We start from the raw sequence: 41988 nt of genomic DNA, 5'->3' as shown, positions 1-41988 counted from the left end.
CGGCAGGGCTGTGCCCGGCGTCTTCACCGTCCGCTGCCGCGGACCCGTGTCCCGTTCCGGCCTGTGCCGCGTTGCCCGTGCGGGGGTTGGTGGCGGTGTTCATCACCGTGAGGAGGTATTCGAACTGGTCGGCGGTGGCGAAGATCTCCAGGTGCTGCAGGCCGTGCCGGGGTTTGCGGACGAAGGCGCCCTGGAGCTGGCGGAGCAGTTCATCGGCCGGTTCGGCGCCGTCCTGGTCCAACGCATCGGCCCAGCTGCGGGTGACCCGGGCCAGGAAGTCGGCGTCGTTCTCGGCGGCCGTGCGGGTCAAGGCGTGCTCCATGGCGGCCGCCGCTTCGGCACCGCACAGCGGCCTAACCCGGTCCAGGGCGGCGGCGATGACCGTCGCGGCCCGGGACGCGACCTCGCCGGCCGCAACCGCGGCCCCAAGCTCCCGGTACACGGCAGGTACGGCCCGGCCGCCGATTCCCTGCCGGGGCAGCAGGGTTTCGGCGAGGCAGAGCCGGCGCTTCGCCTCCGCGGCGCCGATCCGCAGCCTCGCCCGCAGGAACTTTGTGGTGTTCCGGTACCCGTCATCCAGCACCGACCCCGGCCCGGCCGAGCCGGCCGCTGGAACCGCCGCCAAGGAACTGGGCCCGTCGGCGGGCCCCGCGCCCGCGGAGGTGCCGGCAGGCTCTGCGGCTGCGGTTGCGGTTCCGGCCCCGCCGGTCTCCCACTGGCCGGGGCTCTCTCGCCAGCCCGTGGTCCACGCGGTGACCGGCCCCGCCGCAGTCCCCGCGGCCGCGGCGGCGGACTGCTTCCGGGTCCGGTCCACGGCGGCGGCCGCGACCAGCTGCAGAAACTCCGCTATGCGGGAGAACTCCTCCACCTGTCCGGCGAAGTCCGACGCGGTCCGGAATCCCCACGATTCCGCGTCCTCCAGCGCCGTCGAGTTCACTCCCTGCAGGAGCGCCAGGGCGACGTCCAGGCCCGACCGGGCGGCCAGGGCGACGTCCGCACCGGAGTGCGGGGCCGGGTCCGTGCCCCGGTCCATGCCCTGATCATCCTCGAAAGGAATGAAATCCCTGACGGCTTCCACAACTACAGTCTGCCGAGGGGGTGTGACAATTTTAGTGGGCACCCTGGCAACGACAGCGAAAACAACCGAGGCCGGGACTTGGTCGTCATCATGATCCGGCGCCACACCGGCTGCAGCAACAGATCGGGATGCCCGCCGCAACAAATGCACCTACACTGCTGGAATGCCTATCATTCCGGATACCAAGGACTGGACTTGGGTCCTGTCACGGCCCTGCCCAGAGTGCGGTTTCGATGCCTCCGCTGCGACCCCGGCCACGGCGCCGGGGATAGTCACCAGCATGCTCCCGCGGTGGCGGGCAGCCCTCCGCCGGCCGGACGCGACGGAACGCCCCAACGAGGCCACGTGGTCCGTCCTCGAGTACGGCTGCCACGTCCGGGATGTCTTCACGCTTTTCGATCACCGCCTGTCCCTCATGCTGACCGAGGACGATGCCCGGTTCGCTGACTGGGACCAGGACATGGCGGCAATCGAGCAGGACTACGCCAACGCCGAGCCCACCCAGGTCGGCGCCGAACTGACCGCGGAGGGCGAGCAGATTGCCGCGTCCTTCGCGCGGGTCCCGGAGGAGGATTGGGGCCGCAAGGGGATCCGGAGCAACGGCTCAGTGTTCACTGTTCTGACCTTCGCGCAGTACTTCCTGCACGACGTCGTCCATCACCTCCACGATGTGGACGGCTAGCGAGAGCTACGGCGCTGCCGGCTGAAGCTCCTTGTCCCACGCCATGCTCCGGTTGACGGCCGCATAGCCCATCTTGACGTAGAGCGCGAGCGCCCCGGTCGGGTTCTCCGAGTCGACATCCAGTGAGGCCACGTCCATGCCCGCAGCAGCGAAGCGGCGCATGGCATCGGCCAAGAGCAACTGCGCGATGCCGCGGCCCCGGAATTCCCGCCGGACGCCTAGGAGCTCTGTGTACCCCTCGCGGAATCCCCGGGTCAGGGCGCCCTCGGCGTCGTGGGTGGCCAACTGGTATCCGGCCACCGTCCCGGTGGAACGGTCCAGGACCACGCCGCTCAGGTCCGGCCGGGCCTGCGGATCATTCACCACAAAGCCCCATCCTTCCTGGTCGCGGGGCTCGCTGCCCCAGTGGTCCCGGAACGCCGCGTTGTGCGCCAGCCGCACCGGCTCATGCATCTCCGGCCCAAAAGTCACGAGCTCCAGTCCGGGGTCCAGGGCAATTTCAGGCACAGCCTGGGTCAGTGGCCGGTGCATCTCGTTGTAATAGCGGACAATACGAAAGCCGGAACCGGCGAACAAGGCGGCCTGGTGTTGGTGCTGCTGCTCGATGTGGAGCCGCAGCCTCGGGCGCGGGACCACGGCAGGCGCAGCCGGCCCTGCGTCCTCTGCGAAGCGGTCTATGGTGCGCTGTTCCATCCAGCCCAGCAGCCCGGTGCCGATCCCGCTCCCCTGCAACTCAGGGTCAACGCAGCCGGAGCCGTTCGCTTTGTCACCGTCGCGGTTTTTGGTGATCCGGCCGTATGCCCGGGCAACGCCCTCTTCATCGAAGCCGAGGATGGTGTTTGCCGCCACCGGGTTGTTATTCGACGCCAGGATCTGTTCCAGATCCGCCCGACGCTCAAACCAGACGGGTTGCTCGACGGCGGCGGTCCGGGCGATCAGCCCGGCCCAGGCGTCGAGGTCGCTGTGCCCCGCCGCCCGCCAGGACAGCCGGGGATCGAGTGTGGGCCGGAGCTGGAGCTCGCCGTTTCGGTTCATGGCAACAGGCTAATCGGCGCGCTACCCCCGCGCCAGCACGGCCGCCGTCGCTGGACCGTGGCCCGTGGCAGCGGCGGCAGCGGCGCCGTCGAGGTCCAGCCGGGTGTCCGCGGCGTCGATATCGTCCGGGTTGTGGGTGACCAGGACAACGGTCCGGTCGCGGAGCCCATCCCGCAATTCGGCGAGCATGAGCCTGCCTGACTCCCCATCGAGGTGCGCCGTCGGTTCATCGAGCAGGATGACATCGGCCCCGGTCATGAGCGTGCGCGCAACGGCAAGGCGCGTACGTTCCCCGCCGCTGAGGAACGCCCCGCCCGGGCCGATCCGGGTGTCCAGGCCGTCCTCGAGCCGGGCCATCAACGGACCGAGTCCGACGGCGTCAAGGGCAGCGCGCATCTGCTCGTCGCCTCCGGACCCAGCCTGGGTACTGTCCGTGCTGGCGGGAGCGGTCTCCGGCCGCGCCAGGAGAAGGTTGCCGCGGATGGTCGAGTCGAACAGGTGCGCCTCCTGCGGGCACCAGGCGGCGCGTCCGCTCAGGTAGAGGTGGCCGCCGGCCGCCGGCAGGAATCCCAGGATCGCGGCCAGCAGGGTCGATTTGCCCGAGCCGGAGGCGCCGGTGACGGCCAGCCAGCGCCCGGGGCCGGCCTCGGCCGTGAGTCCGGTAAAGACGTTGCCGCCGCCAGGCCACGCGACGGCGAGGTCCACGAGTTCGATCCCGGGCCCGCCGCCGGGCCGCGAGGCCACGTGCACCACGCCACCGGTTGCGGTGTCGACGGTGTCCGGTTCAGCGTTGGCCCCCGACTTGAGGACCCCTGCCTCGCTGATCCGCCGCATCACGGCGCGCAGCGCCGGGTACTGCCGCACGGCCGTGGAGATGGCCGCGTAGGGGTCCACCAGGGCAAGCTGCACGAGGACGACGACGGCGACAGTCTCCGGTTCGACCGCGCCGCTAAGGGCGAGCGGGGCAGCCAGCACGGCGCTGGCCAGGGCAGCTCCCGCGCAGGCCAGGACGGTCAGGGCCTGGCCGAGCCCCTCAGCCCATGCCGACCGCTGTGAAGCAGCCGTCGCGGCCCGGTCAGCCCGTCCAATCGCACCGAGCACGGGGGCGCTTACGCCGTTCGCATTCAGTTCTGCGCGGGCGTCCAGGGCAGCGGCCACGTGGCGGAGCACGCCGGAGCGGAGCTTCTGCTCGGTGCCGGCAGACATGCGGTCGGCGGCCAACGCCAGTGCGGGGGCTACGATGATGCTCAGCAGCGCTGCCGCGACAACGGCGGGCAGCGCCGCGGGAAGCAGTAGCCCGATCCCGACCACTGCGGCCGCGGCGACAGCTATGGTAGTTACGGGCGGCAGCACGACGCGGGGCAGGAGCTCGCGGACAGTGTCGACGTCGTCCACCACCGTTCCCAGAACGTTGCCGCCCTGCAGGAGCCGGCGCAGGGACAGTGCCCGGTGGCTCAGCGACTCCCAGAGCCGGCCCCGGAGGCGGGTCAGGGCGGCGAACACCGCGTCATGCAGCAGCAGCCGCTCCGAGTACCGCAGGCAGGCCCGGCCGACGCCGAAGAACCGCACGCCGACAATCGCGGTGAGCAGGTACAGGATGGGCGGCTGTTCGCTGGCGCGGATGATGAGCCAGCCGGAAAGCCCGGCGAGGGCGACGGCGAACAGGGCCGCCAAAGTGCCCACGGCGCCGGCGGCGGCAAACCGGCCCTTTACTGGGGCCAGAAGGCGACGCAGCTGGGCCGGGACCGAACCGGACGGGCCGGCTGAGCCTGCTGGGGCCGCCGCCACGGCCGCGGCAGGCTCTGCGTCGGTTTCAAGGCGGCCCGGGGTCGGGCCCGGCGTCGCGGCATCCACGACGGACGGCGGCCGGATGGCCGCAGCCTGCACGCCCGGGTCTCCCTCGGCGGACGCCGTCCGCAGCGGGATGGGAGCCGGAGGTTCACTGCCGTGATGCCGGCCGGCACCCGGCGACACCGCGACGAGCGTGTCGGCAAGCTCCCGGGTCTGCCGGTCGTGCGCGACGAGCAGCACAGTGACTTGTCCCCGGAGCCCGGCGAGGGTTCGATTGACCATTGTGGCCGATCCGCGGTCCAGATGGGCGGTGGGTTCATCCAGGAGCAGTACGCTGGCGCCGGCCTCGATCCGTGCCAGCCCGCGGGCCAGCGCCACCCGCCTCAGCTCCCCCGGGCTCAGCTCGGCCGGGTGCTTGGCGGCCAGGTGCTCCGCGCCCACGGCCGCGAGGCACCGCTGCGCTGCCGCATCGGCTTCCGCGGCGGCCGAACTGCCGGCGGAAGTATCCGCCAAAGTGCCGGCGGCAGTGGCCGCCGCAGTCCCGGCCAGCGCGTTCACGGCACTGCCGGCCGCGGCAGTGCCGGGTTCGTAGGCGGGAACGCCGAGATACAGGCGGATCTCGTCCAGCACTGTGGAGGCCAGCATGACGGGGTGCTGTGGCACCCAGGCGACGTCCGCCGTCGTGAATCCTCCGAGGCGTCCGGACACGACGGTTCCCGTGCCCGTCCCGATGGTCCCCGCGAGGACTCCGAGCACGGTGCTCTTGCCGGCGCCGCTGGCCCCGTCGAGGGCCGTGATCTTGCCGGCGGCAGCGGTGAAGCTCAGCGGCCCGACGGCGGCGTCAATGCGTCCGCCGAAGCGAACGGCCAGCCCGTCCACAGTCACGGCAGGCGGGCCGGCAGCAGGAGCGGACGCCGGCGCCGGAATCAGCGGCGCGGCTCCCGGGTCCGCGAGGACCGCAGTGGTTTCGGCGAGCGCTGCCCGGCCTTCGTCGCTGGCGTGGTGTGCGGTGCCAAGCTCCCGGAGCGGCAGGTAGCAGTCGGGAGCCAGGATGAGTGCAAGCAGACCTGCCTCAAGCGCCATGTCGCCGTGGACCAGGCGGACGCCGATGAACACGGCGACGACCGCCACCGAAATCGTCGAGATGAGCTCCAGGGCCAGGGCGGAGAGGAAGGCGGTGCGCAAAGTCCCCATGGTCCGGGAACGATATTCCTCGGACATGTCCTCCAGTGCCTGGCGCTGGGCGGAGGCCCGGCCCAGTCCCACGAGGACGGGCAGGCCTTTGGCGAGCTCGAGCATGTGCCCGGAGAGCCGTGCCAGTGCGGACTGGGCGTCCCGGACGCGTTCCTCGGTATACCGCCCGATCAGGATCATGAACAGCGGCACCAGCGGCACCGTCAGCACGATCACCACGGCGCTGATCCAGTCGGCGAACAGGATGCGGGCCCCCAGCAGGAGCGGGATGGCCGCGCAGTTCACCAGCGCGGGCAGGAACTGGGTGTAGTAGTTGTCCAGGGCATCCAGCCCCCGGGTGGCCAGCACGGCGAGGCCGCCGTCGGCGGGTCCGGCCGACCGTGTTCCGTTCCGAAGTGCCTGTTCCAGCAGTTGTGCGCGCAGTTCCTCCTTCACTCCGAGCGCCGCCCGGCGTGAGGCCACGGTCTGGGCCCACACGGTCAGGGAGCGCAGCACGGCGCCCGCGACGCCCAGAACCAGCTGGTCTGCCCAGGCGGGGTCATGCGCGGCGAGCCCGGCGAGCATCGAGGCCACGGCCTGAGCCATGAGCACGAGCGAGAGCGCCTTCAGGGCGGCAAGGAGTCCCAGCAGGTAGAGGGCGGAACGGGTCGCGGGGCCGGCGGGGAACGGTCTCATCAGGGAAGTTAGTCCTTCGGTGCCAGCGCTTTGGCGGCGATCGCGGGAAGGAAGCTGTGCGCCTCCGGGATGTGCGCCGCGCTCACCCGGCGCCGGAACACCCAGTACGTCCAGGCCTGGTACGCCAGGACCAGCGGCAGCCCGATGCAGGCCACGATGCTCATCAGGCCCAGGGTGTAGTCCGAGGACGAGGCGTTGGAGACGGTGAGATTGAATGCGGGGTTCAGGGTGGAGGGAAGCACCACCGGGAAGGCGGCACCGAAGATGGACGCGCTGCCGAGCAGGAGGAATGCCCCCAGCGACATGAAGGCACGGCCTTCGGCACCCTTGCGGGCGAAATTCCATGCCAGCACTGCCGCGACGACGGCGGCGACAACGGCAGCGATAGTCCAGGCCTCGCCGCTGAGGAGCTGGAGGCTCACCGCCCAGCCGGCCATGGGCAGCAGCAGCACGGGCAGCAGCCGGACGAACCACGCCCGCGCCCGGTGGCGTACGTCGCCGTCGGTCTTCAGCGCCAGGAACCCGAGTCCGTGCAGGAGGGAGAACCCGACGACGGCGAGCCCGCCGAGCACGGCGTAGCCGCTGAACCAGGCGAACGGGCCGCCCTCGCGGTCGCCGTTGGCGTCCAGCGGCAGTCCCGTGGTGGTCAGGGCCAGTGCGGCGCCGACGCCGAAGGCCGCGACGAACGACCCTGCCGAGATGGCCCAGTCCCAGCGGGCGCGCCAGCGGGGGTTGTCCACCTTGCCGCGGTATTCGAAGGCGACTGCGCGGAAGATGAGCGCCACGAGGACCAGCAGGAGCGGCAGGTACAGGGCGGAGAACAGCGAGGCGTACCAGAGCGGGAAGGCCGCGAAGGTGGCGCCGCCGGCGGTCAGGAGCCAGACCTCGTTGCCGTCCCAGACCGGGCCGATCGTGTTGATCAGAACGCGGCGTTCTGTGTTGTTCCGGGCGAACCCCTTCATCAGCATGCCGACGCCAAGGTCGAAGCCCTCGAGAAAGAGATAGCCCGTCCACAGCACCGCGATGGCGACGAACCAGATGGTGGGTAGCAGTTCCATGCTGAGAATCCTCTGCGCTTTTCCGTGTGGGGTTGCTGGGTAGGTGGGTTGCTGGGCTGGCGCCTAGTAGGCGAAAGCCAGGACGTCGTCGTCGGGTTTGCCCGGACCGCCCCGGGGGGTGCCGTCTTCGTTTTCGTCAACGGGGGCATGGACAAGTTCCGGCATGGCCGAGGCCACGCCGCCGCGGATGTACTTGACAAGGAGCTTGACCTCCACCACCAGCAGCACCGCATAAATGCTGGTCAGGACCACGAGGGAGGTCAGGATCTCACCGGCCGAGACCCCCGGTGAGACGGCCGCTGCGGTGAACATGAAGACCTGATCGATGCCGCTGGGGTCCGGGTTCGGGGCGACGACGAACGGCTGGCGGCCCATCTCGGTGAAGATCCAGCCTGCCGCGTTGGCACCAAACGGTGCCAGGATGCCGAACACCGCCACTCGCATGAGTCCGCGGGAGGCCGGCACGGTGCCCTTGCGGGTGACCCACAGTGCCAGTAGGGCTGCGAGGGCGGCCACGCCGCCGAAGCCGATCATCATCCGGAAGCCCCAGTAGGTGACTTCCATGACCGGCACGTACTGGATTTGCTGGCCGGCGCGGTCCCCGTAGATGGGGTTGTCCGGCAGTGTGGTGCCGTACTTGGCCTGGTACTCGCCCAGCAGGCTGTTGACGCCCTTGACCTCCGTGGTGAAGTCGCCCTTGGCCAGGAAGGACAGGATGCCGGGAACCTCGATCACGGCTTTGATGTCGTCGCAGTTCTTGGCGCCGACGTTTCCGACGCTGAGGACCGAGAAGCCGGTGCCGTCGTGGCAGGCTGCCTCGGCGGCGGCCATCTTCATGGGCTGCTGCTCGAACATGAGCTTGCCCTGCAGGTCCCCGGTGAAGGCAGTGCCCGCGAAGGAAATCATGGCGACGACGGCGCCGATCCGCAGCGAGCGGATCCAGACGGTATGGTCTGCGCGGTCCCGGCCGAGGATTGCTGTGGCCTCGCCGGGAATCACCCTGCCGTCGGCCCCGACGGTATCGATGCCGTCGCGGCGGCGGCGCCACAGGTGGTACCAGGCGATGCCGAGCAGGAACCCTCCGGCGACGGCGAGGGCGCCGAAGAGGGTGTGGGGCACGGCGACGAGGGCGGTGTTGTTGGTGAACACGGCCCACGCGTCGGTCATGACGGGCCGGCCGTTGACCATTTCGACGCCGACGGGGTGCTGCATCCAGCTGTTGGCCACGATGATGAAGTAGGCCGAGAAGAGGGAGCCGATGACGGCGACCCAGAGGCAGGCCAGATGGACGCCGGGCTTGAGCTGTTTCCAGCCGAAGATCCACAGGCCGAGGAACGTCGACTCGACGAAGAAGGCCAGGAGCGCCTCCATGGCCAGCGGGGCGCCAAAGACGTCACCGACAAAGCGGCTGTACTCGCTCCAGGCCATGCCGAACTGGAATTCCTGCACGATTCCGGTGGCGACACCCATGATGAAGTTGATCAGGAAGAGCTTGCCCCAGAACTTGGTCATGCGCAGATATTCCGGTTTGCCAGTGCGGTACCAGAGCGTCTGGATCACAGCCACCACCAGCCCGAGGCCGATCGTGAGCGGCACCATCATGAAGTGGTAGACCGTGGTGATTCCGAATTGCCAGCGTGCGATTTCCAAGGCGTCCAAGGCAGTCCCTACTTTTGGCTAGGTCCAAGCAACTTCTACATGGCGTAGAAGTAAGTCTTCTACAGAGTGTAGAACACAACGGAGCTTCCCCGTAATTCAGACTCCCACGGCACGTCACGGCCTGCAATGGAAGAAGGGCCCTGCCCCGCCGTCCCCGGCCGAGGGTCCGACACGCCGGGCGGCCGTGTTCTACTTCATGTAGAAAGAATGCGCAAAACGCGGTAAATTTGTAACTGAAGTGTTCACATACACCGCCCCGGCAGGCACCAGCAGTTTCCCAGCATGACGCCGGCGCGGCAGGCATAGAAGGATGTACGCAATGGCAAGTCTCGGTGAACTGGAACGGGCCGTGATGGACCTGCTCTGGGCAGGCCAAGAAGCTGCGACGGCCAACACGTTGCGGGACCTCCTCGCGCAGAGCACCCAGCCCCAGGACGGCAGCGCCGGGCACGTGGGCAAGGACCTCGCGGTCACCACGGTGCTGACCGTACTCTCGCGCCTTGAGCGGAAGGGCCTGGTGGAACGCGAACGCGGCACCCGCCCGCACCGCTACCAGGCCGTCTCCAGCCGCGCGGACCACACAGCGGAGCTCATGCATGAGGTCCTCGGTTCCGCCCCTGACCGCGAGGCCGTCTTGGCCCGGTTCATTGGTTCCGTCACGGACAACGAGGCAGAAACCCTGCGCAAGCTTTTGGGCCGCAGCTAGCGCCCGATGTTCTGGACCTCATATTTTCTGGCGGTCCTGGCGATAGCACTGGCGTGGCCGGTGCCTATCCTCCTTTCCCGTGCCCAGTGGCCGGCCCGCTCCCCCTTCACGGCGATGCTGTTGTGGCAGGCGATCGCCCTGGCCGGCGGCCTGTCCATGATCGGCGCCATGCTGGTCTACGGGCTCGAGCCGATCGGGGACAACCTGCTCTCTGGCCTGCGGGCGCTGGCGGGGATGGTCTTCAACAATGCCCCCACCACGGATCTGGGCTTCTGGCACATCTTTGCGCTCTCGGCCGCGGCCCTGCTGACGGCACACCTCGTTTTCACCCTGCTGCTGACCTACTACAAGATCCAGCGCCAGCGCCGCCGGCACCGCGAACTGCTGGACCTTCTGGCCTCACCGTCCTCCGACGGCCCGCGGACCATGGTCCTGAACGTGGACTCTCCCGTGGCGTACTGCCTGCCCGGCGGCGCACGGTCCGTGACCGTTCTCTCCGACGGCCTCATGGCCGCCCTGGAGCCCGATGAGTTGCGTGCCGTGCTGATTCACGAGAACGCCCACCTGAGCCAGCGCCACCACCTCCTGCTCTGGGCCTTCGCCGCGTGGCGCCAGGCGCTGCCGTGGCTCCCCACCACCCGGCTGGCGCAGGAGTCGGTCAACTCCCTGATCGAAATGCTTGCCGACGACGTCGCGCTCAAGACGGAGAGCAAGGCGACCCTGATCAGGGCGATTGCCATTGTGGCAAGCGGGTCCCCGGCCACTCCGGCGGTACGCCTCGCGTTCGGCGAGCCGGGCCTGTCCGACGTCGACCCCAGCCAGCCCGGCGCCACCGGCGGCAGCGGCTCGGCGGGTACGACGGCGTCCCGCGTCAGCCGGCTGCTCTCGCCCCGGCCGCCGCTGTCGGAACCGCTGCGCGCCGCCGTCCTGGCCTGTTGCGCGCTGCTGCTGGCCGTGCCAACGGCCCTGTTGCTGGTCCCCGGCCTGCTCGGCTAGGGCCCGCCCCCTGCCCATCTGATCATCCCGCTCAAACGCCGGACCGCCCCGCCTGGAGCCAGGCGAAACGGTCCGCGTGGGGCTGTGGCATCGTTATTTCAGCAGCTTGCTGCCCTTGAATTGGAGATCCCCGGTGCCGGAGCCGTTGCCCTTGGCGGTGCCGTTGATCGCCGAGGAGGTCATGGCGAAGGTCAGCGTGGAGTGGGCGATCGCGTCGGCCATTTGCTCCAGCACAGTGGTGTTGACGTTAGCGATGGTGTCGCAGGCCTGGTGGTAGCAGGAGTCATGCGCCACATTGGCTGTCCCGCCGAACACCGCCGCCTCCGCCACGGTCTTGATGCCTTCCGCGCCGGTGAAGAGGCCGCCCGCCGGAATCCCGTTGGTGATGAACCCGGAGTAGTCGGAGCGCCCGTCGAACTCGGTCGGCGCGGTCGGCAGGTTCTGCGACTTGAAGTAGTCCAGGAAAACCTTCTCGACCAGCGCGGAGCCATTGGGGCCCTTTGTGCCGAGGGAGGAACCGTCGCCGTCGTAGACGTACCGGACAAAGTTCGGCGAGCCGACCATATCGAAGTTGAGGTTCACCGCGTGGGTCTTGATCTGGCTCGCCGTCAGCTGGGATGCGTAGTAGTCGGAGCCGATGAGTCCTGGTTCCTCTCCTCCCCAGAAGGCGAAGCGGACCCTGTTGACGGGGGTCTGGCCGGACGCCTTCAGCTGGATCGCCGTCTCGAGGATGGAGGCTGTCCCGGTGCCGTTGTCGTTGATGCCGGGCCCCTCAGGCACGGAATCCAGATGCGCTCCCACCACGACGGTGCGGTCCGCCCGACCGCCGGTGTCGGCCAGGATGTTGAACGACGTCAGCGCAGTGACGGTGGCGTTCACGGAGAGGTGCATGCTGACGTTGCTCAGCCCGGCGAGTTCGGCGCCGGTGGCGAAACTTGTGCTGACCACCGGGAGACCGGCCTGGGGCGCGTCCAGCGTGCCGCCGAACAGGGCAAATCGCTCGTCTCCCGGGTCGACATTGCCCTGGTTGAAGATGATGACGCCGGCCGCCCCCGCGGCGGCCGCATTGTCCGCCTTGATCCGGAATGTGCAGGTGCCGCGCTGGATCAGGGCGATGCTGCCCGCCGTGAACCCGCCGAAGTCAGCTGCCTCGCAGCCGCTTGTGGAGGCCCTGTCGCCGGCCAGGTTGATGTCGACGGCGGCCAGGGTTGCCGTGACGTTGCCGGAACCGGAGTAGTTCATATCGAGGAAGCCGTCCGGGGCGTCATAGGCGTAGCTCCTTGGCGATGGCGAGAGCCGCTCCATGGAGGCCGAGACCGTGTCGTAGCGGTCGTAGGGGAAGGTTTGGCGGACCGGGGTGTAGCCGGCGGCACGTAACTTGCCCTCGATGTACTGTGCGGAGGCTTCATAGCCCGGGGTGCTGGCAGCGCGGGTGCCACCGTTGGCGTCCGCGACCGCCTGGAGCGCTGCGAGATGCTTCATGATGTTCGTGGCCGACACGGCGGCACGCAGGGATGCTGTGTTTGTTCCGTTGTCTGCGAGTGCGGGCGGCGCAAGGGTGGCCGCCAATCCGATCGAGGCGGCGATGGCCGCGCGGCGGATATTCCGGCGTTGCTTCATAGGGGTCTCCTGGATTCGGCTGCGGAATCCGAATCCGGGCGTCCTTGCCCGCATCGGTGAGATGAAGCTATCGGAAGCACCTTGGGCAAAAGTTGGGAGAGCCAGGCCCCAGCGAAGCAGCCGCGGAATTCAGCCGCCGGCCCTTCCCCGTCGGCGGGGCGTCAGGCGTCGATGCGCTCCCGGTCCAGGTTTGCGGCGCCCGCAATGATGAAATCCTTGCGCGGCGCCACGTCCGAGCCCATGAGGAGGTCAAAAGTCTCTTCGGCCTGCTTGGCGTTCTCGATCCCGACCTTGCGGAGCGTCCGGTGGCGCGGGTCCATGGTGGTTTCGGCCAGCTGCTCGGCATCCATCTCGCCCAGCCCCTTGTACCGCTGGATCGGCTCCTTGTAGCGCTTGCCCTCTTTGGCGAGCCGCGCCAGCAGGACATGGAGCTCCGCCTCGGAGTAGGTGTAGATCATCTCGTTGGCCTTCTGGCCAGCGTTGACCACCTCCACACGGTGCAGCGGCGGGACGGCGGCGAAGACGCGGCCCTCGTCGATCATCGGGCGCATGTAGCGGAAGAAGAGCGTCAGGAGCAGGGTCCGGATGTGGGCGCCGTCGACGTCGGCGTCGGTCATCAGGATCACCTTGCCGTACCGGGCGGCGCTGATATCGAACGTCCGGCCCGAGCCGGCCCCCACCACCTGGATCAGGGCCGCACACTCGGCGTTGGAGAGCATGTCCCCCACCGAGGCCTTCTGGACGTTGAGGATCTTGCCACGGATCGGCAGGAGCGCCTGGAAGTCGGAGGACCTCGCCAGCTTGGCGGTGCCGAGTGCGGAGTCACCTTCGACGATGAACAGTTCGGAGCGTCCGACGTCGTCGGTGCGGCAGTCGGCGAGCTTGGTGGGCATCGAGGAGGTCTCCAGTGCATTCTTCCGGCGCTGGGTTTCCTTGTGGACCCGGGCCGAGATGCGGGACTTCATCTCGCTGACGATCTTTTCCAGCAGCAGCGCGGACTGGGCCTTGTCGTTGCGGTTTGCGGACGTCAGCTTGGCGCTGATCTCCTGTTCCACCACCTTGGCCACGATGGCACGGACGGCTGACGTGCCCAGGATTTCCTTGGTCTGGCCCTCGAACTGCGGTTCTGCCAGCCGGACGGTCAGGACCGCGGTCAGGCCGGCGAAGATGTCGTCTTTTTCGATCTTGTCGTTGCCGGCCTTGAGCTTGCGGGCATTGGTCTCCACGGCCTTGCGGAACGTCTTGAGCAGGGCCTGCTCGAAGCCGGACTGGTGGGTGCCGCCCTTGGGCGTGGAAATGATGTTGACGAACGTGCGGACCGTGCTGTCATAGCCGATCCCCCAGCGCAGCGCCACGTCGACCTCGCAGTCGCGTTCGACCTCAGCGAGCTGGCTGTGGCCCTTTTCGTCGATGACGGGGACGGTTTCCTTGAATTTCCCGGCACCGTGGAGGCGCCAGATGTCCGTGACGGCGGGGTCGGCGGCGAGGAATTCGACAAACTCGGAGATGCCGCCGTCGTGGTGGAAAACCTCCTCATGCGGGCCCGCTTCGCCGGGCGTGCCGGCAACCCTGCGTTCATCCCGGACCGTGAGCTTCAGCCCGGGGACCAGGAACGAGGTCTGGCGGGCACGGGCGGCGAGGTCATCGTAAGAGAACTTGGCGTCGGGCGTGAAGATCTGCCGGTCCGCCCAGTACCGGATCCGGGTTCCGGTCACGCCGCGCTTGGCCTTCCCCACGACATCCAGCACGGAGCCGTCGATGAAGGGTTCGAAGAGGGTGGCGGGGTCCGGCTTGGTGCCCGGATCCTTGAACCGGCCGGGCTCCCCCCGGCGGAAAGACATCTTGTACGTCTTGCCGCCGCGGTCCACTTCGACGTCGAGGCGGGCCGAGAGTGCGTTGACCACGGAGGCACCCACGCCGTGCAGGCCGCCGGAAGCGGTGTAGGAGCCGCCGCCAAACTTTCCGCCGGCGTGCAGCTTGGTGAATACCACCTCGACGCCGGTCAGCCCGGTTTTCGGTTCGACGTCCACCGGAACGCCACGGCCGTCGTCGTGGATCTCCACCGAATTGTCAGCATGCAGGATGATCTTGATGTCGTGGCCGAAGCCGGCGAGGACCTCGTCGACGGAGTTGTCGATGATTTCCCAGAGGCAGTGCATGAGTCCGCGGGAGTCCGTGGAGCCGATGTACATGCCCGGGCGCTTACGGACGGCCTCGAGGCCCTCCAGCACGGAGAGGTGCCGGGCGGTGTAATCAGAACTGGGTGCCACGGGTCGTGAACTCCTTACAGGATCGGGACCGCCCCTGCAGCGTGCGCAGGCGGGCAGTCACAGAATTTGACGCTCTTCCTAGGTTAGTCGGACTCCGGGTCATCCACGGTTTGCCACTCCCCGCAGGGACTCTCCGGCCACTCGCCGTTACTGAGACGTGATACGCGGACAGCGAAAGTAGGCCATCCGTGCCATGTATCGGCCACGAATGCTGGTTATATAGGTATACCGATCTACTAAGGAGGCCGAACATGACAACAGCAGTTGCGGACCGCACACTGACCGCCGCAGACCGGTGCGATCGTTGCGGGGCACAGGCATATGTCCGGGTTGTTCTCGGCGCCTCCGGCGGTGAGCTTCTATTCTGCGGCCACCACGCACGCGCCGTAGAGCCGACGCTCAAGCCGCTCAGTTCAGACTGGCACGATGAGACTGACCGCCTTCACCAGAAGGCTCCGGTTCCGGTCGACTAGACCGCACCGGTTTCGGCTCGGCACCCCACAGGGTTCCGGGCGACCTGAGACCATTGGATCAGGGCCCCTCCATACCGGAGGGGCCCTGATTCGTTAAGTGCCGTTTGGCCAATTGCCGTGCCACCCCGGCGGCAGCAGCAACTTGGCGGCAACAAAAAGCAACGCGACCTCACGTCCGGCCCATTCCTCCAGTGAGGATGGGCCCGAAGTGACGCCGCGTTGCTGTGAACTTCGCCTGGCCTGTGACCAGTTGCTGCTTAGTCCAGGTAGTCGCGCAGGACCTGTGAGCGCGACGGGTGCCGCAGCTTGGACATGGTCTTGGATTCGATCTGGCGGATACGCTCGCGCGTAACGCCGTAGACCTTGCCGATTTCGTCTAAAGTCTTCGGCTGGCCGTCGGTAAGACCGAAACGCATCGCGACGACGCCGGCTTCGCGCTCGGAGAGCGTATCCAGCACCGAGTGCAACTGCTCCTGCAACAGGGTGAAGCTCACGGCATCCGCGGGAACCACGGCTTCGGAGTCCTCGATGAGGTCGCCGAATTCGGAGTCGCCGTCCTCGCCAAGCGGGGTGTGCAGCGAGATGGGCTCGCGGCCGTACTTCTGGACCTCTACGACCTTTTCCGGGGTCATGTCCAGCTCGAGGGCCAGCTCCTCCGGGGTGGGTTCGCGGCCGAGGTCCTGCAGCATCTGGCGCTGGACGCGGGCCAGCTTGTTGATGACTTCCACCATGTGCACCGGGATGCGGATGGTACGCGCCTGGTCGGCCATGGCGCGGGTGATCGCCTGGCGGATCCACCAGGTGGCGTAGGTGGAGAACTTGAAGCCCTTCGTGTAGTCGAACTTCTCGACCGCACGGATCAGGCCCAGGTTGCCTTCCTGGATCAGGTCCAGGAAGAGCATGCCGCGGCCGGTGTAGCGCTTGGCCAGTGAGACGACGAGGCGGAGGTTGGCCTCCAGCAGGTGGTTCTTGGCGCGCTTGCCGTCGTGGATGACAAATTCGAGCTCGCGCTTGAGTTTCGGATCCATGGTGCCGTCGTCGGCGGCGATCTTTTCCTCAGCGAAGAGACCGGCCTCGATCCGCAGGGCCAGGTCGACTTCCTGCTCGGCATTCAGCAGGGCGACCTTGCCGATCTGCTTCAGGTAGTCCTTGACGGGGTCGGCGGTGGCACCGGCGGACATGACTTGCTGCACCGGGGCGTCGTCGTCGTCGGCGTCGGAGTACACGAAGCCGGAGCCGGTGGTCGCCGCGGCCTTGCCGGCGACTTCCTCGCCCTCTACTTCGTCGCCGAGTTCGGCGGCGTCGGGCGTGATGTCGTCAAGATCCTCTTCGGCGTCATCATCAGACGTACTGGCAGAGTTGCCGGCGGCTTCTGCCGCGGCTTTCGCGCCGGGCTTGGGCCCGCGCTTCTTGGGCTCAGGCTTGGCGACTCCGGTTACGGTGTCGCCACCCTCTGCGGAAGCGGCGTCCTTGACAGCCTTGTTGGCTGCGCGCGTGGCGGCGCGCTTGGCGTTGGTCGCCGCCTTCTTCTCCTCAGGGGACAATTCGGCCTGGTCGGCTGGTTCCTTCTTCGCGGAAGACGGGGTCACTGAAAACCTTTCTAGCTGCGGTCTGCGGATCGCCATACGGGCAACACCACTATGACCCTGTCAAGTCCGTGTTTGACATCAAGCGCAACCACGGCCAGCAGAGCCACTTAGTAGAACTGCTGGGAGGGCCTTAATGTTCCCTGTTTCCAAGGTTCATTTAGGGCACTTGATACACGGACCCAACCGGGTCGCGGCAACCATTGTCTCACGGTTTTCAACCTGAGCGCCTTTCGGGACGCCGGGTCCAGGATATTGCCGCGGCTTTGCCCGCCGCGTCAGTAACTCATGCCGCGTCAGGGGCAAACTTCTGCCAGGCCGCCTCCCGCCTGGCCGCCCAGCCGCAAAGGGTGCCGCGCCGGCCAAGCTCTGCCAGCAGTTCTGCGAGCCTGTATCCCGGATGATCCCGCAGTGCCTGCTGGTACAGGGCGTCGGCGTAGGACCCGCGGCCCCGGCACCATTCGATCCACCCCCGTGCCGTCACGGCGGCGGCCGTTGACTCCCCGTCACCAAGACCGCCGAGCCGCGCGAGGACCCGTTCGAGCCCGACCATGAGGGTCCAATCCGGGACCGATGGCGCCAGCCCGAGCAGGACCTCCCCGTAACCTGGAACGGCCTCGGCAGCGGGAACGGTGCCGGCTGCGGGGCCGTCGATGGCAGGCGCCTCCGGCCGAGGCGGCCGCGAACCGAACGAGGAACGTGCGGTGTGGTCGGACGTGCCCTGGGACATCGGCCCTGACAGAGGATGGGGCGCCGGTCCGAGCTGCGGGGCGGGCATGTTTCCGGGTAAAGCGGCGGACTCGGGTTCCGGGTCGAACATGCCGAAGTCCTCAGCGCCGCGTTCGGCGGCGGACCGTCCGGCTGCCGCCATCACGAGCACGGCGTCCCGCCATGACGGAATGCACAGACTGGCCCGCAGGTAGCCGGCCAGTTCGGGTGGGAAATCAAGCGGCAAGACCGCGGTCCGGGGATCGGCCGTCCCGGCGCCGCTGGTCCCGGCGTCGGGGACGGCCGCCCCAGAGGCCAGGTCGCCCGGGTTGGGTACACGAACGTCGTCCTGGCCAATGGCGGCCTGCATGGCCATGGTCCAGACATCCAGCACCTGGTCGAATTGGGCGCGGTCCCGCCGTCGCGGGGCGAATTGCTCCGCCCAGCCGCGTTCGGCCAGGCACACGGCGGGGTCCACCGGACGCGGCGCCGGCTGAGTTCCCGGCGCGCCGGGGACGTTGCCTACGCTACTGCCGCGGTAAACCATTTCGGCGTTGAGCCTGCTGTTCCTGATCTGCTCGACCGGCCGGCCGGGCTCCCCACAGCACTCCGGATCAGTACAATACGCGTTGCGCCAGAACTTAGCACCGATAATCCAGGCGTCCCTCAAGGGCAATCCGGCTGCCTCCAGGGCAAGTTCGAGTTCCTTGAGCAGGGCCGTCCACCCAGCGGCGTCGCCGGGACCCGCATCGGTGTCAGTGTCATTGTCGGTGAAGAAGGCCAACAGTGAACCGTCAGCCGCGTCGTCCGCCTGCAGATAGGCCACGGCGTTTCGTGCGAAGCCGGCCAGCGTGTCCCTCCGGCCTGGGCCGCCTCCGGGCTCGGGGAGGTCGACCCGCAAGGTGGCTCCGAGCCTCTTGCCTTGCAAGGTCATGGCCACGAGGCTGTTTTCCGGCCAGTAGCCGAGGGAGTGCGGGATGAACCCCAGGATGTCTTCGGGGCCGGTGATTCTCAAGTGATCGGGAGCGGTCATAGGCCCAGCTTCGCGGCCGCCGCGTCCCCGCGGCAGTACCGGACTGCGCTATGTGGATAACGCGTGGCGGCTCCAGCGCCAAGGGACGGAGTCCTGTCACCCCCGAATGCTGACAGGACCCCGCCCCTTGATGCAGATTATTTCGTTACCGGACGCCCACGGCTGCCGCATTCGCCGCGGCAACTCGGCGAATCTCCTTGACCTTTTCGATCTCCGGGGCCAGCTCCTGCATGCGGGTTGTCAGGTACTTGTCCAGGACCTTGTCCAGCGCGGCGTGGAAACCGGTCTTGTCCCGGCAAACCGCGTCCGTCACGGCGATTCTGAACTCTTCCTGGCCCCCCGCAGTTTTACCGGCATCGGCGGCCTGGCCCGGGTTCGCAAACGAGGCGTATGGGGTTTCCTTCATGCACGCTGTCCACTCGGTGACGGCCTTGTCGATTCCTGAGTCGCCCGAGGCAGACAGGCTGGCCGGGAAAAACGAGTTGTAGGCGATGCCGGTGGCAAGCATGTAGTTTTCCGCGCTGCCGTAGATCTGTGTCATGGCCTCGCCGCGGCATCCGCCGGACGAGGTTCCCATGCCGCCCACCGTGGTCATTGAAGCGGTATCGCCGGGCCCGGTGAGTGCGTTAGTGAAGGCGGGATTGGCGAAGAGTTTGCCGTCGGCGGACCCGGGAGCCGGCTCGTGGGGTCCTTGCGGCCGGGTACTGGCGTAGCCGCTGGCCTTGGCGGCGTCGACCGTGAGCCGTTTGAAGCCGATGGCTCCGTTGAGGTCCAGCGTCAGTTCGGAGCCGGGCGGCGTGTAGTCGAAACCGGCCTTGGCCATGCAGCGCCGGACAGCCTCCTGCATGCCCTTTTCGTCGACGGGATCGGCTGAGGCGTAGGCCTCCGCCTGGCGGATGATCCCTGGGACGGGCTCCGGGGATGCCGTGATCGGCGCGGCCGGGATGGCGGCCGCGGCCAGTGCGGCGCCGGTGCCGAGGATCAGGACGGCAGCGCCGACGATCTTCCTCTTCATGTTGCTCCTTAGGTTGTTTTGGGCAATGCGGTAGCCGGCCTTCGCTGTCCGTGAAGGCGCCTGCAGGTGGGACGGTGTTGGGGGCTAGTTGAGTACGTTGTTTTCGTAGGCAAAGGCGACGAGCTGGATCCGGTTCTTCAGCTTGAGTTTCGCCAGGATGCTGCCGACGTGGGATTTCACGGTGGCTTCGCTGAGCACTAGTGACGCAGCGATCTCGGCGTTTCCGAGCCCTTTGGCGGTCAGGAGGAACACATCGCGTTCCCGCCCGGAAAGGTCCGCCAGAGCGGCGTCGTTCCCGGTCGAAGGTGTCGTGTAGTCGCGCAGCAGTTCGTTGGTGATGGCGGGGGCGATGACCGAGTGGCCCGAGTGGACCGTTCGGATGGCGGCCAGGAGGAAGTCGGGCGTCGTGTCCTTGGTCAGGAAGCCGGCGGCGCCGGCCTGGATGGCGCGGACGACGGCTTCGTCATGCTGGATGGTGGTCAGGACAATGATTTTCGTAGGAGTTCGAAGAGGCGTTTCCAGGATCGTCCTCGTGGCCGTGATTCCGTCCATGACCGGCATCCGGATGTCCATCAGAAGCACGTCAGGGGATTTCTCCTCCACGAGTTCGACGGCGTCCGCCCCGTTGACCGCTTCGCCGACAACATCCATATCCGCTTGGCTCCGCAGGATCATTTTGAGTCCGGCGCTGAACAACGGCTGGTCATCGGCCAACGCAACGCGGATCGGTGCAGCGGTCATGGCTTTGCTCCTTCCAGGGCGTGGAGGCGGGGCTTGTTCGGGGCAGCCGCTGATTGCTGGCCAGGACCTGCTAGTGGAAGGAAGGCCAGCATTTCGAAGGTCTCTTCGCCGCGGACTGTTTCGACCCACCCGCCGACGGCGGCGGCGCGGGCCTTCATTCCTGCTATCCCGCGGCCCGGCGGGGCAGTCTTCGGCGCCGCAGTGCGGATGGTGATCACTGACGAGCGGATACGGACCTCAAGGGACGTATCGGTCCAGACCAGGCGCACGTGCGCGCCCTGGCTGCGGTCCCCGTGCTTGAAGGCATTGGTCAGGCTTTCCTGCGCCAGCCGGTAGACCGTTAGGTGCTGCATGGGGGTCATTTCCCGTGGCTCACCGGTCGTTTCGATCTGGATCGGCATGCCGCTGGAGCTCAGCCGTTCCGCAAGGATCACCAGGTCCTCAGCCTTGTGGGCCGGATGGTCAGTGATCTCCGTGGAGAAGCCTTCGATGAGCCGGCGCGTTTCGACCAGCGCGGTCCTCGCCGATTCTGCGATGACCTTGGAGGCTTCTTCCACGGTTTCCGGTTCTGTGCGGTGGATGAAGCGTATTCCGTCGGCCTGCGCCACGATGACTGTCAGTGAATGCGCCAGGACATCATGCAACTCCCCGGCGATTCTGTTGCGCTCCTGTTCGAGAATGAGCTCGGTCGCGGTCTCCCGCAACCGGGTTTCGGCCGCGAGCTGTGCCCGCCGGCTCCTCGAGGCGCTGTTTACAGCCACACCGACGGCCCAGGCGGCGAGGTTCAGGGCGGCGAACGCCCCGAAGATCAGAAATGCGTAGGTAAAGGTGCGCAGTAGTCCCCTGCCGTATATCTGGCTGGCGAAGATGAAGTTGATCCAGGTCTGGTCGGTGAACCAGTTGATGGTCGTGATGCCGGCACATAGGACAGCGGCAACGGGTGCAACCCACCGGGTGCGGGTTTTCCAGCCGAGCACTGCGAAGAAGATGACCACCGGAACGACGGCGTAGCTCAGCATGCCCGAGAGGAAGACCAGCGGGAAGACCCTAAGGCCCTGTAGGACCAAGGCGGCGAGGACCAGCCCCAGGGCGGCCGCCGGCAGGAGCTCGGCCACCGCGACGCCCGTCAGGAGCGCCAGCAGCAGGGCGCTCTTCTGGTCGAAATGGCGCTCCTCCAGCACAAAGAGTGTCCCCATCAGCAGCACGGCCGTGGCCGGTGCCGCGAGGGGCCTCAGAGACTGGATCGTTTTGAACATGCCTTCACCCTAAGCGGGCTCTTACAAGGAAGGGTCCCATTTCGGGTGAGTTCCAACCCGATGATGAGCAAGTTCCCCCTTAGGGATGACCGATCTGCCGCGAGAGGCGTCACCGCAGTCCAATTTGAGCTGTCCAATTTGATCTGTCCAATTTGATGCAGCGAAGCGATTGTGAGTCTCAGGCAATCCCTGAACGCGCCCAACAAGCGGGGCTGCCCGAACCTGCCAAACAAACGGCTCAGGGCGTGCGGCGGCGCTCCGCGACCAGTCTGCGCTGCTCGGCGAGGGATTTGAGCAGGGGCGGAACCATGACGCCCTGGGCCGCCATCTGGCGCCGGACCTTCCGCCGGGTCGCGAGGATGGCGCCTGCTCCGCCGGCCAGCAGCAGGAACTGCACGCTCAGGGCCACGCGGAACGGATCCAGGCCGTAGAGCTCCCCCTGGGAGAACCCGGTGGCGTGCAGGACGTCGAGCACCAGCCCGATCAGGTAGATGGACACCAGCGCGGCAATGAAGCCGCCCACGTTGACGATCCCGGTGGCGGTGCCGAGCCGGTGGGCCGGGTTGAAGGTCCGGGCGAAGTCGAAGCCGATCATGGAGCCGGGGCCGCCGACGGCGAGGGTCACCACGAGCGCAGCCAGGAGCCAGAGCGGGGCGCGTCCCGGCACCAGCAGAACCGCTGCCCAGGCGGTGGCGGTGCATCCGGAAATGAGCAGCACCATGGTGGAGCGCCGCAGCGGATGCCTGGCAACGAATCTGCCCATCAGGGGTCCGGCGGCGATGGCGCCGGCGACGTACAGCGCCATGAGGGCCGAGACCGTGCCGCGGTCCAGTCCCTCGGCGGAAATCAGGAAGGGGTAGCCCCACGTCATGGCAAAGACTGTGCCGCTGAACTGGACGGTGAAGTGGCTCCACAGCCCGAGCCGGGTACCGGGTTGCCGCCAGGCGTGCGCCAGCGAAATGCCCGTAGCACGCAGCCCCTGGGACTGTGCGGGTGGGGGGTGCCCGGGCGGAAGGTCCTGAAGCAGGATCAGGACCAGCACGACGGCGAGGCCGGACATCGCGGCGAGCGTCAGGAAGGCCGGAGTCCACCCCGCAGAGTGCAGGATCATGGCGAACGGCACCACGCTGAAGAGCTGGCCGAGCTGGCCGGACATGCCGGTCAGTTGCGTCAGCAGCGGAACGCGCCCCGGGGCGAACCAGAGCGGGATGAGCCGGATGACGGAAATAAATGTCATGGCATCGCCGGCGCCCACCAGGACGCGTCCGAGGACTCCACCGGGAATGTTGTCGGCAAAGGCCAGCTGAAGCTGGCCGAGTCCCATGAGGACACCGCCGCCGGCCAGCATGGCGCGGGAGCCGAACCGGTCCACGAGGATGCCTACGGGAATCTGCAGCGCCGCGTAAACCAGCAGCTGCAGCACGGTGAAAAAGGAGATCTCCGCAGCGCTGGCGTGGAAGCGTTCTGTTGCCTCCAGGCCGACCACCCCAAAAGAGGTGCGCTGGCTGACCGCTACGAGATAGGCGAAGATCCCGACGATCCAGATCAGCCAGGCGCGGGGAGAGGTCACTCCCCCATTATGCCCGGTTCATGATAAATAGTATTTATTCGCCGGGTTCTTTACGGGCCAGGTACGCCTCGACGGCGGCACCAAGGGCATCGGCGTTGGGGAGCTGGTCGTTCTCATCGGCCAGCAGCGACCTCCGGACCGTCCCCTCGGCCTTTTCGTCGTACCGGGTCTCCAGCCGTGAGACCACTTGCTGGACCTCCTCGGATGCCTCGATCTGCTCGGCAATCTGCCGGCCCACCTCGCGTCCGGCCTCGCGCAGACGGTCGGTCGGCAGCATGAGCGAGGTGGCCGCGCCCAGGTACTCGAGTCCGGCCACGGCCGCCGTGGGGTACTCGGCTTCGGCCAAGTAGTGCGGCACATGGATAACGTAGCCGACGATGTTTCGGCCGGCCTCCGTCAGGCGCAGCTCCAGGATGTGGCCCACTGCGGCCGGCACCTCCACCGTGGGTTTCCAGACAGAGATTCCCTCGATCAGCTCCGGCCGGTTGCCGTGCACGGTCACACCGACCGGCCGCGTGTGGGGCACGGGCATCGGGATCGAATGGATCCAGGTGACGAGGTTGACGTCGAGTTCCTCGACGAGGCCAACGACGGCGCGCGCGAAGCGCTCCCACTGCAGGTCCGGCTCGAACCCGGCCAGGAGCAGGAACGGGCTGCCCAGCCCGTCGACCAGCCGGTAGAGGGCCAGGCTCGGCGCCTGGTAGTCCTGCAGGTGGTCTTCGACGAAGCTGATCTGCGGGCGCCGGGACCGGTAGTCGATCAGCTGGTCGGCGTCGAACTCGGCGACCATCTCGGCATCGAGCGTGTCCAGCAGTTCAGTGGTGATCTGCCGGACCACGTGGCCGGCGTCGGCGAAGCCGGTGAACCCCATGACGAGGTTGAGTCCGCGCAGTTCGGTGCTGGAGAACAGCGCGTCATCACGGATATAGAGCGACTGGGGATCCAGCAAAGAGCCGGAAATCCGTTCAATCACGGCGTGTTCCTTTCACGATGGCGGCGGTGGGAGAAGCGGGGCGCGATCCGTCATCCGGAAGGTGCCGGGCAGAACTCGCCAGTCAGGCAGATCCGGACGGCCAGTCCCATGGTGCACTCGCCGCACGGCAGCGCCGCTATCAGTACAACGCTCCGGCGCCCGGGCTAATTCCTGCCTGGGGTGTGCTCCAGCTCTCATTCGATTGAATTTCCGCGCGGTCGAGAGACTACGATCGGTGTTGGCCCTAGGGCTAGTTTTGCAGACACCGGGTCGCGTCCCATACCGACGGCGCCCCGGGATCCGTGGCAGGGCGCCAAACATGCAGTTCCTGCCGAATATCACCGAGAACCATCACAGAGAATTGAGGACTGTCCTCGTGGTCAAGAATAGTGAAGTCAAACTTAGTGCAGTCGCAGGGGACTTGAAGAAGTCCCCCAGCGATGCCCTCGTCATCGGCGTCGGACAGGGTCCTGACGGCCCGGTTCTGCTCGACAATCCGCTGACGGCCAAGGCCGCGGAGGCCCTGGCGGAATCACTGAGCGTTCTTGGCATCACAGGCGCGGCGGACCAGGCCCACCGGCTGCCCGGCCTGCCCGAAGTGGGAGCCACCATCCTGCTGCTCGCCGGCGTCGGCAAGCTGTCCACCAAGCAGCCGCTCTCCGAGGAGGCGCTGCGCCGCGCCGCCGGCTCGGCCGTCCGCCAGCTGGCCGGCGTCACCACCGTCACCCTGGCCCTCCCGACGACGACCCTGGCCGAGGTCGCGGCGGTCGCCGAGGGCGCCGCGATGGGCGCCTACTCCTACACGGAGTTCCGGTCCTCCAGGGACGGGCTCAAGGATCCGGTGAAGAACGTCGTCATCCGCACCGACTTCGCCACGGACAAGGCACTGGCGCCGGTCCTGCACCGGGCGTCCCTGATCGGCACGGCCGTGAACGCGACCCGCACATTGGTGAACCAGCCGCCGAGCCACCTCTACCCCGAGTCCTTCGCCGAGGCCGCCAAGGAACTGTCCAAGGGCCTGCCCGTGAAGGTGACGGTCTGGGACGAAAAGCGCCTCGAGAAGGAGGGCTTCGGCGGCATCCTCGGCGTCGGCAAGGGTTCCACCCGGCAGCCGCGCCTCGTGAAGGTCGAATACACCCCGGCGAAGGCCACGGCCAAGATCGCCCTCGTAGGCAAGGGCATCACCTTTGACACGGGCGGCATCTCCATCAAGCCCGCCCTGGGCATGGGCGACATGAAGAGCGACATGGCGGGTGCCGCCGTCGTCCTCAACACCGTCCTGGCCCTCGCGGGCCTGGGGCTGCCCGTCAAGGCGACCGCATGGCTCTGCATCGCCGAGAACATGCCCTCCGGCGCTGCCCAGCGCCCGGCGGACGTCTTGACGATGTTCGGCGGCAAGACCGTCGAGGTCCTCAATACCGACGCCGAGGGGCGCCTGGTCATGGCCGATGGCATCGTCGCCGCCAGCCAGGAATTCCCGGACGCCATCATCGACGTCGCAACGCTAACCGGCGCCCAGCTGATCGCCCTGGGCGACCGCACCGCCGGCGTGATGGGCTCCGACTCTCTCACCGGCGCCATCAAGACCGCCGCGGACCGGGCGGGCGAGCTCGTCTGGCCCATGCCGTTGCCGGACGAGCTCCGGGCCAGCCTCGACTCGCAGGTCGCGGACATCGCCAACATCGGCGAACGCCACGGCGGCATGATGACCGCGGCCGTTTTCCTGCGCGAATTCGTGGGCAAGGGCAAGGACGGGGAACAGATCCCGTGGGCCCACATCGACATCGCCGGCCCGTCGTTCAACAACGGCAGCCCCTACGGCTACAACCACAAACAGGGCACGGGCTGCACCGTCCGCACCCTGGTGGCCTACGTCGAGGACATCCTCGCCAACGCCGTCTAGACCGCATTGCTGCTTTGTGGCCGGGGCGGCGATGCTTCCCCGGCCACAAAGCCGCGTGACACTGGACACAAGCGCTCCACAAACGCCATAACAAGGTGGAGCATGTATTAGTGGTTCGCTAAGGTAAACCTTGTTTCCCAGAAGCAGACCCAAATGTAGTAGTCACAAATGAAAGGGAACCGGCCGGCTGGCACAATCACAGCAGGCAGGTTCCAAGACCAGATGATGCGTACTCTCGTGTCATCGTTCACGCGAGGGAGCGTTTTAGTGGCCGATCAGGCAACTGCGCAAGAATTCGACATCCTGGTACTCGGCGGCGGCAGCGGCGGCTACGCCACCGCACTGCGTGCTGTCCAGCTTGGCCTCACCGTCGGCCTCATCGAAAAAGGCAAGCTCGGCGGCACGTGCCTCCACAACGGCTGTATCCCCACCAAGGCCCTGCTGCACTCGGCAGAGCTGGCCGACCACGCCCGCGACTCGGCCAAGTACGGCGTCAACGTGACTCTTGACAGCATCGACATCAACGCTGTCAACGCTTACAAGGACGGCATCATTGCCGGTAAGTTCAAGGGCCTGCAGGGCCTGATCAAGGGCAAGAAGGGCATCACCGTCATTGAGGGTGAAGGCAAGCTTCAGGGCACCGACACCGTCGTCGTGAACGGCACCGCGTACAAGGGCAAGAACATTGTCCTCGCGACCGGCTCCTACTCCCGCACCCTGCCGGGCCTGGAAATCGGCGGCAAAGTCATCACCTCCGACGAAGCCCTCACCATGGATTACATCCCCAAGAGCGCGATCATCCTGGGCGGCGGCGTGATCGGCGTCGAGTTCGCTTCGGTCTGGAAGTCCTTCGGCGTCGACGTCACGATCGTCGAAGGCCTCCCGTCGCTGGTTCCGAATGAGGACGCCGCGATCGTCAAGGCCTTTGAGCGCGCCTTCAAGAAGCGCGGCATCAAGTTCTCCACCGGTGTCTTCTTCCAGGGCGTCGAGCAGAACGACGACGGCGTCAAGGTCACCCTCGTAGACGGCAAGACCTTCGAAGCCGACCTCCTGCTCGTAGCTGTCGGCCGCGGCCCTGTCACGGCGAACCTCGGCTACGAAGAGGCCGGCATCACCATCGACCGCGGCTTCGTCATCACCAACGAGCGCCTCCACACCGGCGTCGGCAACATCTTCGCCGTCGGCGACATCGTCCCCGGCGTGCAGCTCGCGCACCGCGGCTACCAGCAGGGCATCTTCGTCGCCGAAGAGATCGCCGGCCTCAAGCCGGTCATCGTCGAAGACGTCAACATCCCCAAGGTCACCTACTCCGACCCCGAGATCGCCACCGTCGGCTACAGCGAGAAGGCCGCCAAGGAGAAGTTCGGCGAGGACCAGATCCAGACCCAGGAATACAACCTGGCCGGCAACGGCAAGAGCTCCATCCTGGGCACCAGCGGCCTGGTCAAGCTGGTCCGCCAGAAGGACGGCCCCGTGGTCGGCGTCCACATGATCGGCGCCCGCATGGGCGAGCAGATCGGTGAGGCCGCGCTGATCGTGAACTGGGAAGCCTACCCGGAGGACGTGGCCCAGCTGGTCCACGCCCACCCCACCCAGAACGAATCCCTGGGCGAGGCGCATCTGGCGCTGGCGGGCAAGCCCCTCCACGGCTAGGCAACTCCGCAAGAGAACAGAGCTTGGTGCACCCGGCCCGAAATGCCGGGTGCACTAAGCTCAAACAAGGCAGCAATCATCCGCACTAAAGATCAATAAGGAGAACGGGGACGACATGTCTGAATCCGTTAACTTGCCCGCCCTCGGTGAGAGCGTCACCGAAGGAACCGTCACCCGCTGGCTCAAGCAGGTCGGTGACCGGGTAGAGGTGGACGAGCCGCTGCTCGAAGTCTCCACCGACAAAGTAGACACCGAGATCCCCTCTCCGATCGCCGGCGTGATCGAGGAAATCCTCGTCGCCGAGGACGAGACCGCTGAAGTTGGCGCCCCGCTGGTCCGCATCGGCTCCGGCGACGCCGCCCCGGCCGCTGCCGAGGCTCCTGCCGCCGCACCTGCCGAAGAGGCCCCGGCCGCAGAAGAGGCCCCCGCGGAGGCTCCGGCCTCCGAGGCCCCCGCTGCCGAGGCTCCCGCCGCCCCCGCAGGCGAAGGGCACGACGTCACTCTGCCGGCCCTGGGTGAAAGCGTCACCGAAGGCACTGTTACCCGCTGGCTGAAGAGCGTCGGCGACACCGTAGAGGTCGACGAGCCGCTGCTCGAGGTCTCCACCGACAAGGTCGACACCGAAATCCCGTCCCCGGTTGCCGGAACCCTCCTGGAGATCCGCGTCAACGAGGACGAGACGGCCGAGGTCGGTTCCGTCCTGGCCGTCATCGGCTCCGGCGCCGCAGCACCTGCCGCACCGGCACCCGCCGCGGCACCTGCCCCGGCCCCGGAAGCCCCCAAGCAGGAAGCTCCGGCCGCACCGGCAGCAGCTCCGGCTCCGGCTCCGGCTCCGGCTCCGGAAGCACCCAAGCAGGAAGCACCCAAGCAGGAAGCTCCCGCAGCCCCGGCTGCTCCGGCCGCTTCCGCACCGGCTAGCGCGGAAGCTGCCGCACCGGCAGAGTCCGGCTACGTCACTCCCCTGGTCCGCAAGCTGGCCAACCAGCAGGGTGTCGACATCGCGGCCCTGACCGGCACCGGCGTCGGCGGCCGCATCCGCAAGCAGGACGTGCTGGCAGCTGCCGAGGCGAAGGCCGCACCGGCCGCTTCCGCACCGGCGGCAACCACTGCGGCCCCCGCCGCATCTGCGCCGGCCTCAGGTGCAGTGTCCTCGCTGCGCGGCACCGTGCAGAAGGCCCCGCGCATCCGCCAGGTCATCGCCCGCCGCATGCGCGAGTCGCTGGACATCTCCACCCAGCTGACCCAGGTCCACGAGGTCGACATGACCAAGGTGGCCAAGCTGCGCGCCAAGGCGAAGAACTCCTTCCAGGCCCAGAACGGCTCCAAGCTGACCTTCCTGCCCTTCATCGCCAAGGCTGTCGCCGAGGCCCTGAAGCAGCACCCGAAGGTCAACGCCTCCTACGACGAGGACAAGCAGGAGATCACCTACCACAACGCCGAGCACCTGGCGATCGCGGTGGACACCGACAAGGGCCTGCTGGTTCCGGTCATCTCGGACGCCGGCAACCTGAACCTGGCCGGCCTGGCCGGCAAGATCGCCGACGTCGCCGACCGCACCCGCAACGGCAAGATCGGCCCGGACGAGCTCTCCGGCGGAACCTTCAGCATCACCAACATCGGTTCGGTGGGCGCCCTGTTCGACACCCCGATCATCAACCAGCCGCAGGTTGCCATCCTCGGCACCGGTGCGATCGTCAAGCGGGCCGTAGTGGTCGCCGACGAGAACGGCGATGACTCGCTGGCCATCCGTTCGATGATGTACCTCTCCCTGACGTACGACCACCGCCTGGTCGACGGCGCCGACGCGGGACGCTTCCTGCAGACGCTGAAGGCACGCCTTGAGGAAGGCGCCTTCGAAGCCGACCTCGGGCTCTAGGGTCTAAAAGCACACCGACGGCGACGGCGGTGCGGGCTCCGGTGGGAAACTACCGGGTGCCCGTGCCGCCGCCGCCGTTTTGCTGTTCCGTCCCGAAGGCCGCGGCGGGTCCTACTACAGTGCGTAGAAGACTCTGGCTACACTGATGCCATGAACATCGTCTATAACGTCATGGTCTTCCTGCACATCATCGGCGCCGCCATGATTGTCGGCATCTGGATCGGCCAGATGAAAAAGCCCACCGTCCACCCGCGCCAGTTCGACGGCGCGATGCTGCAGCTGATCACGGGCATCATTATGGTGGGACTGATCCCTGCCCTGGACATGAACGCCAACTACGTCAAGCTCGGCGTCAAGCTCGTCATCGCCCTGATCGTCGGCGTCCTCGCCTTCCTTGGCCGCCGCAAGTACAAGAAGGGCGAGCCGATCAGCAAGGGCCTCGCCAACAGCGTTGGCGGCCTGGCACTGCTCAACGTTGCGATCGCGACCCTGTGGCAGTAGCAAACTGACTGCACCGGCCACGACGGCGCCGCTCCCCCACCGGGGGCGCGGCGCCGTCGTCGTTAAGCCGCCGCTGTTGTGCCGGACCGTCAATCGCCGGCGATGCAGAATTCGTTGCCCTCGGGATCCTGCATGACATCCCAGTGGAAGTCACCAATGTCATTGCCTTCCACGAAACCGGCACCAAGGAATTCGGCCTGGGCGCGCAACGCCGCAGGGTCGGACGCATGGATGTCCAGGTGCAGGCGTCGCCTGCCCAACGTGGGCTCCTGGACCTGTTGAAAGGCCAACTGCGGGGCTCCGGGGCCGGCGGGCTCCAGCCAGACGAACTGTTCGAAGCGCGAGGAGACCGCCGTACCCAGCAGGGCGGCCCAGAACAGCGCCAGGCGCTCGGCGTCGACGGCGTTGACCATGATCGTGGCGATGCGTGCCGACGGCGCCGCAGGCGCTTGCGCATCTTCGGTAATTTCCATGACGCCACTGTACGGACGACACTGCACGGGTCACAATCCTCTAACAGCGGACAACCCGTGCGCGGGCGGCGACGAATCCCTAGGATTGGACACGGCACGGTCCGGCGCTTCGCCGGGTCGCGGATTCACAACGACGAGGAGTGGACATGGCAGCAACACGCACCGCACATACTGTATGGAATGGCGATCTGATGACGGGCGCCGGCAACACAACGTTGGACAGCTCCGGACTGGGTAACTTCGATGTCACCTGGAAGGCGCGCGCCGAGGCCTCCGAGGGCAAGACCAGCCCCGAAGAGCTCATCGCTGCGGCGCACTCAGCCTGTTACTCCATGGCCTTCAGCCTGGCCGTCGCGCAGGCCGGCCACACCCCCGAGGAAGTCAACACCAAGGCAGATGTCACCTTCGTGCCCGGCACAGGCATCACGGACAGCCACCTGACCGTCAGCGCGCGGATCCCGGGAATCTCCGAAGACGAATTCCAGCGCATCGCTGAGGAAGCCAAGGTGGGCTGCCCCGTCTCCGCCGCCCTGACCGGCATCAAGATCACCCTGGACGCCACTCTGGCCTCCTAGCCCCCGCCGCGGTTCACGGCCCGCAGTACAAGGCCGGTAGAGCAAAGGCCCCCGCCCTGGAACGTCCAGGGCGGGGGCCTTCGCCATTGGTCCCTCGCCGTCGGGCGGGACCGCCTAGGCCTGGCCGGCCTGCTGGCGCGCAGGCAGCGGTGCGGGCCGGACCCTGCGGTAACCCTCGCGCAGCGGCGGACGGTCCGTGGGCAGTTCCTGGATCATTTCCTTCAGCGCCCCGATTCCGTACTCCAGCTGCGGGTCGGTGCCTGCGGCGTAGGCGTGCGGCGGGAAGGTCACCTCGATATCCGGGGTGACGCCGAAGTTTTCCACGCCCCAGCCGACGCCACCGGCGAACCAGGTGGCGTAGCGCGGCTGGGTGACGCCGGTGCCGTCCGCCAGCGCGAAGCGGTTGTCGATCCCGACGACGCCGCCCCAGGTGCGGGTGCCAATGACGGGCCCGATCCCCCGCAGCTTGGAGACCTGCGTAATGATGTCGCCATCGGAGCCGGCGAACTCATCCGTGAGGATGATGACCGGCCCACGGGGAGCGTGGTGCGGGTACGTCCGCGGCTTTTCCCCGCGGGGCATGCTCCAGCCGGTGACTTTGCGCCCGATGAGCTCGGCCACCAGCTGGGAGGTGTGGCCGCCGCGGTTGCGCCGGACATCGACGATCAGTCCGTCCAGGGCCGTTTCGGTATCGAGGTCCCGGTGCAGCTGGGCCCAGCCGTTGGCCATCATGTCCGGGATGTGCAGGTAGCCGAACGTCCCGTTCGAGGCTTCCCGGACGGTCCGCCGGTTGCCGGCGACCCACTCCTGGTAGCGCAGGCGCTCCTCGTCCTTGACCGGGACAACGGCCACGCGGCGCTGGGCGCCCGCGGCCGCGCCGTGGCCGGCGCCGTTGCGCAGGGTGAGTTCCACCGCGCGGCCGGCCGCACCGACGAGCTGCACGGCCGGGGTCCGCGTTTGCGTCAGTTCGACACCGTCGATCGCCAGCAGGACATCGCCCGGCTTGGCGTCGGCGCCGGGCCGGGTCAGCGGCGAGGTGGCCAGCGGGTCCGAGGACTCCCCCGCGAGGATGCGGGTGATTTCCCAGCCTTCGCCGGTGAACGCCAGATCCGCGCCGAGGCGGCCCTGCGGGCTGCTGCCGTTCTCGGCAGCTGCCACCGGGCGGACGTAGGCGTGGGACGTGCCGAGCTCGCCGTGCAGCTCCCACAACAGGTCCACAAGGTCGTCGTGGGAGCCGAGGCGTTCCACCACCGGACGATAGCGGGCGTGGACGGACTCCCAGTCCTGGCCGGCCATGTCCTCGGTCCAGAAGAAATCGCGCTGTAGCCGCCATGCCTCGTCAAAGGCCTGGCCCCACACGCTGAGCGGGTCCAGCTGCACCCGGATGCGGCCAAGGTCCACCTTGACGAGCTGGCCGGAGTCCTCGTCGGCCTTGGCGCCGGCGGGCGCAACGCGGATCTGCTTGTCCTGGATGAACACGACCTTTTCGCCGTCGCCGGAGAGCCTGTAGCTGTCCAGGGCCTCCACGATCGTGGCAGTGCGGCGCCTGGCCAGGTCATAGCGGACCAGGCTCGGGGCCACGCTCTTGTCCTCGAGGCTCGCGCGGCCCTCTCCGGTGGTGCCGGCGAGCTCATTGTCCAGCCAGAGCAGGGCGCCGGCGACGGCGGTGAGTGCGGCGTAGTTGCCCTGCGGCACCGGGACCCCGATGACGCGGTGGGCCAGGCCGTCGGCGTCGACCCGCACGGAAGGGACGGGTTTGGTTGCTGACTGTGAGCCGGGCGCAGCACCGTCTGTTCCGGCGGCACCTGCTGCGGCAGCGTCGGCATCAGCGTCGAACTGGAGGTCGACGCTCGGGCCGAAGGGCGACGGGGTGTCAGCGGCGAGGGCGACGAGGTACGGCTTGATCGGGCTCGGGAAGGACAGATCGAAGGAGTGGCCGTCGTAGACCGGATCGAAACTGCGGTTGGAGAGGAAGGCGAGGTATTTGCCATCCGGGGTGAACGACGGTGACTCGTCGCGGAACCGGCCGTCGGTGACATCAATGATCGCCGCGCCGGTGCTGCCGTCGATTCTGGTGATCCGGAGCCGGCTGCGGGAACCGAAGGAGGTGACCGGCTCGGACCAGCCGAGCCAGGCGGAGTCCGGGGACCAGGTGAATCCCTCGATGCTGCCCTCGCCGATGCTGCTCAGCTGCGAAATGGTGCCCGTGCGTGTGTCGGCAAGGTAGATGTCACCGAAGGACGTGCCGACGGCGAGCCAGCGCCCGTCCGGGCTGGCTTCGATGGCGCTGGCCCGGCTGGGCTTGGGGAAGTCGATCCGTGTGATCCCGCTGGCGGCAGGAACCGCGTCCACGGCAGTGCCCACGCCGGCGGGGCCGGGCTGGGAGCCGGAGATGGGGCTGGAGCCGGAGCCGTCTATACTAGCCGCGGCCGGGACTGCGGTGACCGGGCTGGACACGGAACTGGCTGATCCTGCGCCGGTCAGCGCGGCTGCGGACACCGGCTTCGGCAACTGCATACCGGCGTCCTCGGACGGCGCGGTGGACTGAGAAGTGGACTGAGAAGTGTCCCGCACGGCCGGTTGCGGCGCCTTCGAGGCTGCCGCAGTCGCGCCGGCCAGGGGCGCTACGATGGCTTTCAGGTACAGGGCCTCGACGCCGTCGTGGTCGGCGACATAGGCGATCCGGCCCTCGCCGAAGGGTCGGGGCAGCCGTGCCCGGACGCCCGGCGTGGCTTCCAGGACGCGGGAAGGGCCGTCCTTGTGCCGCAGCCAGTGGACGGTTCCGTGGGATTCGACGGCACTGGACGCACCCGTGCGGTCCGGTACGACGTCGCCAAGGTGCTTCGAGGGCAACAGCTGGGCGGGGCGGCGCGCTTGCGAGGCGGAGCCCAGCGAGATGTCGAGTTTGACGGCCTCGGCGTCGAGGCTGGGCAGCAGCCAGAGCTCGCCGGCCGATTCGAAGATGACGCGTTCCCCGTCGGTGGCGGCGTGGCGGACGTAGAAGTCCTCGTGGTCCGTGTGGCGCCGCAGGTCGCTGCCGTTGGGCAGCACGGAGTAGAGGTTTCCGTAGCCTTCGTGGTCGGACAGGAACGCGATCCGTCCCTTGACCCACAGGGGATCCGTGAGGTTTCCGTCCAGCGCGGCGGCGAGCCGGACGAATTCGCCGTTTCCGTCGGCGTCGATCCACAGCTTGCCGGCGGCGCCGCCGCGGTAGCGCTTCCACCAGGCGGGCTCACGCGAGAGGACGCTAGCGAGTACCACGGGGCGTTCGTCGCCGACGACGGGGCCGAAGGCCACCGACTCGACCGGGCCGAACAGGAGTTCCTGCGCCCAGCCGCCGGACACGGGGAGGCTGTAGGCGTGGGTGTGCCGGCTGTCGGACTGGCGGAACGCGCTGGTGACCAGGACGTCGCCGTCGGGCGTAAAGCCCTTGACCCGGGTGGAACTGTGGCCGAAGTAGCTCAGCTGGCTGTAGCCGCCGCCGTCGACGTTGGCCGTGACGACTTCCGGGGCCGTGCCTTGGACGACGGTCCAGACCAGGCGCTTGCCGTCGGGGGTGAAACGGGGGTTGCGGGCCGGCAATTGCAGGGAGGACACGCGCCAGGCACGGCCTCCGCCCACGGGTGCAATCCAGACGTCGTCCTCGGCCACAAAGGTGACCAGATCGCCGTGCAGATGCGGGAAACGGAAGTAACTCGAGGGGGTCATCGTTCGATCATAGCCACAACGGCCCCTACGGCCCGGGAGGTTTCGCGGCCGTGCCGGGCATGGTGAGATGGATCATGCGAATCCTTATTGCCGGGGCCTCCGGGCTGATCGGAACCGCCCTTTCGGGCGCACTGCGCAGCGAAGGGCACGACGTCGTCGCCCTGGTCAGGCGTGCCCCCGCGTCCCCAGCCGAGTTCCAGTGGGACCCGGCCGCCGGCCGGATCGACGACACCGCGCTGAAGGGCGCGGACGCGGTGGTTAACCTCTCCGGCGCCGGAATCGGCGACCGGCCGTGGACCCGGGCACGTGTCAAAGAACTCCGCGCCTCCCGGCTGGGGGCTACCCGGACCCTCGCCGCCGCCATGGCGCGCACCGACTCGCCGCCCGCGGTGTTCCTGAGCCAGTCGGCCTCCGGTTACTACGGCAACGCCGGTGCGGCGCTGCTTCGCGAGAACGCTCCGGCCGGCACCGGCACCCTGTCCCGGATCTGCGTCGACTGGGAGGCCGCGGCGCATGAGGCGCCTGCCGGGGTCCGGGTGGTCACGCCCCGCACCGGCGTCGTCCTGAGCCGCTCCGGCGGCGCACTGGGCCGGTTGTTGCCGCTGCTGCGCCTGGGCGTCGGCGGCCCGCTCGGCAACGGGCGGCAGTTCTGGCCGTGGATCACTTTGCCGGATGTGGCCGCCGCCTTTTCCTTCCTTCTCTCGGCGCCCGTGTCCGGGCCGGTCAACGTCTGCGCTCCCGAAACCGCAGACGTGAACTCCCTGATCGCCCAGCTCGCCGGGGCGCTGCACCGGCCGGCGGCGCTGCGGGTACCCGCTCCGGTGCTGCGGCTGGTGATGGGCGAGCTCGCCGAAGAACTGCTGCTCGCGAGCCAGCGGCTGGAGCCGGCCGTCCTGGCGGACAACAGCTTCGCCTGGCAGCACCCGTCCCTCGACGAGGCCGCCGCCTGGGTGGCTGGGCGCGGCTAGCCGCGCAAAACGGGATACCTCTGGAGGAAGAGCGCCAGGGACTCGGCCAATGCTCTGATCTCCCCCGGATCGACGCTCTCGTTCGGCGCGTGGATGAGTGCGAGCGGTTCCTCGACCCCCAATAGGATGATCTCCGCGTCCGGGTAGGTGTCGGCGAGCACGTTACAGAGTGGAATCGATCCGCCTTGCCCAAGGGTTACCATCGGCCTTCCGTAGGCCTCGGACATCGCGGCACTCATGGCCTCAAAGGCCGGGCCGCCGACTGCCGCCTGGAATGGTGCCCCGATCGCCTCTAGGTCCACCGTGACGTGGACACCCCAGGGTGCGGCGGCGTTGAGGTGGTCAACCAACGCCGCGTGGGCCTCCGCGGCCGCCATGCCTGGCGGGACGCGCAGGTTTAGCCGCGCGGACGCCCGTGGCACGATCGACGCCGTCGAGCCGGTTACCGGCGGGCAGTCGATGCCGAGCACGGTGATGGCCGGCCGCGCCCAGAGCATGTCGGACACGCTTCCGTCCCCCAACAACGAGACCCCCTCAAGGACTCCGGCGTCGGCGCGGAACTGCTCGGGCGGATAGGGCGCTCCGGTCCAGGTCTGGGCGTTGTCCAATCCCGTGACCGTGGTGTTGCCTTGCTGGTCGCGCAGTGATGCCAGCATGGCGATCAATCCGGCCAGCGCGTCGGGGACTGCACCGCCGAACATGCCGGAGTGGAGTTCTGACGCCATCGCTTCCACGGTCACCACGACATTGACCATCCCCCGCAGGGTCACGGTCGCCGCGGGGTGTCCCACTGCGGCGTTGCCGGTATCGCAGACCAGGATGGCGTCGGCGCGGAGCAGGTCATGGTGGCTCTCGACGAACGCCTCGAGCCCACCGGTGCCCTGTTCCTCCGACCCTTCGACCACCAGCTTCAGGTTCACTGGTACGTCGTTGCCAAGCGCCCTGAGTGCGAGCAGATGGGCAACGATGTTGCCCTTGCAGTCGGCGGCGCCCCGGCCGTACCAGCGCCCGCCCACTTCAGTGAGTTCGAAGGGCGGGGTCCGCCATGCCGAATCATCGAGGGGCGGCTGCACATCGTAGTGCGCGTAGAGGAGTACGGTCGGCGCGTAGGGATTGGATCCCGGCCTGGAACCGACCACCGCATCGGAGCCGTCCGGGGTCCGCGCGCGGTGCACGTCGGAAAATCCGAGGCCGGCGAACTTGTCCAGCACCCACTGGGCGGCCTTGGCGCACTCCTCCGGGGGGAACTGCCGCGCATCCGCCACCGACCTGATGGCCACGAACTCGGCGAGTTCCTCCCGTGCCGGAATCATCAGATCCGTGATGCGGGCGCGCAGGTCCACGGCTCACGCACCGCCCGTGTTTGTGGTCTTGAGGTCGTCGATGAACTGCTGGAATTCAGCGAGCTGGTCCGGGCAGTAGATCTTGATAATTGCGAGCTCGCCCTCGGCGATCCGGGCGTTCGCGATCACCGGCCTGTTTCCAGGTCCGGTCGCCCCGTTCGTCAGCTGGCTCTGGAACGTGGCCCGGCTCAGGGCGTCGTTCGGATTCGCGCACACCGCGCCGCCGTCGTCGCCGAGCACCCGGGCTATCTGCTCGCGCGAGGGTGCCGTCCCGCCGGCTGATTCGATCTCCGCTATCAGCTGGTCGGCCTTCGCCAGGGATTGTTGGGTCTCCCTCGCCGACTTGAAGTTCAGCAGTGCGACGACGGCGAACACCACGAGCAGGACCATGGCAACGATGTAGATGACCGTGCGGCTGCGCTTGGTCGAGGACTCCTGACGCGTGCTCATGACTCCGGGACCTCCGTCTGCGCTTCTTGGGCGGGCAGCTTCCAGGAGGGCTTGCGGAACCTGTAGAAGAGGAACGGCACGAGCAGGCCGAGCCCCAGTGCGCCGCCGCCGACGATCAGGAAATAGACGAGCGGATCGCCGTTGCCGAACTGCGACGGCGGGACGAACCCGACAAGCAGTGCGGCCAGGGAGGCCGCGAATCCGACGCCGCACAGCCCGATCAGCATCGGCGCCCGGTAGCCACGCGGGTGGTCCGGGTCGTTGCGGCGGAGCCGGACCGCGGCCACGAACATCAGCAGGTACATGATCAGATACACCTGCGTGGTGATCACCGAGAAAATCCAGTAGGCGCTGGAGACATCCGGGATCAGCGCGTAGCCGAGCGCGATCACGGTGGTGACGAGCCCCTGGACCACCAGGAGGTTCTGCTGGATGCCGTTCTTGTTCAGCTTTTGCAGGAACGGCGGGAGATAGCCTTCCTGACGCGAGATCAGCAGCAGGCCCTTGGACGGACCGGCCAGCCACGTCAGCATGCCGCCGAGGGAGGCAGCAACCAGCATGATGCCGAGGATCGGCGTGAGGCCTTGCAGGTTGAAGGACGCCAGCACCGCGTCGAAGGCCTGYATGACACCCGCTGTAAGGGAGAGCTCATCGGCCGGGACGATCCAGCTGATCGCCAGCGCCGGCAGGATGAAGATCATCAGTACGAGTCCCATCGCCAGGAACATCGACTTCGGGTACTCCTTGGGCGGGTCCTTCAGGGAGGACACGTGCACCGCATTCATCTCCATGCCGCTGTAGGACAGGAAGTTGTTCACGATCAGCACCAGGCTGGCCAGCCCGGCCCACTCGGGGAAGAAGTTTGCCGCGGTCATCGGAGCGGCGGACGGATTGCCCTCGCCAAGGAAGACTAGACCCAGGATGACGAGCAGGGCGCCCGGGATCAGCGTGCCGATGATCAGGCCACCGCTGGCCAAGCCTGCCACACCCTTCGTGCCGCGGGATGAGACATACACGCCCGCCCAGTAGAACACCACGATCACCGAGGCCGTCCACACGCCGCTGCTGGCCAGCGCCGGGTTGAAGACGTAGGCGAGCGTGCTCGCGACGAACCCCAGCAGGGTCGGATAGTAGAAAATCGTCATCGCGAACTGGCACCACACCGCCAGGAAGCCCATCGGTTTGGAGATTCCGGACGATACCCAGTTGTAGACGCCACCCTTCCATCCTGAAGCCAGTTCAGCGGACACGAGGGAAGTCGGCAGGAGGAAGACGATCGCGGGAACGATGTAGAGGAAGACTGAAGCGAGGCCGTAGACGGCCATGGTCGGGGCCGCACGGAGACTGGCCACCGAACTCGTGGTCATCAGCGCCAGAGCCACCCAGGAGATCCACACGGCCGGAGGCGCCTTCGGCCGGCTCAATGCCTGTTCGCTCACGTAATCCACACCCTTGGGTGCACCGTGGTCTGTGCCACGGGCCAGACGGGGATAAACCGCCTGGGGCGAGTAGTCGACGGTTTGAACATGCCACTGCCCCCTTATCACACAAAGTGCTCGGTGCCTACAGCATGGACCTTAGAACTTGCCGGGAATAGTTCCCATCTCCTCTGTACGCCGGGTCGCCGGGGTGATAATTTGCATGGCTTCGGGTGCGTTTCCAGGTTCAAGGCCCCGGGGGTAGAACGTCCTGGATCCGCCAACGCCCATCGACGGGCACCAGGACGAGGTGAAGCTGCTGCGCGGAGCCTCCGGGAACTTCAGCCACCAAGGCGCCGTTCCCATCGACTTCCCGGTACGCGGACGGCTCGGTTGTGATGGCCACTACGGCCCGGGCGGGGCTGCTGTCCGCGGTGGTTGCGATCCGGGTCAGGGAGGTCGAGAATCCGGCGAGGACATGCCCGGAGGCGCCGAGCTGAGCTCTGATCCGCCCGTCCGAGGCGGCGGCGGCCGACTCCGGGGCGTTGACGGCATCGAGCAGGCTGAAGTCGCCGGAGCTGAGTGCGAGCGAACGGAGCCGGGCCAGGCCGCGGACTGCCTCCGCAGGGTCGGCTGAGGCCAGGAGTGCCTCAAGATCGGGAAGGATGGCGGTGGCCCCGCTGCCGTCCGTGGAGGGCGGCGATTCGCCCGCAGCGCCCTCCGACGGTGCCGCCTGCCTCTCCTGACCCGCGGCAACTCCTGCCTGCACCGGCACACCCTCGCCCGGGCCGAACCACGGAAACAGCCCGGGAACGGCGTCGGAGGCCGGCCCGCCGCCGGCCAGCAGCCAGGTGCCAGCCAGCAGGGCCGCAGCTGCGAGACCGAGCGGCAGGGCCCGCCGCGCGGGGGTCCCTCGGAATCCGCGGTGGAGGCCGGCCGCCCGGACAGTGCCTGAGCGCCGGCCAGGACCGGACTGCACGGCCCTGCGTGTGAGCAGCTGGGGGATGACCGTGGGGTGCACGGAGACGGACAGGTCGACGGGCTCCGCCCGGGCGCTGCGGTAGACCATTGCGGCAAAGTCCGCAGCCGGGGGACGCTGCCGCCGCTCCCCACCAAGCCCCGCTTCGAGGGCCGCCACCAACGTTGCAGGAACCTCCGGCGCCAGCAGGCTCAGCGGTGGACGTTCCGCCCCCGGCTCCGGAGCCCGTCCGGTGAGGCAATACCAGCCCAGGGCTGCCAGGGAGTAAATGTCGCGTTCGGGCTGAAGTCCGGCCCGCACAGCGTCCACGGGGGCGGGATCGCGGAATCCTGCTGTGCCGGCTTCCGCGACCGGTGTGGCGTCGGCCACCATGCGCGCGACGCCGAGATCGGCCAGCAACGGTTTGCCGTCGGCCGTAAAGAGCACGTTGCCGGGGGCCACGTCACTATGGGTGAATCCTTGGCCGTGGAGGTATGCCAGGGCCTGCGCGATGGGAGTCAGGACCGTTACGGTTTCACCGGGACCCAGGCGTCCGCGGCTTCCCACGAGCGTCGCCAGCGAGCCGCCGGGCGCGTAGTCCAGCACAAGTCCCAGACCGCCGCCGCCAGCGTCGTGAGCCTGTAGGCGCACCACGGCGTGCGCGCGGACCAGGTGGCTGTGTTCCAGGGCGGAGAGGATCCGGACTTCGCGCCGCATGCCGTCCTCCCCTTCGGCTTCCTCCGGTGCGGTCCGGCCGGCGTCGAAGCATTTCAGGGCGAACTCGCGGCCCGTGGTCTTTTCGGTGGCGAGCCAGACCGTGGCGCTGCCGCCGCGCCCCAGCAGGCGTCCGACGTCGTAACCGGAAACCTCGGGAGCCGCACCGGCGGCCGGCGGGTAATCTTCCATACCCAAGGAATAGTCGATTGCGCGGAATCGTGCAGAAGTTATCCACAGGCATGAGAGCTTAAGCACACAAACGGGCCGTGGGTGCCGCGGGGTCTAAGCTTGATGCCATGACTCTTGAGTTCAAACAGCTGGGCCTCGCCCCGGACTTCATCGATTACACGCGCGGCTGGGACCTCCAGCGCGAATTGCATGAAAAAGTCCTTGCGGGCACCGCGCCCAGCACCGTACTGCTGCTCGAACACTCCGCGGTCTACACCGCCGGCAAGCGCACAGAAGACCACGAACGGCCCTTTGACGGAACTCCCGTGGTCGCGGTTGACCGCGGCGGCAAGCTCACCTGGCACGGCCCGGGCCAGCTCATTGGCTACCCCATCATCAAACTCCGGAACAAGGCTGGCATCCGCGACTACGTGGAGCGGCTGGAAGCGGTCATTATCGCCGTCCTGTCCGACTACGGCATCGACGCCGTCCGGATTAAGGGCCGCGCGGGCGTCTGGATCGAACAGGACGAAAAGGGTCCGGACCGCAAGATCGCGGCCATCGGCATCCGCGTCAACGAGGGCGTCACGATGCACGGCTTCGCGATCAACTGCAACAACGATCTCGCCCCCTACGGCCAGATCATTGCCTGCGGGATCAGCGACGCCGGAGTCACCACCATCACCCAGGAACTAGGCAGGGACGTCACCCCGGCGGACCTCGTGTCGCGGATCACCGAAGAACTGCGCAACAATGAACAAGCCCTAGTTGCAACCCCAGAAGGAGCTCTACTGTGACACTGGCACCAGAAGGCCGGAAGATGCTGCGCATTGAGCAGCGAAACGCGGCCACACCGGTGGAACGGAAGCCGGAATGGATCAAGGCCAAGGTCCAGATGGGCCCCGAGTTCGTCCAGCTCAAAAACCTCGTCAAGAAGGAAGGCCTCCACACCGTGTGTGAAGAGGCCGGCTGCCCGAACATCTTCGAATGCTGGGAAGACAAGGAAGCCACCTTCCTGATCGGCGGCTCCGAATGCACCCGGCGCTGCGACTTCTGCCAGATCGACACCGGCAAGCCCTCGCCCGTGGACATGTTCGAGCCCACCAAGGTGGCCCGCTCGGTCCAGGCCATGCAGCTGCGCTACGCCACCGTGACCGG

31 protein-coding genes and 1 pseudogene are annotated in these 41988 nt (G+C 67.6%); 12 read left to right on the top strand and 20 right to left on the bottom strand.

Going from position 1 to position 41988, the window contains the following annotated elements; translation table 11 throughout:
- On the bottom strand, window positions 1-1078 hold a 1078-nt coding region (locus AC1DZQ_RS21460), incomplete at its 3' end, for a DUF222 domain-containing protein (RefSeq protein ID WP_476965407.1).
- 163 nt (window positions 1079-1241) lie between these two features.
- Here AC1DZQ_RS21460 and AC1DZQ_RS21455 point away from each other — a divergent pair.
- Complete coding sequence (locus AC1DZQ_RS21455) at window positions 1242-1760, top strand: DinB family protein (protein WP_476965406.1); 519 nt, start codon at window positions 1242-1244, stop codon at window positions 1758-1760.
- A gap of 6 nt (window positions 1761-1766) precedes the next feature.
- On the opposite strand, the gene AC1DZQ_RS21450 is transcribed toward AC1DZQ_RS21455, so the two are convergent.
- The 4 genes from AC1DZQ_RS21450 to AC1DZQ_RS21435 all read right to left on the bottom strand — a co-directional run bounded on the left by AC1DZQ_RS21450 (window position 1767) and on the right by AC1DZQ_RS21435 (window position 9172).
- Window positions 1767-2795, bottom strand: coding sequence for a GNAT family N-acetyltransferase (locus tag AC1DZQ_RS21450; protein WP_476965405.1), 1029 nt, complete (start codon window positions 2793-2795; stop codon window positions 1767-1769).
- A gap of 21 nt (window positions 2796-2816) precedes the next feature.
- A complete protein-coding gene (cydD, locus tag AC1DZQ_RS21445) occupies window positions 2817-6455 on the bottom strand; it encodes a thiol reductant ABC exporter subunit CydD (protein WP_476965404.1) in 3639 nt (1212 codons plus the stop codon).
- 8 nt (window positions 6456-6463) lie between these two features.
- Window positions 6464-7513: a cytochrome d ubiquinol oxidase subunit II gene (cydB, locus tag AC1DZQ_RS21440; RefSeq protein WP_476965403.1), complete on the bottom strand. Its 1050-nt coding sequence runs from the start codon at window positions 7511-7513 to the stop codon at window positions 6464-6466.
- Window positions 7514-7576: 63 nt separating this feature from the next.
- Window positions 7577-9172, bottom strand: a complete 1596-nt coding sequence (locus AC1DZQ_RS21435) for a cytochrome ubiquinol oxidase subunit I (RefSeq protein WP_476965402.1) — start codon at window positions 9170-9172, stop codon at window positions 7577-7579.
- A 319-nt stretch (window positions 9173-9491) separates the two neighbouring features.
- On the opposite strand from AC1DZQ_RS21435, the gene AC1DZQ_RS21430 reads away from it, so the two are divergent.
- Window positions 9492-9878 (top strand): BlaI/MecI/CopY family transcriptional regulator, encoded by a 387-nt coding sequence (locus AC1DZQ_RS21430; RefSeq protein WP_018772400.1) that lies wholly within the window; start codon window positions 9492-9494, stop codon window positions 9876-9878.
- 6 nt (window positions 9879-9884) lie between these two features.
- Window positions 9885-10874, top strand: coding sequence for a M56 family metallopeptidase (locus AC1DZQ_RS21425; protein WP_476965401.1), 990 nt, complete (start codon window positions 9885-9887; stop codon window positions 10872-10874).
- 93 nt (window positions 10875-10967) lie between these two features.
- Here the strand turns inward: AC1DZQ_RS21425 and AC1DZQ_RS21420 are convergent, their stop codons facing one another.
- Both AC1DZQ_RS21420 and AC1DZQ_RS21415 read right to left on the bottom strand, forming a co-directional pair.
- On the bottom strand, window positions 10968-12494 hold the full coding sequence (locus AC1DZQ_RS21420) for a M20/M25/M40 family metallo-hydrolase (protein ID WP_476965400.1): 1527 nt from the start codon (window positions 12492-12494) through the stop codon (window positions 10968-10970).
- A gap of 161 nt (window positions 12495-12655) precedes the next feature.
- Window positions 12656-14764 carry a DNA gyrase/topoisomerase IV subunit B gene (locus tag AC1DZQ_RS21415; RefSeq protein ID WP_476965399.1) on the bottom strand — a complete coding sequence of 703 codons (2109 nt, stop codon included), beginning with the start codon at window positions 14762-14764 and terminating at the stop codon, window positions 12656-12658.
- A gap of 251 nt (window positions 14765-15015) precedes the next feature.
- On the opposite strand from AC1DZQ_RS21415, the gene AC1DZQ_RS21410 reads away from it, so the two are divergent.
- On the top strand, window positions 15016-15237 hold the full coding sequence (locus AC1DZQ_RS21410; RefSeq protein WP_026266251.1) for a DUF7455 domain-containing protein: 222 nt from the start codon (window positions 15016-15018) through the stop codon (window positions 15235-15237).
- Window positions 15238-15494: 257 nt separating this feature from the next.
- Here AC1DZQ_RS21410 and AC1DZQ_RS21405 read toward each other — a convergent pair whose 3' ends face one another.
- The 7 genes from AC1DZQ_RS21405 to AC1DZQ_RS21375 form a co-directional block, all read right to left on the bottom strand.
- On the bottom strand, window positions 15495-16826 hold the full coding sequence (locus tag AC1DZQ_RS21405; RefSeq protein ID WP_476965398.1) for an RNA polymerase sigma factor: 1332 nt from the start codon (window positions 16824-16826) through the stop codon (window positions 15495-15497).
- A 283-nt stretch (window positions 16827-17109) separates the two neighbouring features.
- Window positions 17110-18564 (bottom strand): DUF4192 family protein, encoded by a 1455-nt coding sequence (locus tag AC1DZQ_RS21400; RefSeq protein WP_476965397.1) that lies wholly within the window; start codon window positions 18562-18564, stop codon window positions 17110-17112.
- A gap of 145 nt (window positions 18565-18709) precedes the next feature.
- Window positions 18710-19579 carry a hypothetical protein gene (locus AC1DZQ_RS21395; RefSeq protein ID WP_476965396.1) on the bottom strand — a complete coding sequence of 290 codons (870 nt, stop codon included), beginning with the start codon at window positions 19577-19579 and terminating at the stop codon, window positions 18710-18712.
- A gap of 84 nt (window positions 19580-19663) precedes the next feature.
- A complete protein-coding gene (locus tag AC1DZQ_RS21390) occupies window positions 19664-20320 on the bottom strand; it encodes a response regulator (protein ID WP_476965395.1) in 657 nt (218 codons plus the stop codon).
- Window positions 20317-21576, bottom strand: a complete 1260-nt coding sequence (locus AC1DZQ_RS21385) for a sensor histidine kinase (RefSeq protein WP_476965394.1) — start codon at window positions 21574-21576, stop codon at window positions 20317-20319. Before AC1DZQ_RS21385 ends, AC1DZQ_RS21390 begins: the two co-directional genes overlap by 4 nt.
- 238 nt (window positions 21577-21814) lie before the next feature.
- Window positions 21815-23146 carry an MFS transporter gene (locus AC1DZQ_RS21380; RefSeq protein ID WP_476965393.1) on the bottom strand — a complete coding sequence of 444 codons (1332 nt, stop codon included), beginning with the start codon at window positions 23144-23146 and terminating at the stop codon, window positions 21815-21817.
- A 34-nt stretch (window positions 23147-23180) separates the two neighbouring features.
- Window positions 23181-24119, bottom strand: a complete 939-nt coding sequence (locus tag AC1DZQ_RS21375) for a proteasome assembly chaperone family protein (protein ID WP_476965392.1) — start codon at window positions 24117-24119, stop codon at window positions 23181-23183.
- Between the two features lie 376 nt (window positions 24120-24495).
- On the opposite strand from AC1DZQ_RS21375, the gene AC1DZQ_RS21370 reads away from it, so the two are divergent.
- The 4 genes from AC1DZQ_RS21370 (at window position 24496) to AC1DZQ_RS21355 (ending at window position 30052) form a co-directional block, all read left to right on the top strand.
- Entirely contained in the window at window positions 24496-26022 is a 1527-nt protein-coding gene (locus tag AC1DZQ_RS21370; protein WP_476965391.1) for a leucyl aminopeptidase, read from the top strand.
- Between the two features lie 267 nt (window positions 26023-26289).
- Window positions 26290-27675 carry a dihydrolipoyl dehydrogenase gene (lpdA, locus tag AC1DZQ_RS21365; RefSeq protein WP_476965390.1) on the top strand — a complete coding sequence of 462 codons (1386 nt, stop codon included), beginning with the start codon at window positions 26290-26292 and terminating at the stop codon, window positions 27673-27675.
- Window positions 27676-27790: 115 nt separating this feature from the next.
- Window positions 27791-29551 (top strand): 2-oxoglutarate dehydrogenase, E2 component, dihydrolipoamide succinyltransferase, encoded by a 1761-nt coding sequence (gene sucB / locus AC1DZQ_RS21360; protein WP_476965389.1) that lies wholly within the window; start codon window positions 27791-27793, stop codon window positions 29549-29551.
- Window positions 29552-29701: 150 nt separating this feature from the next.
- Window positions 29702-30052, top strand: a complete 351-nt coding sequence (locus AC1DZQ_RS21355; protein ID WP_476965388.1) for a hypothetical protein — start codon at window positions 29702-29704, stop codon at window positions 30050-30052.
- A gap of 89 nt (window positions 30053-30141) precedes the next feature.
- Here the strand turns inward: AC1DZQ_RS21355 and AC1DZQ_RS21350 are convergent, their stop codons facing one another.
- Window positions 30142-30525 (bottom strand): VOC family protein, encoded by a 384-nt coding sequence (locus AC1DZQ_RS21350; protein ID WP_476965387.1) that lies wholly within the window; start codon window positions 30523-30525, stop codon window positions 30142-30144.
- Between the two features lie 146 nt (window positions 30526-30671).
- Between AC1DZQ_RS21350 and AC1DZQ_RS21345 the strand changes: the two genes are divergently transcribed.
- On the top strand, window positions 30672-31100 hold the full coding sequence (locus AC1DZQ_RS21345; protein WP_476965386.1) for an OsmC family protein: 429 nt from the start codon (window positions 30672-30674) through the stop codon (window positions 31098-31100).
- 114 nt (window positions 31101-31214) lie between these two features.
- Here the strand turns inward: AC1DZQ_RS21345 and AC1DZQ_RS21340 are convergent, their stop codons facing one another.
- Window positions 31215-34808, bottom strand: coding sequence for a S41 family peptidase (locus AC1DZQ_RS21340; protein ID WP_476965385.1), 3594 nt, complete (start codon window positions 34806-34808; stop codon window positions 31215-31217).
- Between the two features lie 74 nt (window positions 34809-34882).
- Here AC1DZQ_RS21340 and AC1DZQ_RS21335 point away from each other — a divergent pair, with 74 nt between their 5' ends.
- Entirely contained in the window at window positions 34883-35776 is an 894-nt protein-coding gene (locus AC1DZQ_RS21335; RefSeq protein WP_476965384.1) for a TIGR01777 family oxidoreductase, read from the top strand.
- Here AC1DZQ_RS21335 and AC1DZQ_RS21330 read toward each other — a convergent pair.
- The 4 genes from AC1DZQ_RS21330 to AC1DZQ_RS21315 all read right to left on the bottom strand — a co-directional run bounded on the left by AC1DZQ_RS21330 (window position 35773) and on the right by AC1DZQ_RS21315 (window position 40851).
- A complete protein-coding gene (locus AC1DZQ_RS21330; protein WP_476965383.1) occupies window positions 35773-37119 on the bottom strand; it encodes a M20/M25/M40 family metallo-hydrolase in 1347 nt (448 codons plus the stop codon). The genes AC1DZQ_RS21335 and AC1DZQ_RS21330 overlap by 4 nt on opposite strands.
- A gap of 3 nt (window positions 37120-37122) precedes the next feature.
- Window positions 37123-37569, bottom strand: a complete 447-nt coding sequence (locus AC1DZQ_RS21325) for a hypothetical protein (protein WP_476965382.1) — start codon at window positions 37567-37569, stop codon at window positions 37123-37125.
- Complete coding sequence (gadC, locus tag AC1DZQ_RS21320; protein ID WP_476965381.1) at window positions 37566-39008, bottom strand: glutamate/gamma-aminobutyrate antiporter GadC; 1443 nt, start codon at window positions 39006-39008, stop codon at window positions 37566-37568. The genes AC1DZQ_RS21325 and gadC overlap by 4 nt, the downstream gene beginning before the upstream one ends.
- Window positions 39009-39234: 226 nt before the next feature.
- Entirely contained in the window at window positions 39235-40851 is a 1617-nt protein-coding gene (locus AC1DZQ_RS21315) for a serine/threonine protein kinase (protein ID WP_476965380.1), read from the bottom strand.
- A 107-nt stretch (window positions 40852-40958) separates the two neighbouring features.
- Between AC1DZQ_RS21315 and lipB the strand changes: the two genes are divergently transcribed.
- Together lipB and AC1DZQ_RS21305 are read left to right on the top strand one after the other, a co-directional pair.
- Complete coding sequence (lipB, locus tag AC1DZQ_RS21310) at window positions 40959-41627, top strand: lipoyl(octanoyl) transferase LipB (RefSeq protein WP_476965379.1); 669 nt, start codon at window positions 40959-40961, stop codon at window positions 41625-41627.
- Window positions 41624-41988 (top strand): annotated as a pseudogene (locus tag AC1DZQ_RS21305) (lipoyl synthase); the annotation flags it as partial. The gene lipB and the pseudogene AC1DZQ_RS21305, both read left to right, overlap by 4 nt.

Source organism: Arthrobacter sp. P1_C12_2, from assembly GCF_056406415.1.
The sequence above is the reverse complement of the archived record's forward strand: the minus strand, read 5'-3'. Positions and strand labels throughout refer to the sequence as shown.

Coding starts and splice junctions, on each gene's coding strand:
- AC1DZQ_RS21425 (WP_476965401.1), top strand. CDS start 9,885: ATGTTCTGGACCTCATATTTTCTGGCGGTCCTGGCGATAGCACTGGCG.
- AC1DZQ_RS21430 (WP_018772400.1), top strand. CDS start 9,492: ATGGCAAGTCTCGGTGAACTGGAACGGGCCGTGATGGACCTGCTCTGG.
- AC1DZQ_RS21325 (WP_476965382.1), bottom strand. CDS start 37,569: ATGAGCACGCGTCAGGAGTCCTCGACCAAGCGCAGCCGCACGGTCATC.
- AC1DZQ_RS21385 (WP_476965394.1), bottom strand. CDS start 21,576: ATGTTCAAAACGATCCAGTCTCTGAGGCCCCTCGCGGCACCGGCCACG.
- AC1DZQ_RS21455 (WP_476965406.1), top strand. CDS start 1,242: ATGCCTATCATTCCGGATACCAAGGACTGGACTTGGGTCCTGTCACGG.
- lipB (WP_476965379.1), top strand. CDS start 40,959: ATGACTCTTGAGTTCAAACAGCTGGGCCTCGCCCCGGACTTCATCGAT.
- sucB (WP_476965389.1), top strand. CDS start 27,791: ATGTCTGAATCCGTTAACTTGCCCGCCCTCGGTGAGAGCGTCACCGAA.
- cydD (WP_476965404.1), bottom strand. CDS start 6,455: ATGAGACCGTTCCCCGCCGGCCCCGCGACCCGTTCCGCCCTCTACCTG.
- AC1DZQ_RS21450 (WP_476965405.1), bottom strand. CDS start 2,795: ATGAACCGAAACGGCGAGCTCCAGCTCCGGCCCACACTCGATCCCCGG.
- AC1DZQ_RS21315 (WP_476965380.1), bottom strand. CDS start 40,851: ATGGAAGATTACCCGCCGGCCGCCGGTGCGGCTCCCGAGGTTTCCGGT.
- AC1DZQ_RS21355 (WP_476965388.1), top strand. CDS start 29,702: ATGAACATCGTCTATAACGTCATGGTCTTCCTGCACATCATCGGCGCC.
- AC1DZQ_RS21350 (WP_476965387.1), bottom strand. CDS start 30,525: ATGGAAATTACCGAAGATGCGCAAGCGCCTGCGGCGCCGTCGGCACGC.
- AC1DZQ_RS21395 (WP_476965396.1), bottom strand. CDS start 19,579: ATGAAGAGGAAGATCGTCGGCGCTGCCGTCCTGATCCTCGGCACCGGC.
- AC1DZQ_RS21345 (WP_476965386.1), top strand. CDS start 30,672: ATGGCAGCAACACGCACCGCACATACTGTATGGAATGGCGATCTGATG.
- AC1DZQ_RS21335 (WP_476965384.1), top strand. CDS start 34,883: ATGCGAATCCTTATTGCCGGGGCCTCCGGGCTGATCGGAACCGCCCTT.
- AC1DZQ_RS21390 (WP_476965395.1), bottom strand. CDS start 20,320: ATGACCGCTGCACCGATCCGCGTTGCGTTGGCCGATGACCAGCCGTTG.
- AC1DZQ_RS21340 (WP_476965385.1), bottom strand. CDS start 34,808: ATGACCCCCTCGAGTTACTTCCGTTTCCCGCATCTGCACGGCGATCTG.
- AC1DZQ_RS21400 (WP_476965397.1), bottom strand. CDS start 18,564: ATGACCGCTCCCGATCACTTGAGAATCACCGGCCCCGAAGACATCCTG.
- AC1DZQ_RS21410 (WP_026266251.1), top strand. CDS start 15,016: ATGACAACAGCAGTTGCGGACCGCACACTGACCGCCGCAGACCGGTGC.
- AC1DZQ_RS21420 (WP_476965400.1), bottom strand. CDS start 12,494: ATGAAGCAACGCCGGAATATCCGCCGCGCGGCCATCGCCGCCTCGATC.
- cydB (WP_476965403.1), bottom strand. CDS start 7,513: ATGGAACTGCTACCCACCATCTGGTTCGTCGCCATCGCGGTGCTGTGG.